Here is a 57,549-nt window from a genome sequence, read left to right as displayed (position 1 = left end):
CGCCCACTTTTTAGAAGTTCTTCGTAAAATTTTGACGGTCTACCTGATATTGAAGCGCATTTTGCTTTTTCTAGGCATAGATGTGTAGTTAGAGGAGAAGCACCATCTAATCGTTTCATGAATAATAGAGAGCTTGTTTCGTCAACAATTGCAATGCTGACTTTAAAGTTGTGTTCAATTGCATATTTTTGAGCTTCTTCCATTAAAAACTCTGCATCTGCTAATGTTAGGTAATATTTAGTTTTCATTGTTGCTCTTCTTTCCTGAGTAGCTAAAAATTATTTTAGTGTAATTTTACAGTAAAAATTAATTATATCTATAGTTGATTTGTCATTAAAAACTAGTGTGGAAATAAAATGCTGGTTGGGTAAACACAGCATTTTATTCAATATATAAAATCATGTTTGGATAAAACTCGATTTCAAAAAAGTCACTAGATTAAATGCTTTTGAATTTAACTTTGTCGATAATTACGGTAACTGCAAGAACAATTAAAGATGGGATCAACCAAGCTAAGTTTTGTTCATTTAATGGTAAATGCTGAAGGAATTCAGGTAAATAATTGCTGAAGCCTGCAACTTTAAGGCCATCGATAATACCGAAAATTAAAGCAATACTTGTTACTGAACCGACAATGAAAGAAGGTTTATGCCAAAATTTCCAGAAGAAGCTCAGCATAATCACCACAATTGCTGGTGGGTAGATTGCACTTAAGACAGGTACTGAAATAGCAATCAGTTTAGTTAGGCCAAGATTCGAAATAACGAAAGAGAAACCAACTAAAATAAATACTAAAAGCTTATATGGTAATTTCGTTAACTGAGCAAAGTACTCACCACACGCACAAGTTAAGCCAATTGCTGTAACCATACATGCTAAAAAGATTAGTCCAGTTAAGAATAATGAACCCATATTTCCAAAAGCATGTTGTACATATGCATGTAAAATTACTGCGCCATTTGCTGCATTTGGTGCTACTTCATGGCTACCTAAACCTAATTTGAATAAGCTTAAATAAACTAAAGTAAGGCCAACACCTGAAATGAGACTGGCAATAATTGCATATTTGGTGACTAACTTTTTATCAGTAACGCCGCGAGAGTAAATCGCTTGAATAATAACGATACCAAATACTAGTGCACCTAACGTATCCATAGTGAGATAACCGTTTACGAAGCCCTCTGAAACCGGAGATGTGACGTAATGGTTGATCGGAGCTGGTACGTAACCCGCAGGAATCATTACTGCTGCAATACCTAAAATTGCTAAAGCAATAATTTTTAGTGGGGCAAGTACATGTCCTACAGTATCCAATAACTTGTTTGGATAAAGTGAAACTACAGTTACAAATGAAAAATAAATTGCGCTATAGATTAAAAGACTACTACTTGAGGTTCCAAAATAAGAGGAAAAACCAATTTCATAAGAAACAGTAGCTGTACGTGGGGTAGCAAATAGAGGGCCGACTGATAAATAACAAACAACAGTTAAAATCAGACTTGCTACTCGACCTAAGGGAGAGCTAATAATTTCAATGGAACCCTGCATACGAGAGAGTGCCATGATGGTAATTACAGGTAAGCCGACAGCCGTAATTAAAAAGCCTAGTGCAGCTAACCATACGTGCTCACCAGCTTGTTGAGCAACGATGGGAGGAAAGATAATATTGCCAGCCCCAATAAAAAGGGCAAAGGTCATAAAACCTAAGGCAATAATATCTCCAGTACGAAGATGTTGCATAAATTAAAGATAATAAAAAAAGAAGGAATTTTAGAGCAAAAGTAATCATGATCAAGCGCTAATTTATGTGAAAAAGCTTTTTTTCAGGGGGTTAAAACCATATATAGTGTTATAAGCGTTTGTTTGGTTAAAGTATGTACTTGAAAGGCCAGGAAAAGGGGAAAAGAACTTCTTTTTAAGTTCTGACTTTTTATAAAAAATATGTAAGAATAAAAATATAAATTTTTATTGTGAATGCCGAATATTTAAGCATTTTAGGCTTTTGGTCTGAATTATATTCATCCTAAAATATTTTGACTTACCTTAGGTTTTTGTAGGGAAGGGCATGTTTCTTGTCTGCGAGGATAGAATTGAATGAGAGCTTCTACTGTTACCATTAAAACTGAACAAGATCTGGAAAAGTTAAGAGTTTCTGGACGCTTGGCTGCACAAGTTTTAGAAATGATAGGGGCCTATATTAAACCGGGCGTATCTACTGAGTATTTAGATAACCTCTGTAATGACTATATTGTAAATAATTTAAAAGTTATTCCTGCTAATGTGGGATATCACGGTTTTACAAAAACGATATGTACTTCAGTCAATGAAGTTGTTTGCCATGGCATACCATCGCCGAATAAAATTTTAAAAGATGGCGATATTATTAATATTGATGTTGCAATTATTAAAGATGGTTATTTTGGTGATACGAGCCGCATGTATTTTGTGGGTAATGTAAATCCACAAGCAAAAAAATTAGTTGATACAACTTATGAAGCGATGGTTGCTGGTATTCACACTGTTAAGCCAGGAGCTACATTAGGTGATATTGGTTATGCTATTCAGTCGGTTGCTCATCGAGAAGGCTATAGTATTGTTCGAGAATATTGTGGACATGGGATTGGTAAGATCTATCATGAACAACCTAATGTTTTGCACTATGGGCAGCGCGGGCAAGGTTTGGTCTTAAAGAAAGGAATGGTTTTTACCATTGAGCCAATGGTAAATGCAGGTAGACCGCAAGTGAAAGAGTTAAATGATGGGTGGACCGTCATTACTCAAGATCATTCATTATCTGCTCAATGGGAACATATGGTTGCAGTAACAGATACTGGTTTTGAACTATTGACCCCATGGCCTGAAGGTGTGGGGAACTATCCTGCAATTTGAAAAATATAAAAAAAGTTCGATAAATTATCGAACTTTTTTATTTTAACGCTCAGAAAGATGTTCAACTAAGTAATCAATGAATACTCGAACAGCGGGTAGCAAACCTCGGCGTGATGGATATACGGCATGTAATATTCCATGAGGAGCTTTCCATTCAGGTAAGATTTGTAAAAGTTGTCCAGACTTCAGAAAATCTTCTGCTGCACTCTCTGGTAGTAAAGCGATACCACAATTTTGACTCGCCAATTGCGCCAACATATGTATGTTCGTACCCATCACAATAGGGCTAACTTTGATTTTCTTCTGCTCATTGTCTGGTCCATGCAAAAGGAATTGCTGATCAAGGTGCTCTTCAGAAAGGCTTAAAATACGATGTTCGCTTAGCTGTTCAGGAGTTTTTATATCACCAAACTCATTTAAATAAGCCTGACTTGCAAATAGGCTCTGTTCTATAACAGCAAATTGTCTAAGTACTAAACTCGGGTCATCATCTAGTTTTGAGCGAACTCGTAATGCGATATCAATCCCTTCATTAATCACATCTACTCGACGGTTACTGACCATCAGTTGCAAACGAATTTCTGGATATTTTTTTAAGAAAGCAGGTAGGATTTTTGGAAGTTGATTTTGAGCAACATCAACTGGAACACTAACTTTAACAACACCTCTAGGTTGAATACTTAAGTGATCAACTAAGTCATGGGCAGCTTGAGCAGCATTCATCATGACTTGAGCATGTCTGTAAATATCCATCCCAATATCTGTAACAGCAAAATGACGAGAACTGCGCTGGATTAAGCGAACCCCTAAGTTTTCTTCTAAGCTGTAAACGCGACGACTTAATTTTGATTTTGGTATATCCGTTACACGCTCAGCAGCACTAAAGCCACCATGCTCAACAACAAGAGCAAAACAATAAAAATCATCAAGATCGGTGAGCATTAAAATATCCTATTTCTGCAACAACCATGATTTTACATTATTATTTTTGCAACGATAATTCTTATACTAAATTTTTTGTAAGTGGGGGGAAATTCATTGCTAATTCATAGAAATATTTTTTTGAAATTATATTGTAATTACGTTGTGTGTTTAATGTATGTATAAAAAAGGATTTATAGGTTATCTATAGAACTATTTATCAATCTCTTCTACACTATATTTTTTTCTACTTTTCAAATCTAATGCCTTATCAATTGATAGAACTTAACGATGCCTCTACAAATATTGAATGTCCATTTTGCAAACAAGCGATAATTGACTGGGCACAAGAGCAATATGTTCAACCATGTGAACATACTTTATTTATTGCCATGGATTTGGGCTTTGAATTTGTTGCAGATCGATTTGAAGAGTGCATGAACCAGAGCGTGGATGACTTACACGAAGATCCAAATATGAATATTTTTGAAGCTTTGACTACAACAGCTTATGAAAATTTGATTGTTTTAAAATCTGATTTAGGTGTAGAAGGTTTATTCCGCTATGTTGGGGTAAGCGATCTTTAAAATTAAGAGCATAAAAAAGCCAATCTATTGATTGGCTTTTTTATTATTTACGCTTCTGGTGCAGCGCTATATTGTTCAACTAATGGTTTTAATTCACCATTTTGGAACATTTCTAGCATAATATCGCTACCGCCAATAAGTTCGCCATTTACCCAAAGTTGCGGGAATGTAGGCCAATTCGCAATTGCTGGTAACATTGCACGAATATCAGGATTTTCCAGAATATTTACATATGCAAATGGACGACCAATTTGACTGAGCGCCTCTACAGCACGTGCAGAGAAACCACATTGTGGAAACTGTGGAGTGCCTTTCATGTAAAGTAAAACGGGATGCTTCGCAATTTGATCGCGGATTAACGCTTCAGTATCACGTGCTTGTTCAGTCATAAATAGATCCTCAACTAATCTAGCAGCATTATAGGGGGTGTTTATGTTGCTTTGCAAACCACCTTAATGCTTAAAGTTGCATTGAATATTCAATATTTTATTGTATAAACCGAAGTGATAGCGAAAAGCAGACGAAATTTTAGATAAATGATTGATGAGACTTTTCATCAGAGCCAGTTTTTGTTTATATAAACCCTTCTAAAAACCTCATACAGACAGAGTTCGTTATGACTGATATTACCCTAGCTCCAATACAACCTGATCAACCATCTCACTTAATGGCTACTTATGGTCGCCAAGCGATCAGTTTTGTACGAGGCCGAGGGGCATATCTATATACTGAAGATGGTACGGAATATCTAGATGCTTTAACTGGTATTGCTGTATGTGGTTTAGGTCATGCACACCCAGTTATTGCAGAAGCAATTTCAGAACAAGCTGCAACACTTGTGCATACAAGTAATCTATTTGAAATTCCTTGGCAAACTGCTGCTGCTCAGAAGCTTGCAGAAGTTTCTGGTATGGAAGAAATCTTCTTTTCAAATAGCGGTGCTGAGTCAAATGAAGGTGCGATTAAGATTGCTCGTAAATTTGGTACTCAACAAGGCGTGCGTTTACCAAAGATTATTGTGGCAGAACAATCTTTTCATGGTCGTACTTTAGCAACACTTTCAGCAACTGGTAATAAGAAAGTACAAGATGGTTTTGCTCCTTTAACCAATGATTTTATTCGTGTGCCATTTGGTGATGTAGAGGCAATTCAAGAAGCTGCATTGCAGCACCCAGATATTGTTGCAATTTTGATTGAGCCAATTCAAGGTGAGGGTGGTATTAATACTGCTCCTCAAGGCTTTAGCTATCTTGAAGAAGTCCGTAATATTTGTAATCAGCACAACTGGCTAATGATGTTAGATGAAATTCAAACAGGTAATGGCCGTACTGGTAAATATTTTGCATATCAGCATACCAATATCGTGCCTGATGTTTTGACGACTGCGAAAGGACTTGGAAATGGTTTTCCAGTTGGAGCAGTAATGACACAAGGTAAAGCTGTTGGTTTATTAGGACCTGGTAGTCATGGTTCTACCTATGGCGGTACTGTATTAGGTTCTCGTGTGGTTTATACAGTAATTGACACAATTCAAAAAGAAAATGCTGTAGAAAATGCGGCAGTAGTAGGACGTTATATTGTTGATCAACTTCGCACACAGTTAGCTGACAAGAATGTTCAGGTGCGTGGTTTTGGTATGATGATTGGTATTCAATTACCTAAAGACTGTGCTGAACTCGTTGCCATTGCTCGTGATCAACACAAGCTTATTATCAACGTTACAGCAGGTTCAGTGGTTCGCCTCTTACCACCTATTAATATGACTCAGGCACAGGCTGATGACTTATTAGAGCGTTTAGTCGCTTTGATTAATAATTATCTTTAAGTTTCAGTATTAAAAATGGGCATCTATATGCCCATTTTTTATTTCGAATGATTAACCAGAAATATACTGCTTTAACTGTTCAATTAAATTTTTCTGGTCTTCCATTGCTGCTTTTACCAAGTCACCAATAGAGATAAAACCAACTAATTTTTCATTGTCCAATACAGGTAAGTGACGTAAGTGGCGATCTGTCATAAGCTGTAAACACTCTTCAACTGTGTTGTTTAGACTTACTGTAAGCACCTTAGATGTCATAATTTCAGCAACTGTAGTGCTATATGAAGAACGTTCCATCAGTGTCACTTTTCGCGTGTAGTCACGTTCAGATAAAATTCCGACAACTTTTTCACCTTCGGCTACCACTAACGCACCAATTCCTTTATCAGCCATGATCTTAATCGCTTCAAGGACAGTGGCTTCAGGAGAAATTGTAAAAATATCTTGCTCTGATTTGTTTTTGATTACTTGTGCAACGATTGTCATTTCTTCTGTCCTGTGTTTTATCATTTTGTTTTAAATTAGCCTGATTTTATAAAAATGCAAAGACTTGGTAGTCATTCAAATACAAGTTTTACACTCAAGCGTTCAAAAAGCATTCTAATAGAGGTTAAGAACCTAAAGAAACTTTAGGCTCCTTGCCAGTGCGGATGTTTAAAAAAGAAATGTTGCATTTGTTGGGTAGATAATTTCAACTTGCGATGAGAAGAATTAAACAAAGCTGGTGTAACGTTGAGTCGAGTTAAGGTTGGTAATAAAGACTCGTGAAAATCTTTAGGAGTAATTCTTCTTGGTTTGTAATGTGGCCAATGTTCTTTAGCGTAGCGATGAGCTTGCAATCCATTGAGCCAGAAGGGAAAAATAAAGTCTTCTTGATCTGATTTAATTGCCCAGCCCTGATGAAATAATCCCCAGAGAACTCCGCAATACATCATCGTTCTTAAAATATAAATTTTAATCATCAAGTCTTTTGAAACCGGTTGCAGATTGCTTAAACTATTCATTGTCAAATTAATGGTTCTTAACTTATCTTGCTTATTATAGAAAAATCAGATGACATTTCAGTTTAAACACGTATCAAATCGTAAACAAATATTCCCAGCTATAAAAATGTCATATGAGAACGTCAATATGATTAAGGCGTTGACATTAGCGTTAGACAAACGAAGTGCGTAGCAAATTATATTTAGAATGCTTTTTACAGGCGTAAAAAAACGCCACCTGAGCAAGACAAAGCGATTAAAGCTTTGACGAAGCGCAAGACAAACGAAGGGCGTAGCGAATTATATTTATAAAATATTTTTTTACAGGCATAAAAAAACGCCACCTAAGTGACGTCTCTTTATGCTTGCATTGTGGCTAACTTCTGCCAATATTGTGCTTTAAGTGAGTCACGTTCAACACGGAAACCTTGATAATACAATTCTGCTAAGAATAGAGCGGCTTTACCGTGCCCAGCGCGAGCAACTTCTTCTAACTGTGCAACTGCATCTTGGAAATTCATTTGAGAGTGAATTGTGTTTACTGCAGTTGCATATACATGTTCTAAATCATGATGAGAGATACGTTGAATCATTGAAAACTCCTTATTGTAATTATGATTACTTTTTTCTAAAGGCTGATGCCTTTAAATTAATTTAACTTAGAATTATTAAACTAATATTACAAATTGATGGATTTGTCAACTATTTGTCATTTCGTTTAGTTCACTATTAGGATACATGATTAAACATTATTCACAAATAATTTTGATTAAAATCAATATGAGAATAAAAGACAAGGAGAATAAAATATGACAAATACAATCGACGGCTTTGTTTTTGACACGCCTCCTAAAGAGGAACAAATCATAGAACTGGCCCATTATCACCGTAAATTATTAGATGAAGCTATCTTTCATGAGGAAATCCATTTAGGGGATTACTGTCTAGCACAGCGTAAAAGGGTGTTTGATTTTGCTGGTCATTTGGAACCCGCCCAAAAAAACTGGTTTTATCAAGTTTATGATGGGGAGCTTCGAAAAATTGCTGATGAAGACGAATTGCATCCAGCAGATGCAGAAGAAGGGTTAAGTATTTTTGCTATGTTTTTAGTCTTGGTGATTATTGCGGCAATTTTATACTTTTCCGTCATTCGTTCACTAATAAGTTAAGCATACTCATACTATCCAGTAAGGTATGATTATTAACCTTACTGGATGTTTGATCTTGTACTTATGAGTATTGAACCCTACACTACACTAATTCGAGGTAGGTCATGCTCATATTCAAACAAAATTTTCTTAAATTAAAGTCTGAGTTAAAAGTTGATCAATGTTTTAACCTGTTTGTGGTTATTGTCATTGGCTGTATTTTTGTGCTGTCATATTTAGCATTACTTCGGCCTATTAGTCCGGATCAATATCAACGAATTATACAACTTTCTCATCAGGCTACTTATCCAAGAACTCAAGACATGGCTGAGTTGCTTATAGCTCAGTCAGAAATTCATCGGGCAGATTATTTAAAGTTGATGCATGCGTACCAATTTGAGGGTGCTCATATTAAGCAATATCCAGCACTCGCTCAGGAAGATACCCAGTAATTGGATTAATCAGGCTAAATCTTGGTTTCCAAAGCTTTTTAAGCACTATTGTGGCAGGCAAAATTTTGAATTTATGCTAAACTTTATCTTTTTAAACGCGCTGCTTTTCAAGGAATCCGCATGGAGCAACAATCGAATATGCAAAATAAATTCTTGATAGATGCTGAGATCGGTGATGACGATGTCACATTACCTAATTTACCTGCTATCGATGTTCCCATCGTTGAATCTCCTGTTAAATCGCAAGAAAATATTGAAGCAGCCAAAGTTGAATTAGCTTCTACAGAAACTGCGGTTGAACAACCAAAAACTGGTTTTTTTGGCCGGATGAAAGAAGGTTTAACCAAAACTCGTCGTAATTTCGCTGATGGTATGGTTAATATCTTGATTGGCGGAAAAGAAATTGACGATGAGTTACTCGAAGAAGTAGAAGAGCAATTATTAGTTGCAGATATTGGTGTTGAAGCTACTAAAACGATCATTACCAATTTAACAGAGCGTACGGCTCGTGGTGATTTGATCTATTCCCACTCTCTATATAAAGCGTTACAAGAAGAGTTGGTTGCTTTGCTGGCCCCACGTGTTAAACCTTTGCATATTGATCCTAACAAATCGCCTTATGTGATTTTAATGGTTGGGGTAAATGGTGTTGGTAAAACTACAACTATTGGTAAATTAGCGAAACGTTTGCAAGGTGAAGGTAAAAAAGTGATGTTGGCTGCTGGGGATACGTTCCGTGCCGCAGCGACAGAACAATTACAGATCTGGGGTGAGCGTAACGATATCTCTGTGGTAGCTCAAGGTCACGGAGCTGATAGTGCTTCTGTTATTTTTGATGCTTTTGAAAGTGCTCGTGCTAAAGGAATTGACGTATTAATCGCAGATACGGCAGGTCGTTTACATAATAAGAGTAACTTGATGGAAGAACTCAAAAAAGTTAAACGTGTGATGCAAAAAATTGATGCAACTGCACCTCATGAAATTATGTTGGTAGTAGATGCTGGCACAGGGCAAAACGCGATTAACCAAGTGCAAGAGTTTGACCAAGCTGTGGGTTTAACTGGTATCACAATTACCAAACTGGATGGGACTGCGAAAGGTGGCGTGCTCTTTAATATTGCAAGTCGTACTCATGTGCCAATTCGTTTTATTGGTGTTGGTGAAAAAATTGATGATTTAAGACCATTCTCGGCTAAATCATTTGTTGCTGCGCTGTTTGAAACTGATAAGTAAAACCGTTGCTAGCATTCAAAAGCTTCACTAAATGTGAAGCTTTTTTTATATATATATCTTTTTTTATTGTTGCGAAAATAAAACGAACTGTCATATTTTTAATGCTGATTATGAAAAATGACTTTAATACACTGTATTCATTCCCAAACAACGGCCCTTGGTCAAGCAATAGGTAGGAAATAACAAAATGTCTACTTTCTTAGATAAAATTAAAAATCGTCGTACTATTTATGCAATTGGTAAAAATGTTGCATTAGATCGCACTAAAATTGAAGAAACAATTCGTGAAGCGGTTAAACATAGTCCATCATCATTCAACTCACAATCTTCACGTGTGGTGACACTATACGGTGAATCACATGCTAAATTCTGGAATTTAGTTCGTGAAGCATTACGTAAAATTGTTCCTGCAGACTCTTTTGCTGGTACAAATGCAAAAATTGATAGCTTTGTTGCTGGCGTTGGTACGGTTTTATTTTATGAAGACCAAGCTGTTATTAAAAGCTTACAAGAGCAATTTGAATTATATGCAGACAACTTCCCAGTTTGGTCTGAGCATTCAACTGCAATTGCACAGTTTGCGACTTGGACAGCACTTTCAGAGCTTGGTTTAGGTGCTTCTTTACAGCACTATAACCCGATTGTTGATGCTGATGCTGCTGAAGCATTTGATGTGCCAGCAAATTGGAAATTACGTGCTCAATTGGTATTTGGTTCAGTGGAAGCGCCAGCAGGCGAAAAAGCATTTATTAATGATGCTGATCGTTTCAAAACTTTCAACTAATTGAAAGTTAAAAAAGAGTACCTACTTAGGTACTCTTTTTTTTTATGTGTTTTTTGAATTAATAAAAAGGTTAAACCAACGGAAATTGATAAAATTCAAATGTATATTTAATAATAATAAATCGAAAAATTAGCGGATCACTGCACTGTCATAAAATAGTCACAATCATATTGCATATTGCTCATGATTTCATAGCTTATCAAATATAGAGAAAGAGACAGATGACTTTAAGATTAGGTGTTGCTGCAATAAGTTTATTACTCAGTAGTTCGGTATTTTCAGCAGTTACAATTACAGCGCCAGAGGAAATTGTAATCCTTGCGGTGAATGGTCAAGAAGTCAATTCTGGGTTATTTCGTTCATCTAAAAATAATTATAAAGTTGATGCAGGGGAAACGAGCTTAAGTGTGCGCTATCAAGAATACTTTGAGCATTTAAATGGTGAACATGACATTATTAAATCTGGAGTAGTTACGATTCAAACTCCAGCACTCCAAGATGGGCAAACTTATAAGCTCGCAATGGTAGATGCACCAAAACAATTTGAACAAGCTAAGAAATATGCGGAGCAGCCAACAGTGGCTTTGTATAGTGCAAATAATGAATTAATCGTAAAACAAACTGGTGCAAACAATGAAGCAAAACCATGGTTTGCAACTGGCTTGTTGGGTAAAGTAACCGACTTTACAACTAAATCAACTAAACCACAGCCTGAAGCAGTGTATGCATCGGCTAAACCTACTTCCGCTCAAGTTGTTGTGCCAACTGCAACATCTATGGCATTAACAGGTGGAGCACAAACGAATGATCAACGTCTAGTGGAAACTTGGCAGAAGGCTTCTAAAGCTGAGCGTCAAAAATTCATGGCATGGTTAGCTGAACAATCGAATTAAATTAATTGCTATTTAAAATAAAGCCGATTTAATATCGGCTTTATTTTTAGAATTTTTATAAATAGCCTAAGTGTACTTTATGAATAATTTAAAATTTCGTTTATCTTCATTTGCCGATATTCCACAACTTGTAGATTTAATTAATAAGTCTTATCGGGAACAGCTGGGTCGAAGTTGGACAACAGAGCTCGAGTGGGTAAAAGGACTACGTATTACAGAGCATCAATTAGAAGAACAACTGCAACTTAGGAATTCAAAATTATTGGTAGCGGAAACTGAATTTTCTAAAATTATTGCGTGTGTAGGGCTTACATTTGAAAATAGTCAGGTTGAGATTGGAACATTCTGTACGGATCCTCAAGTCCAAAATATGCGAGTGGGTCGGTCTGTTTTAGAATATGCAGAGCAATATGCATTGAAAGAAGGTCCACATCTGACTAACGCCGTAATGCATGTACTAGATGTCCGTTCTGAATTGATCGCTTATTATGAAAGACGTGGATATGTGAAAACGGGTAATGAACAGCCATATCCAGTTGAGGCAAATGTAGGCATGCCAAGGGTGCCTATTAAGTTGGTTGAAATGAAAAAAGACCTCATTTGAGGTCTTTTTGATTTAGGTTAGAAACCAGATGTAATAGCCTAAAAGCATGAGAGGCCAAGCCACCCATGGGCTAAATAGCCATTTCCATAGCCAGAAGTTGGGGACGAAACCTACTCCGTAAATAAATCCACCAGAAATACCAATCATCACCAGCATAAGCTGGCTATGATTGTAATGTCCGTTAGCATCTAGCATGAGTGAAGGGTAAACCAACAAAATTGCAGCAAGAGGCAATGCCAACAGAAAAGAAAGGGCCATTGCAAATGCTTGAGCTTTTCGATGATTTGATGCTGTCATTGCTTTTGCCATCATTTATTCCTCATCTAAATCTTGATGATGTTCGATATAAAGCGCGCTGAGTACGCCCGCAAAACATGCCATCAAAATGCCTAGGATCCATGCGAAATACCACATTGACTTCTCCTTAATACAAGCTATGCGAGTTTGACTCGATATGTTTGTTAGTGATGACTCCCCACATTTTGTAATAAGACCAACTGGTATAGATCAAAATAAGAGGAACAAATATGCAGGCTGCGACAGTCATAACGCCTAAAGTAAGGTGACTTGATACAGCATCCCACATCGTCAAACTAGAGTTAGGATTGATACTAGATGGAAGTAAGAACGGGAATAGGGCAAAACCAGCAGTTAAAATTGCCCCTACAATCATTAAACTTGTGCCAGTAAAACTTAAGCCCGCTTTTGCTTTTGAAGATGAGAAAATTGCAATGATTGCACCTAAGATTGCCAGAACTGGGGCAACTTTAGTAATTGGATAAGTGCGGTAATTATTCATCCAACCTGGATTGCTATTAGTCACCACTTCTTTAGCTAAAGGGTTAAGCGCAGCATTTGAATCTATGGCAACAGCATAGCTATAACCTGGCACTTGTCCGAAATAGAGCCATGCTCCAATCACAAGGAAGCAAATTAAAAATACAATTGCCATAATTTGAGTAGCTTTGGCAGAGCGTTGTTTTAAAGCTTCATCTGTACGCAACATGAGCCATGCACCACCATGCGCACAAAGCATAGATAGACTCACAACACCGCAAACTAGAGCAAATGGATTGAGAAGGGCAAAAAAGCTACCTGAATATTCAGAGCGTAATGTGTCATCTAAACTAAAAGGAATGCCTAAGAATAAATTGCCAAATGCCACACCAAATACAAGTGCTGGAACGGCACCGCCAATGCAAAGGCCCCAATCCCAAGAATTACGCCATTTTGTATTATCTAGTTTAGAGCGATAATCGAAACCGACCGGTCTTAGGAAGAGTGCGAATAAAACTAACAATAGTGCCCAGTACATGCCAGAAAAGGCAACTGAATAGACCATTGGCCAAGCAGCAAATAGTGCACCGCCCGCCGTAATAAACCAGACCTGGTTCCCATCCCAGTGTGGCGCAATCGTGTTGATTGCAGCACGGCGTTCGCTATCGGTTTTTCCAACGAAAGGCATGAGAGCCATAGAACCCATATCAAAGCCATCAGTCAGAGCGAAGCCGATCAGAAGTACGCCAACTAACACCCACCAAATGATTTTTAATAATTCATATTCAATCATGATAAGGCCTCCCCATTAACAGCTGCTTTTGGTTCTTGCTTTTCAAAATGATATTTGCCAGTGTGCAGAGAACTTGGCCCTAAACGAGCAAACTTGATCATTAAATACATTTCAATAATTAAAAGAGCTGTATAGAACGCTGCTAACGCAAGAATTGAACCCCATACATCACCAGTACTTAAACTAGAAGTAGACAGATGGGTTGGTAAGATTTCACCAATAGACCATGGTTGACGACCGCCTTCAGCTACATACCAACCAGTTTGTGCAGCAATCCAAGGAAGCGGCAGCGCAAACAATGCGTATTTAAGTAACCAAGGTTTATTTTCAGCATTTCTTTTTGCTACAGCCCAAGTCGCTAAAATGAAAAGTAATAGCATTAAGAAGCCAGAGGCAACCATTGCGCGGAAAGAGAAAAATAGCGCTGTAACATTTGGAACAGTATCTTTTACAGCAGCTTTAATATTTTGCTCGCTTGCATCAACTACATTTGGTGCATATTTCTTAAGAAGTAGGCCATAACCTAGATCTTTTTGATTTTTCTCAAATGACGCTAATAACTCAGGTGAGCGATTGCCTGCACGTAATTTTTCAAGTTCAGCATAGGCAAGCATACCGTTACGAATACGAACTTCATGCTGTTGCATAAGGTCTTTAAGACCAGTAACTTCTTTAGTTGTTGAGCGAGTTGCAATTAAACCTAAGGCATATGGAATTTTAACTGCATAATCTGTCCGCATCTCTTCATGATTTGGTACGCCAAACAAGGTAAACGGAGCAGGAGCAGGGTGAGTATCCCATTCGGCTTCTATCGCAGCGAGTTTAGTTTTTTGAACATCCCCTAACTCATAACCAGATTCATCGCCTAACAAAATTACTGAAAGTGTAGATGCAAGACCAAAAATCGCAGCTATTGCAAATGAACGACGTGCGAAAGGTAGATCACGTTTTTTAAGCAAGTAGTAACTTGAGATAGCAAGTACAAAAATTGCACCAGTTACATAACCCGCAGATACAGTGTGGACGAATTTAACCTGAGCTACAGGGTTAAAGATAAGCGCGCCGAAATCAACTAATTCCATACGCATCGTTTCAAAGTTAAATGCGGCACCTACTGGGTTTTGCATCCAACCATTCGCCACTAAAATCCAGAGCGCTGACATGTTGGAACCTAGAGCGACTAACCATGTTACGCCTAGATGCTGAACTTTAGTTAACCGGTCCCATCCAAAGAAAAATAGACCAATAAATGTCGACTCAAGGAAGAACGCCATAAGGCCTTCAATTGCTAATGGTGCACCGAAAATATCACCTACATAGTGTGAGTAATAAGCCCAGTTTGTTCCAAACTGGAACTCCATTGTTAAGCCAGTCGTAACCCCTAAAGCAAAGTTAATACCAAATAATTTTCCCCAAAATTTAGTCATATCTTTGTAAATTTCTTTACCAGAAATGACATAGGTGGTTTCCATGATGGCAAGGATAAATGCCAAACCTAAAGTTAAAGGGACGAAAAGAAAGTGATACATTGCGGTCATTGCAAATTGAAACCGCGAAAGATCAACCACGCTTTCAGAAATCATCAACGTGTCTCCTTAATGTTGGAAATGTTATCGCCAGCAATATGCTCGGCGACCTGATTGTCGAAATTTTTGGGGATGGTGGGAGCATCAAACCAAATATGTTTAATCGTTAAAAGAAGCACTATTTTTATTATTAGAATAATAGTGATTTCTTTAATTAAGCGACTATTGAGATTTTGAAAATTAAGGCTCATTAATTAAACCTCATTTGATATTAATTTTATTATTAATCAAAATATAATAAAAATAAACATTAAATATATTTAAAATGAATATTTAAATTATTAACCTTTATAAAACAGGTACTTATTAATTTAAAATAAATAGCATACTAAAATAGTTTGAATTGATTATTAATTCCTACTAAAACACTTGTAAATAAAATTGTAAAGTTTATTAAAATAGTTTGTTTTAATTAAATACCAACTAAAATGGTTGAGTATAATATTTAGTAATCTTATCACTAACTAAATTAGTCGGAATAATAAATGATTAATTAAAAAGAGAATAATAAAATCAGGGCGTAATGAAGCCCGCAAAAAGTGATAGGAAACTACGAGAATAATTAAGAGTTAATCGGGTGCAAAAAGATCGTTGGATACAGAAATTTTCTTAGCTACATAATGGCTTTTATGTACTCTGACAAGAATAACTTGGGAGTATAATTCGAGTTCGCCGTATTCTGGTTCTACTTGAACGTAGTGGAGTTGACCAAATTCATCACGCACGCGGGCTTGGGCAGAAAATCCAGGTCTGGCATTACCACTGGAAATCGTCGCTAATCGCCCTAAAAGGTTATAGTTGGTATGAGTGAGCTTGGGCTTAATTACTTGGTCAAGGCAGTGGATCATGAACACAGTAAAAAATATTGCGATTACAAGAGCTGGGACGATTAAATAAAATGGGGAAATAAAATAATGCTGTATTGCGAAGAAAGAGAGTTGTAAAAAGTAGCCTGCATAACTGAAATTGATGAGTAAAAAAACGAAAATTAGAGCTTTAGAAAATTTAACATTAAGTAGCGGCGAATTAGAAAGCCAATCGGGCGCAATTTTTTTGAGTAATTGACTTGGACGGAGTCCAATATACATACCAATGGTTTCTACCACGCTGAGCAATATCAAAGCCACTACACTTAAGTGAAATGGCATAAGATAATAATTGAAAAAGAAATCAGCCATGGCAGAAACTCTAATGTTTATAGCTTCAGTCTACGATATAGATACCGCCATCTGAATGTACTTTAAGCTCAACTTTATTTAAAAAATCGCCTAAACATGGTCCAGAAATACATTCACCTGTTTCCACGGTAAATAAAGCACCATGAGTAGAGCATTGGATGTATTCTTGATCTTGATCAAGAAATTGATTTTCTAAATATTCAAGCTCAGTTTGCAAATGAGGGCATAGATTCTGATAAGCATAGAATGCGCCGTCACGTTGAGTAACGAAAATAGTTGTTCCTTGTAAAGTGTCAAAAGCTCTAGCTTCACGCTCAGGAACTTCCTCCGTCATACAGATCCTTTCCATTTCAAGCACATTCCTTCTGAAAATTTTCAAGAAGTTTAGCATAATCATTAATTGCTAAACGTGGACCAAATTGAGAAACAACTTCACTCGAAATTAAGACAGCTAACTGTGCAGCAGCATTTAAATCTTGATGATGGTTGAGGGCATAAAGGAATGCGCCTGCAAATGCATCGCCTGCACCATTTGTATCAACGGCTTCTACATGACGGCCTGCCACATGGAAATGTTGGGTAGGGTTAGAAACTAAAGCACCTTTAGCACTTTGTGTAATGACTACTGTATGATTTTTAAAACGTAATTGGGCAAGAGCATCTTCTACAGATGTTGTATTTGTATACATTAAGGCTTCTTGTTCATTACAAAATAGTAAATCTACGCCATCATCCATAAGTTCTTCCAAGCCTTCGCGAGCGTATTGCACCATTGCAGGATCTGAAAGAGATAGGGCAATTTTAACACCATTTGCTTTTGCAATTTCTCTTGCTTGTTTTACAGCTTTACGCGCTGTTTCACTTGTAGAAAGATAGCCTTCAATATAAAGCCATTTTGCTGTTTTTAATGGTTCAAAATCGATTTGATCTTGAGAGAGTTCAGCAGTGATACCTAAATAGGTGTGCATTGTACGTTCAGAGTCAGGGCTAATGAGTACCATGCAAGTACCTGTCACACCTTCACTGATCGATTTTGGAGTAGTCTTAATGCCAGCTTCATTTAGACCTTGCAGATAAATTGAACCTAAATCATCGTTACCCACACGGCAACCATAAAAAGCAGTTCCGCCTAATGCACTAAAGGCCACGGTCGTATTTGCTGCTGAACCGCCACTCGCTTGACCTTTGTAGTCTTGGTGCTGTCTTAACTCTGCATAAAGAGCGGATTGAGTGTCACCATCGGACAACTGCATTGTGCCTTTTTGCAAGCCTTGTTGATTTAGAAAATCATCAGACACTTTAAATTCTTGGTCGATTAATGCATTACCAATTGCAAAAAGATCTACAGTTGCCATATGTGTTGTCACAAATAAAAAAATCAGGTTGCTAAGTTTACACCATTGCTTGGATTTGCTGTAGTTTGTTGAATAAAATTCAGTTAATTCAGCGATTAATGGAAAATTATTGTTTGACTAAGCTATTGAAAAGTTACTTCTAATAAATATTATCAATTAATAATGATTCTTGCTAATATTTACAAATACAGTGTATTTCATTGAAACTTCGCATGAAATTTTTCGTAGCGAACTTACATGAAGCGTTCTATTTTATTTATTTCATCAGTTGGGGTTATGACGAGCCATGTATATGCCGTCGAGGCAGAGCAACAGGCTGTAACCAATCTTCCAACAATTTCAGTAAAAGCTGAAAAGGAACAAAGCTTAAAACAAGAAGTGGGACAAGCATCAACTGCAACGAAAGGACTTGTGCAATTAAAAGATGTTCCTCAAATCGTAAATGTGGTGCCTAAACAAGTTTTAAGAGAGCAGACTGTGACCTCTATGCAAGGTGCTTTGCAAAACGTTGCTGGTCTAAGCTTTAGTGTGGGTGATGGGCAACGTGATCAGGTCATGATTCGTGGTTTCTCTGCAATCACAGATAACTATGTAGATGGTATTCGTGACGATGCATTGTATTTTCGCGACATGTCGAATGTTGAGCGTATTGAAGTATTAAAAGGGCCTGCTTCTGTATTATATGGACGTGGTTCTGCGGGTGGATTAGTTAATAAAATTAATAAGAAACCAATGGATGAATCTTTGCGTGAAGTCAGTCTTATTGGCGGCACAACAGGGCAACGCCGTGCAGAAGTCGATGTGAATGAAAAAGTAGCAGAGAATGTTAAGGTTCGTTTAACTGGTGCAGTTGAAGATTCAGATGGCTATCGTGATCAGGCCTTTTTAAAACGCCAAGCGGTTGCTCCATCTTTACAATGGGATATTTCAGATAAGACGAAGCTTTTAATTCAGGCTGACTATTTGCATGATGACCGTTTAGCAGATCAAGGTTTTCCGACAGATCCAATTACAGGTAAACCAGTTAAAACAAACCCTAAAACTTTTTATGGTGCGTTAAACGGTAAAGAGGTTGGTGATGTTGATACTGAAATTTCAAGCCAAACCATAAGCTTAGATCATGAGTTTAACGATAATCTAAAATATCATGGCGCAGTTCGTCACTATAACTATTCATTAGACCGCCAGTATAGTGTTGATTCACATCCCGCTGATAAGTTACAAATTACTTTGACTCAAAATAAGCGTTTGCGTAATGAAGATGGCGTATATGTTCAGCAAGAATTAAGTAGTTTATTTAATACTGGTTTCTTAAAGCACAATACCTTAATTGGTGCGGAGTATAATAAGCAGCACAAAGATGAAATACTTTGGCAAGGTGCTAAAACCATAACCGATTTGTATAACCCTAAATTAGAATACTGGGCGCCGATTAATACAGGCTCAACAACTGCACGTAATAATAATAGTAATACCTTTGAAAACTACGGTATCTATTTACAAGATTTAATGACAGTTACAGATCAGCTGAAAGTTTTAGTTGGTCTACGCTATGATAATTTGTCACAAGATCGCAATGATAAAGTGAAGTCTCAAATATTAAACAGAACTGATAACACCTATTCTCCAAGAATCGGGGTGGTTTATCAGCCAGTAAGCAATATTTCACTCTACACTTCTTATAATCGATCTTTCCAGCCTTTAGCTGATTCATTTGTTTTATATAAAAATAGTGATGATTTGAGCCCAACAAAAACCGAAAATATTGAGGTCGGTGCGAAGTGGGATGTGAATGATCAATTGAATGTGACACTGGCTTTGTTTGAAATGAGCCAAACAAATATTCAAAATCAAGACTCTACAGATTCAACACTAGCAGTATTAGCAGGTGAGCAAAAAACCAAGGGTGTTGAGATTTCATTAACAGGTCAATTAACTGATCAATTAACAGTATTAGCTGGCTATTCGTATATGGATGGTAAGATTGAAAAATCTGCTATTGGACTGACAGGCAATCGTTCTGCGCTTACGCCAAATAACACTGTTAACTTATGGTTAAAATATCAAATAAATGATCATTGGTATGCGGCTGTAGGTGGTCGTGGTGAATCATCACGTTTTAGTGCGCCAGATAACAAAAACGTGTTAACAGGTTATGCTGTTGTAAATGCAGCATTAGGTTATCAAAGTGAACGTTACGATGTGAACTTCAACTTAAATAACCTGTTTGATCGCGATTACTTTGTTTCGGGACATAGCGGAGCCAATGATTCAAACATGATGGGCGATCCGCTAAATGCTCAAATTGCACTTCGTTATCGTTTTTAAGTAAAAGTTTTTCTAAAAGCTCATCAACTTGATGGGCTTTTTTATTTATTGGGTCGCATATTCATAGAATTAAAAGCTTTTGTTCTGGTAGGATAAAACGTTCATGGCTATGTGCTTGATATCAAAGCCGTGGCAATGAAAACTAATACTCAACAAAAACATAGTATTTTACTTGGCTTTTGTTCGCCAATCTCAAGCTGACTCAGGCTATAATGAGACTTATTCACTTATCCGATATGTTAGGAGATCACATGACTGTAGATGTCACTGAAACCATTTCTCAAACTGTTCACCCTGCGTTTCAGTTGCTACGTCAGCACCATGTAGAAGCACTAGATATTTTAGTGTCTGAATATAAGCATAAAGTCACAGGCGCGGTGCATTATCACTTGGCAACTGACTATGATGAAAATGTATTTCTTGTTGCTTTTAGAACACAGCCTATGGATTCTAAAGGCACGGCACATATTTTAGAACATACCGCTTTGTGTGGATCTGAAAAGTTTCCGGTACGTGATCCGTTCTTTTTGATGATTCGCCGTTCTTTAAATACGTTCATGAACGCTTTTACAGCAGCAGATTGGACTGCGTATCCATTTGCTACTCAAAACAAAAAAGATTTCCAAAACTTACTCTCTGTTTATCTTGATGCGGCATTTGCTGCTAATTTGAATCCGCTTGATTTTGCTCAAGAAGGTATTCGTATTGAACTAGAAAATGGACAACCTGTTTATAAAGGTGTGGTTTTTAATGAAATGAAAGGTGCGATGAGTGCACCGTCTGACCAACTTTATCATCAGTTGGCTCATCATTTATTTCCTGAAACGACCTATCATTACAACTCAGGCGGCGACCCGAAAGATATTCCTGATTTAACGTATGAGCAGTTAGTCGATTTTTATAAGGTACATTACCACCCAAGTAATGCTGTATTCATGACCTTTGGTAATCAAACAGCATATGAGCTACAAGAGCAATTTGAAAAACTAGCCCTACATAAGTTTTCTGCTGGAACAACTCTATATTCTAAGCCGGAAAAACGTTTAGCAGCACCAATTGAAGTAACAGAAAATTATGGTGTTGATAGTGATGATTTAAAAGATAAAACTTATCATGTTCTATCTTGGTTATTACCAGAAGCAAATGATGTGAAATTGCGTTTGGGAATGCGTTTGGTTGAAGGAATTTTGTTAGAAAATTCAGCTTCACCACTGCGTCATTACCTAGAAACTTGTGGTTATGCTCAATCAACAGGTCCATTAATGGGCGTAGACGACAGCAATTTTGAAATGACTTTCTACTGCGGTGTTCAAGGTTCCAATCCTGAACATGCACAAAGCTTTAGAGAGGGTGTTTTAAATATTCTGCGTGATGTTGCTGCAAAACCAATTGATAGTAATTTAGTCGATGCAATCTTGCATCAGATTGAGTTGCATCAGCGTGAAATTAATGGTGACGGTACACCTTATGGCTTAAGTTTAATTTTAAATGGCTTAAGTGGTGCGATTCACCACAACGACCCAATTCAAATTTGGGATGTTGATAGCGCAATTGCACAAGTTAAAGAAGAGTTGAAAGACCCAATGTGGTTATCAAATCTGATTCAAACACATTTGCTTGACAACCCACATCGTGTGCAAATGACTCTAGTTCCAGACCCAACTAAGTCTGTAAAAGAGCAAGAAGCAGAAAAAGCACGTTTAGCTGCTATTGGTGAAAAGTTAACAGATGCTGATAAGGCTGAAATTGTTGCTAATACCAAGGCGCTAGAGGAACGTCAGGATACTCCAGACAACCTTGAACTATTACCAAAAGTAGGTTTGGAAGATGTACCTGCTGACTTACATATTGTGCAGGGTCAGTTACGCGAAATTCTTTGTAATCGTATGGATACGCCGTTGAATTTGTACCATGCCGGTACGAACGGTATTTACTATCAACAAGTACTCATTCAGATTCCTGATGATATTGTGAAGTCACCTTATTTTAATTTGCTTTCTATCTTGATGGGCGAAGTGGGTGCAGGTGAGTATGACTATCTTGAACTACAAAACTTACAAACGGCGGTAAGTGGCGGTTTAGGAATGGGCGCTTCATTACGTAGTAAAGTTGACGACAAAGATAAAATTAGCGCTTGGTTAACGTTAACGACTAAATCGTTAACTCAGAAGTTTGATGCAATTCATTTATTAAAATTAGCATTTGAACAGCTTCGATTTGATGAGAAAGAGCGAATTATTGAGTTATTGCAACAACGTAAAACACGTTGGCAATCGCGCTTGTCTGGAGCGGGCCATAGTTACGCAATGCAAATCGCATCACGTAATATGAGTGCATTGGCTCAACGCGACTATCAAAACACTGGTTTAGGTGCATTAAACTGGTTAGGCGAGCTTGTTACTAAGATTACTCAAGACTCTGCTGCATATGATGATTTGATTGCAGAATTAAAGCGTATTCATCGTAAATTATTGCAAGCACCTAAACAGTTCTTGCTTGTATGTGAAGAACATCAGTCTGAACGTTTGGTTGAAGAAATCCAAAATGTTTGGGATAAACTAAACGTTGATGCAACCGCAACAGAGTTAACTCACGTAGAACAGGCAAATGATAATAATCATGAAGCATGGTTAATTCAGGCAAATGTTCAGTTCTGTGCTTCAGCCTATCAGGCGGTGGATGTGTCCCATCCAGATGCAGCTCCGTTAATGGTATTGGCAGCTTATTTACGTAATGGCTTTTTACACAGCGCCATTCGTGAGAAAGGCGGTGCGTACGGTGGTGGAGCAAGTTATGATGGGAATGCATGTTCATTCCGTTTCTATAGTTACCGTGACCCACGTTTAGCAGAAACTTTTAAAGACTTTGAAGCAAGTGTGCAATGGCTATTAAATACAGAACAACAGCCTCATCAGCTTGAAGAAGCGATTCTTGGACTCGTTGCAAGTATGGATAAGCCAGGTTCACCAGCGGGCGAGGCGATTACTGCGTGTTATGCCTTGTTGCATGCAAGAACACCAGCTTTCCGCCGTCTCTTGCGTGAGAGATTGTTGCATGTAACTTTAGATGATTTACAACGTGTTGCTCGTCAATATTTGGTTGAGCAAACTCCTGTAAAAGCTGTAGTTGCACCTTTTGCCAAACGTGATGAATTGCAGCAGTTAGGTTTTACCATTCAACAAGTTAATTAAAATAAAAATTGGAGATGAACATGGCGTTCAGACAATTTGAACGCACATCTTTACAGCTAAGCATGGGAATCGTGCTTAGCTGTTTGTGTGCGTCTGTGACATATGCTGACACCTTGGCACCTGTAACCCCCGCGACAGTAGATGCATGTGTTGCTCTTGCTTCGAATGCCGATCGTCTGGCTTGTTATGACTCTGTATTTAAACCGTCAGCTTTACCAGTTATTCAAGCTGCGGCTGTAACTGAGCCTGCTAAAAAAATTGATATACCTGCTGTTCCACCTGAAACCTTTAAAGAAAAGGTGGTAGATACGGTGAGTAATATCAAAATCATTGGTAAAGCACCAAAAATTGAACCTACTACTTCTTTGTTAGATCAACGTTGGGAGTTGTCTGAAAAAAGTAAACTAGGTGTATGGAACATTCGTGCTTATCAGCCAGTCTATTTGCTCCCTGTATTCTGGACCAGTGACAAAAATGAATTTCCACATAGTCCTAACCCAAATAATACGGTGACAGAAGATCAAAATCTGAAATCAACAGAAAGTAAATTTCAGATTTCTTTGAAAACCAAAGCTTGGGAAAATATTTTTGGCAATAATGGCGATTTGTGGCTAGGGTATACACAATCTTCACGTTGGCAAACATTCAATGCAGAAGAGTCTCGTCCTTTCCGTGAAACAAACTATGAACCAGAAGCAAGTTTAATGTTTAGAACAAACTATGAGTTGCTTGGTTTAGATGGGCGTTTGCTGGGGGTTACCTTAAACCATCAGTCAAATGGTCGCTCAGACCCATTATCTCGTAGCTGGAACCGTGTAATCTTTAACGTTGGATTAGAGCGCGGTAACTTTGCTTTAATGTTACGTCCATGGATTCGTCTCGAAGAAGACAGCAAAGATGATAATAATCCAGATATGGAAAATTACATCGGACGTGGTGATTTAACAGCATTTTATAAGTGGAAGGAAAATGACTTCTCTTTAATGCTGCGTCATTCTTTGAAAGGTGGTGATGACTCTCATGGTGCTGTTCAATTTGATTGGGCTTTTCCAATCAGTGGCAAACTACGTGGACACTTCCAATTGTTTAATGGTTATGGGGAAAGCTTAATTGATTATAACCATCGAGCAACTTATGTTGGTTTGGGTGTATCACTATTGAATTGGTACTAAACAGCTATAAAAAAGCCGCTTTTGAAGCGGCTTTTTTATTATCCAATTTGTATGTTGGCTTGAGGGTGTTTGAGTCGACTTTTTTTAGGAGTAGCGATTAAATAAGCCAGTGTTAAAGGACCAAGCCGTCCAGCAAACATGAGTAGGCTTAAAATAAATAAACTACCATTATGTAAATCTGGTGTTATTCCGCGCGAGAGACCCACGGTACATGCTGCTGAAACAACTTCAAAAAGCAAATTCATAAAATCTGCTTTAGGCTCTAAAAGTAAAAGAATAAAGAAGCCCATGAAGATGAGTATGCTCGTAATAGCAGTCACTGCTAATGCTTTGTAAGTCGTTTCGTGTGCGACTGAATAATTAAATATTCTAATTTCATCTGTACGGCGTAAAAATGAAATTACACTCAGCACTAAAATGACAAAGGTTCCAACTTTGATTCCACCTGCTGTACTGAGCGAACCACCACCAATAAACATCAGTAACATCATGAGTAAAGAACTGCTATTGGTCATTGCACCTGTATCAATAGTATTAAACCCTGATGAGCGCGGAACTGTGGCTTGAAACCAAGCATTTAATGCTTGATCACCTACACTGAGCATTCCTAGTGTATGAGGATTTTGAGCCTCTAAAGCCCATATTAAAATAAAGGCAACTAGATTAATCACTGTAATGGTTGTAAGAATCAGCTTGCTATTCGGGGTGAGTTTTTTCCATTTTTTATTTTGCTTAATGTCCATGAGAACTAAAAAGCCAAGACCACCCAAAGTGTAAAGTACGCTAACAGTTATACAAATCATATAATTGCTTTGGAAACTTATTAAACTATTGGAAAATAGTGAAAAACCAGCATTATTGAACGAGGATATACTATAGAAAACTGCATAGTAAAGACCACGTGCAAAACCATATGTTGGTGTAAAAGCAGTAGTGAGAATAATTGCACCAATAAGCTCAAAAATAAGGGTGTAAGTGACAACTCCTTTAGCAACAAAAGTAACTTTTGATAGGCTCGTTTGACCTAGACTATCTTGAGCCATCATTTGTTGTTTAAGACCAACTTTGGGTGACAAACTTAATGCAGCTAAGATGGCAAAGGTCATAAAACCCAAACCGCCAGACTGGATCAACAATAAAATAATGGTTTGCCCAAAGAGGGTAAAAGACTCATGAATATTTAAAACAGATAGGCCAGTAATTGTAACTGCTGAGGTGGCTGTAAAAAGTGCATCCATCCAGCTGACATTGCCTGTATTCGCAAATGGCAATTTAAGCAGTAAAGTACCAAAAATAATAAAGCCTAGAAACCCCAGGGCCAAGAGTGAAGGAGGGCTTAAATTTAATGTTTTATGGGGCTTGGGATATATAGACATATTCTAGATTTCGCCTCTTATATGAAGCAATTAGAAAGTTTCTTTAACTGCGGTAAATGACCTTCTAAAATAAGAATATCATTCGTTTGCAAGGTGAAATTTTCTTCGGTCTCAAACAAAATTTGCTGCTGTCTTTTTACGAGCAATGTTTTAACTTGTGATGCTTGCTGCATAATGCCATATAAGTTAATGCCATTAAGTTTCTCAGGTATTTCAATTTTTATAATGTAGTGATCATCTTCTAAAGACATATAGCGACTAACCATTGGATAGTTCAGTGCTTGAGCAACTCGTACACCCATATCTTCTTCAGGGTGAATAATTTTATTGATATTGAGGTGAGACAAAATGGTGTGATGTGCTTTGGTTTTTGCCTTTACCCAAATCTTATCCATACCTAAATTTTTTAAATTCAGTACACACAAAATACTTGCTTCAATATCTTCACCAATTGCGACCACAACTGCATCACAATTTTGAATGTTAAGTTCGTCAAGCACGTGTTCGTCAGTCGCATCGGCAATGACGGCATGAGTTAAAATGTCGGCAAGATTTTCAATATTCTTTTTTACCGTATCAATGCCAATAACATCATGATTTAATTTTGTGAGCTCTTGAGCAACAGTTGCTCCGAAACTTCCTAAGCCAATGACTGCAAACTGTGCCATATTGATCCTTGTTTCCTGATTAGACGTTTATTTTTAAGGAAATTTTCTTTGAGATAAAGAGAGGCAATGTAAATATGAGGGGAATATTAAAAGAATTATATGAATAAGCCGACAAATTTGTCGGCTTATTCATCAAAATTGAAAATTATTTCAAGAAACGTTTGTAGCCGACATTATTCGTAATTTCTGCATACGGATAACTAATCTGCTCAAGAGTTTCAATTAGACCATCAGGGTTCTGTTTCGCATCGGTTGCTTGTAAACCTACTAAAACACGTCCTTCTGCTGCGCCATGATTACGGTAGTGGAACAACGTAATATTATGGGTTGGGCCTAAACGAGTTAAGAAGGTTAAAAGGGCGCCTGGACGTTCTGGGAACTCAACACGGAACAATCTTTCATCATCTATATTTGCATGACCACCAATTAAATAACGAATATGTAGTTTGGCAACCTCATCATCAGAGAGGTCATCTACTACATAATTTTGTTGCTTTAATTGTTCTAAAATTTCATGACGCTCTGCATCACCACCTTTTAAGCTAATACCGACGAATACTTGCGCTTCATCTGTATTGTTTGCGCGGTAGTTAAACTCAGTAATGTTGCGTCCATGTAAAGCACGGCAGAAGCCTAAGAATGCACCTTTTTCTTCGGGTAGTGTCACTGCATAAATGGCTTCACGTTGTTCACCTAGCTCGGTACGCTCAGCAATATAACGTAGGCGGTCAAAATTCATATTGGCGCCGCATACAATCGATACAATATTTTTATTGCTGATTTTATGTTCGGTAATATATTTCTTGATCCCAGCAAGGGCCATTGCACCAGATGGCTCAACAATGCTGCGGTTTTCATCAAACGTATCTTTAATGGCAGCACAGATTTCATCTGTATTTACCGTCACAATATCTGGATCAACAATTGGGCCTGAGTTATCAGATTTGCGCAGACGAATAATGTCAAATGGTAAAGCACCAATTTGTGCAACAGCTGTACCATCTGCAAACAAGCCTACATGCGGCAAGATTACGCGCTCATTGGCTTCTAAAGCTGCTTTTAAACATGCAGACTCTTCATATTCAACGCCAATAATTTTCACATGGGGTGCTACTTCACCAAGGTAAGCGGCTACGCCTGAAATTAGGCCACCACCACCTACAGCAACAAACACATATTCTACATCACGCCATTGACGTAAGATTTCATTTGCAATTGTGCCTTGACCAGCAATAACAAGTTCATCGTCATAGGGTGGAATGAATACAAGGCCTTCAACTTCGGCACGTTGTTGTGCATATTTATTTGCTACATCAAAACTATCACCATGTAACACAACTTGTCCGCCCAAGCGTTTAACTGCTTGAACTTTAATGTCAGGAGTGGTACTTGGCATAACAATAATTGCTGGAATTCCTAAGCGTTGACCTGACAATGCTACACCTTGAGCGTGGTTACCAGCAGAGGCGCAAATTACCCCGCGTTCGAGTTGTTCTTTAGGTAACTGGCTAATACGGTTATAGGCACCACGTAATTTAAAAGAGAAAACAGGCTGTAAATCTTCGCGCTTAAAACGAATTGTATTATTTAATTTTTGACTAATTCGTGGAGCTGCTTCGAGAGGCGTTTCAATTGCAACATCATAAACCGTTGCTTGTAAAATTTGTCGTACCACACGAGACAGCATGTTCATCTTCCCTATAACAGTTTAAAATAGGAAATTATTGTAGCAAACCCTTGTGCATTTGCGCCGATTATTGGTGCATAAATGTCAAAAAATAGTTGAGTGATGTCATGAGTCTATATGCAACCCAAGATGAAAAGAAACAAGCAGCTGCGAAAGCTGCTTTAAAACACTTACCCAAAGGTGGCATTTTGGGGGTTGGGACTGGAAGTACAGTAAACTTTCTAATTGATTTATTACCTGAATTACAATTAGAAGCTGCTGTGGCAAGTTCTCAAGCAACTGCTGATCGCCTTAAAAAATTAGGCATCGAAGTTGTCGATATGAACCATGTGGGTAGTTTAGATGCCTATGTTGATGGTGCAGATGAAATTGATCGTCATATGCATATGATTAAAGGTGGCGGTGCTGCATTAACACGTGAAAAAATTGTAGCTTCAATTGCTAAGAAATTTGTTTGTATTGTTGACGATTCAAAATGGGTTGATCAACTCGGACGTGATTTTCCACTTCCAGTAGAAGTTATTCCAATGGCTCGTTCTGCTGTGGCTCGTAAGTTGGTGAGTTTGGGGGGTGACCCAGTTTATCGTGAAGGCGTAGTAACAGATAACGGTAATGTGATTTTAGATGTATTTAATCTTAATATTTTAAATGCAATTGATCTGGAAAAAAACATTAACAATATTCCGGGTGTTGTGACTAATGGTATTTTTGCTTTAAACCCAGCAACGATTGCAATTGTTGCAACAAATAATGGTATTGAAGAGCGTACTGCACAGTAATGCCTGTGGAAATGCCAGAAATTAAAATCGTTCGACACGTAAGAGCAAGAAAATTGCGCTTACGTGTTGAGCCTGCCTCAATCCGCCTCACAGTTCCTTTGTTTTGTAGTAAAAAACAAATTCAGCAATTTTTGGCTCAATCTGAACAATGGTTGACCGAGACGTGGAATAAGCAACAAAATGTTCAATCGGCATCGATTGATATTCCTTCCGAGATTTACTTCTTTAATAAAGAACATCCATTTCAGGTCATTGTTCAAAAGCAGCATCGAGTTTTTCAATTTGATTGGGAAAGTAGTTATTTATTTCTTAAGGACACACAGCCATATTTGGCATTACAAAGTGCAGTGATTGCGTTTGCAAAACAAGAATTGCCAAAACTTTTAAACGAATTAAGTGAACACACTCATTTGGCTTATAGGGAATGTACAATTCGCCGTCCGAAAACACGGTGGGGAAGTTGTAGTAGTCAGCATAATATTATGCTACATGCAGGATTAGTGTTGATGCCACACGAGATTGCTCGTTATGTGGCTATTCATGAATTAGCTCATACTAAACATTTTGACCATAGCCCAGCTTTTTGGGCAGAAGTTGAAAAATACGATCCATATTTTCAAAAACACCGCAGACAACTTAAATCAAATCCGTTGCCTGCATGGTGGTATGTCTCAAATTAACTAAAACTACATTCTAGTTGTGGTGTTTGTAAGTTATCTGGTGCTTTTCGGCTGTCTAAACCTGCTTTAGCACTCACGATTTTATTTGCTTTAATCGATAATTGTATAAAGTTGTATTGCTGTGTTGAGTTATTGGGTTCGGCGGAACTTGAATTGAGTAAATAACTTGAGCTTGCAGCATCTGTTTGCAATAAATTATCTGTACTGTCCGCACTTAAAGCAGAGCGATAAGTCTGTGATCCTTTAATAAGTTCGATTTGACCATTCGCACGGAAATTAAGTTGACAACCTGTTGCGGTGTCTTCGTAGTGACCCACTAGATAGTCTGTAGCAGGTAGTTTAGGGTCGGAAAGATTAATACTGGTCAAACCTTGTTTGCAAGGATATGCAGAACCGTTGCAGGTGGCTGTAATGCCGCTAAAACCTACAGCACGACGATAATCACCAGCACCATCTATGCGGAAATAGTCAGTCGTATTTCCGACAGGTACGACCCCTGAATATAGTTTCTTTTGCAGGAGGTCATAACCTGTTTGATCTATAGTGGATTGGCTTTGAGCATCTGCTAATTTAAAAGTAGCTGCTTTTAAATTGGTTGCGAAATTATCGCGTGTAGCTTTTTGATTAGCTGCGATATCTAACAGTGTATTTTTGACTGGATCAATATTATCTGGAGCAGATGCGAAAATAGGGGTAAATGTTGTTTGATCACCTTGAAGTTTTTTTCCATCTAAAAAGCCATCTTTTAAATCGGTTGCCAAACTTTTAATGAGCTCTTGGTATGTGGTTGTTCCAGCGTGAAAAGTTGACCAATATTGTAAGTAGCCGAAACTAAGATAGCTATCCACATATGTACTAGGTTTTTTAGTTGAATACTGCAATAAATTTAAAACTGTAAGAGGGTTGGCTGGACTTAAACTTGGAATATCGGCATCTTTGAATGCATTAAGAAGAGATCTATAAACATCTTGAGAAGCTAAATCTACATGCAATTGCTCAATGCGGGTTGGGTCAATCGTTTCTTGAGGAAGTTGTCCTGAGCGTATCACAGCTCGTTGGTAAACCGCTTCACTGCTTGGGCTGATGAATAGGGTTCTACCACTTACACTGTTTGGTGTAATAAAAGCATGATAAACACCAGAGAAATTTTGGTATGTTGAAGTAATCGGATCAAATACTTGAGATGAATTTTGAGTCGTAATTTCTACACGATATAAACGACTTAACTTAGCAGTAGGAATTTTGACATTAAAACTGTTTAAACTCGCAATTGAAGTATCTACTAAAACAGAGTTGGTGGTGTTGTCATATACTTTGAATTGGATATTACGAATTTCTACAGGGGATTTAACAGTAACATCCGTTGTTGCCTCGGGAGTAGGATCAACAGGTGTTGGAGTGCTTGATGAACTACCACTACTACTGCCTCCACCTCCGCAACCTACAAGTGCAGCACTTAAAATTAATGTGCTTAAACCAAGGTAAGTGCGTAATTTTGTTTCTTTTGATTGATGAAGCATCCTAGCTCTCCAAAATTAAATCTGATATTTATTTGCTGATATTTGTTTAGTTCTGACAGTTGAATAAGTGCTATCTAATTGTTGCTAAAATTAAAAAAATTAAAATTACCAAGCATGAAATGGTTTTGTAAGTTTGGACATCCTGTCATACTACAGCACAAGTATAGATTCAAAAATTGAGGTAATGCACGTGATTTCTGTCGGAATTGTTGGTGGAACGGGTTATACAGGCGTTGAACTATTACGTATTTTATTACGACATCCTAAAGCGCAGGTTCGAGTTCTTACTTCACGTACAGAAGCGGGCAAACCAGTTGCAGATATGTTCCCTAATTTACGTGGACATACTGATCTTCAATTTTCTGATTTAAATATTGATGATTTAAAAAAATGTGATGTTGTATTTTTTGCTACACCGCATGGTGTTGCGATGCAACATGCAAAAGAATTGATTGCGGCTGGCACTAAAGTAATTGATTTGGCAGCTGATTTTCGTTTGCAAAATCTTGAGCAGTTTGAGAAATGGTATGGCATGGAGCATGCTTGCCCAGACGTTTTAGAAAACTCAGTATATGGTTTGGCTGAATTAAACCGCGAAAAAATTAAACAGGCGCAAGTTATTGGTAACCCTGGTTGTTACCCGACTACCGTTCAATTAGGTTTGGCGCCACTTTTGAAATCAGCGCAAGCATTGATTGAAACAAAAAATATTATTATTGATGCGAAGTCAGGTGTTTCAGGAGCTGGCCGTAAAGCAAGCTTAGGCATGATCTATAGTGAAAATGCTGATAACTTCAAGGCTTATGGTGTTGCGGGTCACCGTCACCATCCGGAAATTGTTGAAGCATTAGAAAATATTTCTGGACAAAAAGGTGGCTTCGAAGGGCTCTTATTTGTTCCTCATTTAGTTCCAATGATTCGCGGTATGCTCAGCACAATTTATGTCGATTTGACAGAAACTGGAAAACAAACTGATATTCAGGCATTGTATGAGCAATTTTACGCAAATGAAAAATTTGTTGATGTGATGCCTGCTAACAGTTCGCCTGAAACACGTAGTGTGCGCGGTGCGAATGAGCTTCGTATTGCTTTATATAAGCCGCAGCCGAATAAACTTATTATTCTTGCGGTACAAGATAACCTTGTGAAGGGTGCATCTGGTCAAGCTGTACAAAATATGAACCTTATGTTCGGCTTTGATGAAGATGAAGGCTTACAAGGGATTGGTTTATTACCATAAAAAACTCTTTTTTGCTTCACACACATTTAAATTTCGATTTAAATGTGTGTCTTGACTCTGATCTTAAACACTGAGATGACGATGCAAAACTCTGGACAGACGACTTCGGCAGAAAGTTCGTTGCAAAAGAAAAATTTTTTAAATACTAATAAACCTTTGTTTATTGGTGCGGCTATTTTAATGAGTGGTTGTCTTGCACTCGGCTATACAATTGGACACCGTCAAGGTTTAACTGTTGTAGGTTACGATGCAGATGCAGAGCAATTGGTTGAAGTGGTGCAAAAGCAGAAAACAGCTTTAGATGCGGTTAATAAAAGTCTGAACGCTGCGGTACAAGAGCGTGATGTTGCTGTAACAAATGCAAATGATCTGTTTGAAGCTCTTAATCAGGCCAATGCTGATAAAACGCAGCAAGAAGGTATGAGTAATATCTACCGTGAGATCTTGAGGCAGCGCGGTGGTTTAAGCTTGACCATTCAAAATTTGGCAATCAAACCTCTGCCTGAAAATGCTTATGAATATCAGTTGGATCTAGTACAGGTAAGCCCAAGTAAGCGCCGTGCTTCAGGATCAATTGAGATAAGACTCATTAAAGATACAGAAGTTTTAGTTGTACCACTTGAAGCTAAAAGCTTTAACTTTACTGACTTCGAGCGCTTAACAGGTCGTTGGACGATGCCTAAAGGTTTTACACCTCAATTTATTGAGGTACGTTTAACAGGCGGTTCTGATACACCAGTTATTAAACGTTTTAGTTGGCAGCGTGGTAAACCTGTCGAAACATCTTCTGCTTTCGTGGCAGAAATTCCTCAAGCTGAAGCAAATTCACAATAGTAACATCCTATGCGAACAAATAAGCGTCAAACAAACTTAAAAGATATTAAGGCTTCTTTTCAGCAGTCTGGTTATGTCGATTGGCACTTCCATCCACGCTTAAGTGATTCGCAAAACGAAGATCATGACGGAGAGGTTGTTGTACAAACAGCACCTCCTGAACTCAAGCGTCCGCCATTGTATGCAGTCGTATTAATGAATGACGATTACACGCCAATGGACTTTGTAATTGAAATTTTACAACAATACTTTGCAATGAATCTTGACCAAGCAACTCAAGTAATGCTAACAGTACACTATGAAGGTAAAGGTATTGCTGGGGTATATCCAAGAGACATCGCGGAGACCAAAGCAAACCTTGTTAATAATTACGCTCGATCGCAAGGTCATCCATTACTTTGCCAGATTGAGCCTAAAGCATAAGGGGGTTACATGCTCAGTCGTCAATTAGAAGTATCATTACGTTTGGCTGTTAGCATGGCTCGTCAAAAGAGACATGAGTTTCTTACAGTTGAACATTTATTATTAGCACTACTCGATAACGATTCGGCCGTGAATGCTTTAAAAGCATGTGGGGCTGATATCGTTTCTTTACGTAAAGAATTAGAAGAATATGTAGAACAACATACTCCTAAGCTTGGCGAAAATAGCGAGCAAGCGCCTCATCCAACAGAAAGTTTCGACCGCATTTTGCAACGTGCTATTTTCCACGTGCAATCAAGTGGCGGTGATCGTACTGTTGAAGGCGCTGATGTTTTGGTCGCAATGTATTCAGAGCGTGATTCTTTTGCTGTGTATTTGCTTAAACGTCATCAAATCAATCGATTAACATTGACTCAATACTTGTCTCATGGGACACGTAAAGATGAAGTGCAAGTTGAAGAAGAAGTTGAAGATATTGAGGGTGAAACTAGCGCGGGCAATGCAGGACCATTAGAGCTTTATACGCTGAACTTAAATGTTGAAGCCCAAAAAGGCAAAACTGATCCACTTATTGGCCGTGAAAAAGAAATTGAGCGTACAGCGCAAATTCTGTGCCGCCGTCGCAAAAATAATCCATTACTTGTCGGTGATCCGGGCGTTGGTAAAACCTCGATTGCTGAAGGTTTGGCATGGTTAATTGTGAATGGTAAGGCACCTAAACCTTTAAGTCAGGCTGAAGTCTATAGCTTAGATATTGGTGCATTAGTTGCTGGGACCAAATATCGCGGTGACTTTGAAAAACGTTTAAAACAATTGCTTAATGCTTTGAAGAAAAATCCAAATGCGATTTTATTCATTGATGAAATTCATATGATCATTGGCGCAGGCTCAAGTATGGGTAGCACAATGGATGCTTCGAATTTGATCAAACCGGCTTTGGCTAATGGTACTTTACGTTGTATCGGTTCAACGACGTTCCAAGAATATCGTCAGGTTTTTGAAAAAGACCATGCGTTATCACGTCGTTTCCAGAAAATTGATGTCAATGAGCCAAGTATTGCTGAAACAATTGATATTTTGCGTGGCTTGAAATCTAAATTTGAAGATTTCCACCACGTACAATATGACGATAAGGCATTGGTATCAGCGGTAGAGCTTTCTGCTAAATTCATTAATGATCGTTTCTTGCCAGATAAAGCAATTGATGTGATTGACGAAGCTGGTGCTCAGCGTCGTTTGAAAGCTGAAAGCGATGATAGTTTGATTACGGTAGAGAATATCGAAGATATCGTTTCTAAGATTGCTCGTATTCCGCCTAAAACTGTTTCTAAAGACGATAAGTCAGTGCTTGAAAATCTTGAGCGTGATTTAAAACGCGTTGTGTTTGGTCAAGACGAGGCGATTACCGCTTTAGGCTCAGCGATCAAGTTGTCTCGTGCTGGGTTGAAATCACCAGATAAGCCAGTAGGTAGTTTTGTTTTTGCTGGCCCAACAGGGGTTGGTAAAACTGAAGTGACTAAACAGCTAGCAAAATTGTTAGGTGTAGAGCTCGTTCGTTTCGATATGTCTGAATATATGGAGCGTCATGCAGTTTCACGTTTGATTGGTGCACCTCCGGGTTATGTGGGTTATGACCAAGGTGGGCTATTAACTGATGCGATTCATAAGAACCCACACTGTGTTTTATTGTTAGATGAAATTGAGAAAGCACATCCAGATGTGTTTAATCTGTTGCTACAAATCATGGATCATGGTGCTTTAACGGATAACAACGGACGTAAGTCAGACTTTAGAAACGTTATTATTGTCCTGACTACGAATATTGGAGCAGAAAGTATTTCTCGTGCGAGTATTGGTTTTACTGAACAAGATCATAGTTCTGATAACCAAGAAGCAATGAAACGTGCTTTCTCACCAGAGTTCCGTAACCGTCTAGATAGTGTTATCCAATTCAAGTCATTACCAACAACTGTGATTGAGTCTGTGGTTGATAAATTCTTAACAGAATTGCAAGCACAACTAGATGACAAACAAGTTGTACTTGATGTGGATCAAAGTGCTCGTGATTGGTTGGCAACAAATGGTTATGACCGCTTGATGGGCGCACGTCCAATGCAACGTCTCATTCAAGAACACTTGAAGAAACCACTAGCTGAAATGATTCTGTTTGGCGAACTTGCAGATCATGGTGGTAATGTGGCTGTATCAGTGAAAAATGAAGATGGCAAAGCTGTAGGCTTAAAACTTGAAGTTTTTGAAGATCATCATACGGCAGAACCAGCGTAACTTATGTTAATTGATAGTCTTGTGATAACCCGAATACTGAGTGTATTCGGGTTATTTATTATCACAGCAATTGCTGAAATTCTTGGTTGTTATTTCCCTTATCTGATTTTAAGAGAAGGCAAGTCTGCTTGGCTGTGGCTACCTACAGCTTTAAGCTTGGCTGTTTTTGTCTGGCTGCTGACTTTACATCCAGCGGCTTCCGGGCGCATTTATGCTGCATATGGCGGTATTTATATTTTTACTGCTCTCATGTGGTTGCGTTTTGTGGAGCAGGTTGGATTAACAAGATGGGATATATTGGGTGGTCTAATCGTGCTGTGTGGAGCTGGCTTAATTATTTTACAACCACAAGGGCTGATTCGTTAACACAATGAATGAATCAAATCTTAAGCGTAAAAATAAGAAGTTTTTTCTAAAAAAAGACTTGTCAAAGCTCTCAACAATGCGTATTTTAGATTTAAGGAACATTTTTTAATATTTGAGATAAAGATGTTAAATCTATCTGTGAACACTAACGCTTACTATTACTTTTGGCAATTTAGATAGTTGCCTGAGCGTATTCGGGCATGAGAAAGTTGCCCATCACAGTTAATACCTGATCGGCAACCCCGATCAGGTTTTTTTATGCTTTATCTTTTTTGAATCGAGGAACTTAAAATGAACAACATGACTTATTCATACTTTAGCAACTTTTATTGGTTTTACTTTTGCTTACCTTTACCAACGAATAGATCCAAAACGCTCAAATAAATGATCGGACTGAATAGATTGCAGTCCCAAGGAAAAACCAATGAATGCCCTAAATACTTTATTGACACAAAGCAATACAAAAGAAACACCAGTTAGTTTACCTGTCCAGTTAAAAGCAAAATATCCGCTTGCACATTCTTTCGTGCGTCAAATTGCCGAACATCGCCAAACTATTCAAAATATTCTTAACGGCAACGATCCTCGGTTAATGGTAATTACAGGGCCTTGTTCAATTCATGATCCGGTTGCAGTACTTGAATACGCTGAAAGATTGCAAAAATTACAAGAAAAAGTAAAAGATCAGATTTTTATCGTAATGCGTGCATACATTGAAAAACCTCGTACAACTGTAGGTTGGAAGGGTTTCATGTATGATCCAAATTTAGATGGTTCATCAAATTTACAACTTGGTTTAGAAAAGTCTCGTGAACTTTACCTTCAAATTATTGAAAAGGGTTTGCCCATTGCGAGTGAAATTTTAAGTCCAATGGCAACAGGTTATTTTGATGATTTATTGGCTTGGGGCGCAATTGGTGCTCGTACCAGCGAGTCTCAGATTCACCGTGAAATATCAAGCCACATGCCATACAGCATTGGTTTCAAGAATGGTACGGATGGTTCAATTCAGATTGCATTAGATGCAATTCAGTCAGCACAAAATGAGCATCAATTTTTAGGAATGAATCAACAAGGCTTACCTTCAGTAATTCAGAGCGCTGGCAATCCATTACCACACTTGATTTTGCGCGGAGCAAATCATGGGCCAAATTACGATTTAGCTTCAATTCAAGCAATACGAGAAAAACACAAACAAAATCTTCCTGCATTAGTTATTGACTGTAGTCATGGTAACAGCAGTAAAGATCCGTTGCGTCAGCCAGAAGTTTTACAGCAAATCGTTGCTGAACGTTTAAAAACCCAAGTAAAGGGAGTCATGATTGAAAGTCATTTGGTTGATGGTAGCCAAAAAATTTCTTGTGATATGACTTATGGGCAGTCCGTAACTGATGGTTGTTTAGGTTGGGAAAAAACTGAGCAACTTTTGTTAAGTGTTTCTGAGCAATTAAAAGTGAAAGAGTTAGCTCATTCTGCTTAATCATTTGTCGATTTAAAAAGGGATCTATTCATAGATCCCTTTATTTTTTAAGAAGCATGTTTTAGTTCTGATAAGAATGTAGTAATTTCATTCCCAAATTTTTTCGGCTCGGTTAATAAAGGTGTATGGCCTGAGCGCTCAAAATATATTGCTTTTGCGTGTTCAACACTATGGGCAATAAGTGTCTGTCCGGTTTCTGGATAAAGCGTCGAGTTGCGACCAATAAAGAAGGTTGTTGGGCATTGTAACTGTTGAATGGCCTCACGATAATCTTCATTGTGATAAAGATAATTTTCGACATACCAAAATAAATAATCTAGACGCTGAATTGGTAATAAGTATTTTTGTAGAAATGGCTGTTTGAGTGCTGTTTTAAAAACTAAAGGGCTAAATGGATTGCTACTTTGTAACTCAATAAAATCTACCCAGAGACGAACCAGTTCTTGTCGATCTGGAAGCGATAATTCATAAAGATATTTGGCATTTTTATGCTTTGATAATAATTGATAGATATCATTTAATAATTGTTTGAACTGGGGATGTAGAGGGCCGAATAGACCATATTCCCATGTTGAATCCACAGATATTTTTGGTGTTTGATCGATATGCAAATAGGCTTTTAATTGCTGCGCCAGATGAGCATGCTTCATACCATGCATGGCCGTTGTAGCACCCATTGAATAACCCATCAAGATAAAGTTATCCAGTTTTAATTGTTCTATTAAATGGGCGACATCCTGCCAGTGACTAGCAATTGCATCTTGTTCAGGGATTGCACAGTTCTTTGACCCCCCAAAACCACGCCAATCTGGAATGATAAACTCATAATCTTTACGGTTTGCATAAATAAAAGGAAGCCATTGCCAGCTTTGCATGCCAAGACCAGATAAAACCAAAACTGGTTCACCACGACCAACACGACGAACAAATAAATTTTCCCGATCGGGCATGGTGTAATATGGCATGACTATTCTCCGGCTAAGCTATCTTGAGCAAAGCGTTTTAATTGAGGGATGACTCGTTCCAACCATTTGATCCATTCACTTTCCATTGTAATTCCAAGTTCTAAGATCATTTTATGGATGTATAACACACGGTCATTTAGATCATTGCTGTCTTTAAAGTCTTTATCATAAATACTTTGATAAAGTTTGAGCTTCTCTTGATGTAGACCAAGATGCCTTAACAGTTCAGGTAATATCTGATTATTGCTCAATTGTGCTTCAGCACGCAATCTAACCATTAAATCATCACGAAGTTGGGCAGGTTCACTTTGTTGAGTCATCCATGAAGCGAGTTCGATACGTCCCAGTTGTTCAACCTGATAGGTTTTTTTTCGACCATTATCCATTTCATTTTCTAAAGTGGAAACCCAACCTTTTTTAAGCATGTTATTGAGTTCACGATAAATTTGCTGGTGAGTGGCATTCCAGAAAAAGCCCATTGAGCGGTCAAAGCGGCGGGCCAGTTCAAACCCTGTACTTGGACGTTCAAGCAAGCTGGTCAATAAAACATGAGGAAGTGACATGGCAATCCAGTTTGTAAGCAAAAGTAAAGTGTGACTGATGAGATTATGCAACATGTTGCATAAAAGTCAAAATTTGATTATAAATTTATGCAACAAGTTGCATTAGCAAGCTTATTGCTAGCCAAAGGAGAAAATATGTCAGCTTATCCGCATTTATTAAAGCCACTTGATTTAGGCTTTACTACTTTAAAAAACCGTGTGCTTATGGGGTCTATGCATATTGGGTTAGAAGAAGCACCGCAGGGATATGAGCGCATGGCTGCGTTTTATGCTGAGCGTGCAAAAGGTGATGTGGGGCTGATTGTAACTGGCGGTGTTTCTCCGAATGATGATGGTGTTGTATTTAGCCATGGTACGAAGTTAGATACGGTTGAAGAAGCTGAAAAGCATAAAGTGATTACTCAAGCTGTTCATGAAGCTGGGGGCAAAATTGCTATGCAGATTTTACATACTGGACGTTATTCTTATCAGGCAAATAACGTTGCTCCTTCAGCAATTCAAGCACCGATTAACCCAATTAAGCCAAAAGCTTTAAGTTCTGCCGAAGTGCAGCAGACCATTGATGACTTTGCAAACTGCGCCAAACTTGCTCAGTATGCGGGTTATGATGGCGTGGAAATCATGGGTTCTGAAGGTTATTTAATTAATGAGTTCATTGCCGCGCGTACGAATCATCGTGATGATGAATGGGGCGGTAGCTATGAAAACCGTATTCGTTTTCCTATTGAAATTGTAAAACGTACACGTGCTTTAGTAGGTGAAAACTTTATCATTATTTATCGTCTATCGATGCTTGATTTAGTTGAAGGTGGTTCAAGTATTGAAGAAGTGATTCAGCTTGCAAAAGAAATTGAAAAAGCAGGTGCAACTATTATTAATACAGGGATTGGCTGGCATGAAGCTCGCATCCCAACAATTGCGACCAAAGTTCCTCGTGCTGCGTTTACGTGGGTTACTGAAAAACTTAAAGGTGAAGTCTCTATTCCTTTAGTTACTTCTAACCGAATTAATACGCCAGAAATGGCTGAACATGTGTTGGCATCAGGTCATGCTGATATGGTGTCTATGGCACGTCCAATGCTCGCTGATGCTGAATTTGTATTGAAGGCAAGCGAAGGCCGTAGTGATGAAATTAATACATGTATTGGTTGTAACCAAGCTTGTTTAGATCATATTTTCTCAATGAAAATCGCAACTTGTTTAGTGAACCCGCGTGCATGTTATGAAACTGAACTAATTTTTAAAGATGCACAAGTTCAAAAGAATATTGCTGTTATTGGTGCAGGACCTGCGGGTTTAAGTTTTGCTGTATATGCGGCCGATCGTGGACATCAAGTTAAAATTTTTGAAGCTAGTCATCAAATTGGTGGCCAATTTAATATTGCAAAGACTGTTCCTGGAAAAGAAGAGTTCTATGAAACCTTACGCTACTTTGCTCGCCAAATTGAGTTACGACCAAACATTGAGTTGATTTTGAACCATAAAGCAACTTATGAAGAGTTGAGCCAAGCAAATTTTGATGAAATTGTGGTCGCAACTGGTGTAACGCCTCGTCAATTACAGTTTGAAGGTATTGATCATCCTAAAGTACTTAGCTACTTACAAGTTTTAAAAGAACGTGTGCCAGTGGGACAGCGTGTAGCCATTATTGGGGCGGGTGGTATTGGTTTTGATACGGCAGAATATCTCACTCATGAAGGTGAAAGTGGCAGTTTAAACCCAGAAAAGTTTTATGAAGAATGGGGAATTGATACTCAATATGAGCATGTAGGTGGTTTAAAACAGCCAAAAGTTGAGACTTCTGAACGAGAAATCTATTTACTGCAACGTAAGACTGCTGTTGTGGGTGCAGGTTTAGGTAAAACTACAGGATGGATTCATCGTGCGGGCCTTAAAAATCGCCAAGTTAAAATGCTTGCAGGGGTTCAATACGACAAAGTAGATGATCAGGGCTTACATATCACTATAGATGGGCAACCGAGTGTGCTTGAAGTCGATCATGTTGTGATTTGTGCGGGTCAAGAATCTTACACTGCAATGTATGACCACTTAAAAACAGATGGAAAAAATGTTCATTTAATTGGTGGTGCTAAAGAAGCAGGAGAGTTAGATGCAAAACGTGCAATACGTCAAGGTGCTGAACTAGCAGCGGTTCTATAAATTTTGTGGGGCATTTCTTTATACGGAAATGCCCCTAACTTTATTGGTTAAATTACAGGATAAAATAACAATGACACTTGAAACTACGAAACAGTCTTTAGAAAAATGGCATCAAATGGTTCAGGCAGGTAACTTGTCTGATCTAAATGATTTACTGGCAGATGACGTGGTTTTTCGTTCACCGGTTGCCTATAAACCTTACGAAGGAAAGCAGGTCGTTTTCTTCATTCTTACCAATGTTATTCAAGTGTTCGAAAACTTTACTTATCATCGTGAGTTTTATACTGAAGATGGCGAGAATGTAGTGCTTGAATTTAGTGCCAATGTTAGTGGCAAGTCATTAAAAGGTATTGATATGATTCGTTTTAATGAACAAGGCAAAATTGTTGATTTTGAAGTAATGATTCGTCCAATGAGTGGCTTAGCTGCGTTGGCTGAACAAATGGGTATAAGAATTGCCAAGTTTCAACCACAATAATTTTAGTAAATAGCCTAAGTACGATAGAGATTAATAGAATGTGGTTAAAACTTTCAACTTTAGCATTGTTACCTGTACTGTTTGTGCAGGGAACAAAGGTTCGTAAGAATACACCACGCTTGCTAGAAGCCAGTGGTGAAAGAGAAGGCATGGTTGGCAAGGGCAGACCATTATCTCTGCTTATTTTAGGAGACTCTGCCGCAGCGGGAGTTGGTGTTGAAACACAGCAAGACGCTTTATCTGGCGCAATTATTTCTGAGTTACAAGATCAATATTTGATAAGTTGGAAGCTTCACGCAAAAACAGGTGATACTACTAAGCAGGTTTTTCAAGCTTTACAGTATTTAGAGCCACAAAATTATGATGTTGTTGTTACGTCTATTGGCGTTAATGATGTGACAAAATTAACGTCAGCAAATTCATGGATAAAACAACAAAAGCAATTATTTGAATATATACAAGCACGTTTTCAGCCTAAACTCATTATTGTCTCAGGCGTTCCGCCCATGCAACATTTTCCAGCTTTACCCAATCCATTGGCTTGGTTGTTTGGAAAATACGCGGAGCAAATGAATCAAGTATTATATAAATGGGTAGAAGCACAAAACCAATTTAGATTCATTCAATATGATATTGAAAGTTTTCAAGCTTTGAATCTGCCTATGGCAAGTGATGGCTTTCATCCAAGCAAAGAAATTTATGCAATTTGGGGACAGCAGGTTGCGGCATTAGTGCGGCAATCATTTAACTCATAATCAGAGGTCGTGATTGGATATGGGCATATCTACTTTAAATAAAATTAAAGCTTTCGGTTCAGAATTATTTGATTCAGTACTCGGTGCTGAACAGCCAAAAGTCTATTATGACCCACAAGGGAAAATTAAAGATGTTTTGGATAAGTTGCCCCAACTTAAGCAGAAATATCGTCCTACACCGTGGTTAAGTAATAATCATGTTCATCTTTTATATTTCGATATTATTAGAAAAAAAACCATCAAGCTTGAATATGACCGTATTGAGCAACTCAGCATGAAAGATGGTGGCGTAACTGCAATTGCATGGTATGGCTATAATCTTCCGAAAGATACTCCTACAGTTGTTATCATGCACACCATTACAGGGACACCTGAAAGTATGCGTGAATTGGTGAGAGATATTCATCAATATACGGGATGGAGAATAGCACTATGCTTACGCCGTGGGCATGCGGGTTTACCTATGCCTGTACCACAGATTTCTCTTTTCGGATCAACCAGTGATCTTAAAGAGCAGCTTACGCATATTCAAAATTTGTTTCCTGAATCGGATTTGTATGCAGTTGGTTCTTCTGCTGGCACAGGATTGTTAGTTCGTTATTTGGGTGAGCAAGGCAATGACACACCATTTAAAGCAGCTTTTGCAATGTGTCCAGGCTACAACACTGAGATTGGCTTTAAAAATGTTCACCCGTTTTATAGCAAAATGATGACAAAAAAGTTATTTAAATATTTTATTCATCCTTATCAAAGTACTTGGAACCAGGTTGCTTCTTTAGAAAAAGTTCTTGCAACGACTAGTCTTGAAGAGTTTGAAAAAGAATACTTTGAAATGGCAGGCTTTCAGGACTATCAAAGTTATTGTCAGGCAATTAATCCCATTTATGTATTTGAAAATGTCAAAATTCCATTAATGATTCTTAATGCTGAAGACGATCCAGTATGCTCTATTAAAAATTTAGAACCATATAAAGAAACTATTCAGCAAATGAGTAATATTGCAGTGGTAACCACTAAAAAGGGAAGTCATTGTGGTTTTTACGAAGGTTGGAAAAGTACTTCATGGGCAGCCAAATTAATATCGAATTATTTTATGGTTGATCATAAACAATGATTGCGTTGCCGTAATTGTTTAAATAAAGCCCATTCAATAGATGGGCTTTATTGTTTCATCGGATCAGGATAAAAGTAATTTTGAATTTTTTAGTCCAATTTTGATTTTAGTACTGGCAACCAGATCTTTTTCGTCAGTTTGGTTAGGATGAAAGTCAAAGCGATAATAGTCAAAAAATTTCGGAGTTAAAACTTTATATTGTGTTGTCATAAAACCAAGAAACTTACGCCAAGATTTAAAATTAAGTAGTTGGCGATCTCGTTTCATAAGAATGAATTGATAGATTGTTGAGAAGCCAGTAATTAAAAATAAACTTAAAGTAAATACGGTGATACGTGGGAGATATGCGCTTAGCCCACTTCCATACAAGTGTTCATAAAGATCAAAGGCTACAGCTTTATGCTCAGTTTCTTCAATACTATGCCATAACCATAAGTTACGAATAGTTGAGTCTGTCATCAGTTCATTAACAGACTGCATCATGCTAACTACAAGTACTGCGGTGTAGTGTTCAAGGCCTACCGTTACAAGTAGGTTCCATTTTTTACTAAAAACTTTTTCAATACTTTTTAAAACAATACCCGTTACTTTTTCTAAAGATTCTGGATCTAAACCATGTTGTTGTGCACTCACATGAAAAGCATGATGTTCTTTAGAATGCATTGCTTCTTGACCAATAAAAGCACTAATTTCACGATCTAGAAGTTCATTCGACTTTGCTTTTGCGCGTAATGCTCGAACTGAACGAACAAAATATGATTCACCCTCGGGGAACAATGTAGATAAACCCGTAAAATAATGTGTAAAAGTGGGTTCGTTATTACACCAATAGCGAGGTACATTTTCAAAATTATAGTCCATACGACGGACTGGAAATGAGGCAGGCACGCGATTTGATACGGTATTCATTTTAAGCTCCAATCTTCTTTTAATTAAAGTTCCAAAAAGGAACTTGATTAAAAATTACATCTCGGAATAGGGAGCGTCAATGTTTTTTGAAGTAAAAGAAGTAGGTTGTCCTGAATTGATATCTAGGGAAACTCTAAAGACAAATTGGAATAAAAAAGTGAAACTAATGAGTGAATTGATAATTTTAATAATATTTAAAAAGCCCAAATCAAGTGTTTAATTTGGGCATATTCATACGAGAACTTAGTTTTTAAGCGCTGGCGTAGCAGCAGCAATTGCAGCGGCAACAGCATCATCTTCAGTTTGAGATGGTTCTGCTGGCTTAGCAGGTTTTGACTGAGCTTTCTCAGGCTTAGGCTCCGCTTTTGGCTCAGGTTTAGGTTCTGGCTTAGGCTTCGGCTCTGCTTTTGGTTGTTCAGAAACAGTTGTTTGTGAATTTTGCTCAGAATTGGCAGGACGAGTTTCACGGCGAATTTCAGTTGTAGTATTCGCTGTTTCTTCGTGATGAACTTCGACTTGCGTTGGTTCCTGAGTTTGAGCTTCTTCAGTTTTAACACTTTCTAAAGACTCAAATTTTGCAGGTTCAGCAGGTTTAGGTTCTGAAACAGCAGTTTCAACCTTTTCTTGCTCTTCTTCTGGTGTTTCTTTTTTGACGCATGCGGTTAACAATAGTCCAGCCGCAATAGCAGCACAGATTAAAAGTTTTTTATTTGCCATTGTCCTAAACAACATTTAATTGAGGAGCTCGCATTATAACAGCAAAAGAGAATGAAAAAATCATGTGAGATTGACCTAATTTTTTATTAAAAATGCTGATAGAATAGCCAGTTGTTTAATGATCTTTGAATTGGTGCGGTTTGACTTTGCTTTATAGGGGCAGAGTACAGTAAAATTGCCCAACATTGTAGGCCGATTTCGGCTTGATTGTACGAGAAACTTAATGACCCATTTTATTTTTGTTACTGGTGGTGTGGTTTCATCGCTAGGTAAAGGTATTTCTGCTGCTTCAGTTGCTGCACTTTTGGAAGCCCGTGGCTTAAAAGTCACAATGGTTAAAATGGATCCTTACATTAATGTCGATCCGGGGACAATGAGTCCTTTCCAACATGGTGAAGTTTTTGTCACAGAGGATGGTGCCGAAACTGATCTAGACTTGGGTTATTACGAACGTTTCCTACGTCGTGCGAAAATGACCAAACTGAATAACTTTACGAGTGGCCGTGTTTATCAAGATGTTCTAAACAAAGAACGTCGTGGTGACTACTTAGGCGGTACGGTTCAAGTTATTCCACATATTACTGACAATATTAAAGAACGTGTACTTCGCGCTGGTGAAGGTTACGACGTTGCAATCGTTGAGATTGGTGGTACGGTTGGTGATATCGAATCACTTCCATTTATGGAGTCAGTTCGTCAGTTAATGGTTGAGCTTGGTCATAAACGTACCATGCTTATGCATTTAACTTTGTTGCCATATATTAAATCGGCAGCAGAGCTTAAGACGAAACCAACTCAGCATTCTGTAAAAGAATTACTTTCAATTGGTATTCAGCCAGATATCTTAATCTGCCGTACTGAATATGATGTAGATGTTGATACTAAACGCAAAATTGCATTGTTCACTAACGTGGAAGCGCGTGCCGTTGTGGTATGTAAAGATGCGAAAACGATTTATCAAATTCCACGTACTTTCTATGAACAAAACGTTGATGACTTGATCTGTGAACGTTTTGGATTTAATGATCTTCCAGAAGCAAACCTAGAAGATTGGGACAATGTAGTCGAAGCATTACTCAATCCTGAATACACTTTGCGTGTAGCTATGGTTGGTAAATATGTTGAATTACCAGACGCTTATAAATCTGTTAATGAAGCATTGTTGCATGCAGGCATCAAAAACCGTGTGAAAGTACAGATTGACTATGTCAATGCTGAAGAGCTTGAAAGCCAAGATGTTTCTATTTTGCAAACTGCTGACGCAATCTTAGTCCCAGGTGGCTTTGGTGAGCGTGGTACTGAAGGCAAAATGAAAGCTATTCAATATGCACGTGAAAACAAAGTTCCATTCTTGGGTATTTGTTTAGGCATGCAATTGGCTGTAATCGAATATGCACGTCATGTTGCTGCAATGCCAGAAGCATCTTCTACAGAGTTTAACCGTTCTACCAAGTATCCATTAATTGGTTTAATTACTGAATGGTTAGATGAGCGTGGCGAGTTACAACAACGTAGCGTTGAGTCTGATTTAGGCGGAACTATGCGTTTGGGTGCACAAAAATCTGAATTAGTTGAAGGCACTAAAACACGTGAAGTCTATGGTAAAGCAGAAATTACTGAGCGTCATCGTCACCGTTATGAAATGAATAACCGTTTCATTGAGGCGATTGAACAAGCTGGTATGAAGATTTCTGGTTACTCTTCGGCTCAACATTTGGTTGAAACTGTAGAAATTCCTGAACATCCTTGGTTTATTGCTGTACAATTCCACCCGGAATTTACAAGTTCACCACGTGATGGACATCCATTATTTGCTAGTTTTATTGACGCTGCGAAAACACAGCATCAAAAAAGTAAGTAATGCGATTTTAAATAAACTGGGAAAGTTTAAATGTCACAATTAAAACCACAAGAAGTTGTACGTTTAGGCGATATACAAATGGCAAATCATTTGCCATTTGTATTATTTGGCGGAATGAACGTACTTGAATCAAAAGATTTAGCTTTCGAAATTGCAGAAACTTATGTTGATATCTGCAAACGCTTAGATATTCCTTATGTATTTAAAGCGAGTTTCGATAAAGCAAATCGTTCTAGTCTGCATTCGTTCCGTGGTCCTGGACTTGAAAAAGGTATTGAATGGTTAGGCGATATTAAAAAACATTTTAATGTTCCTATCATTACCGATGTTCATGAGCCACACCAAGCTGAAGCAGTTGCAGAAGTAGCGGATATTATTCAGTTACCGGCTTTCTTAAGTCGCCAAACTGATCTTGTTGAAGCGATGGCAAAAACACAGGCTATTATTAACATCAAGAAAGCTCAGTTTTTGGCACCTCATGAAATGCGTCATATCCTGAACAAATGTCTAGAAGCAGGAAACGATAAACTAATTCTTTGTGAGCGCGGTTCAGCATTTGGCTATAACAACCTTGTTGTAGACATGCTTGGCTTTGACATCATGAAAGAAATGAATGTTCCTGTTTTCTTTGATGTAACACATGCGTTGCAAACTCCTGGTGGTCGTGCTGACTCGGCAGGTGGACGTCGTGCTCAAATTACAACTTTAGCACGCGCTGGAATGGCAACAGGCTTGGCTGGATTGTTCTTGGAAGGTCATCCAGACCCAGAACATGCAAAATGCGATGGACCTTGTGCATTACGCATGTCGCAGCTTGAGCCATTCTTGGCACAAATAAAAGAATTGGATACTTTGGTTAAAGGATTCAAAAAGTTAGACACCCATTGAGTTTTTACTCATTTACGCTGCTTTAATCGCAGCTCATATTCATTCAACAGAGGAATTGTTCATGAGCCAAATCGTTGACATCCGTGCACGTGAAATTTTGGACTCTCGTGGTAACCCAACCATCGAAGCAGACGTAATTTTAGAATCTGGGGTTGTTGGTCGTGCATGTGCACCATCTGGTGCTTCAACTGGTTCTCGTGAAGCTTTAGAACTACGTGACGGTGATAAATCACGTTACTTAGGTAAAGGCGTTAAAACTGCGGTTAACAACGTAAACACGATTATCCGTGACGCTTTAGTGGGCAAATCAGTATTTGAACAAAAAGACATCGATAATACGATGATCGAACTTGATGGTACTGAAAACAAAGAAAAATTGGGTGCAAATGCAACTTTGGCTGTGTCATTGGCTGTTGCACGCGCTGCTGCTGATGAAAAGAAAATTCCTCTTTTCCAATACATCGCTGACTTACGTGGTCAAACGATTTTAACTATGCCTGTACCAATGATGAACATCATCAATGGTGGTTCACATGCTGACAACAACGTTGATATTCAAGAGTTTATGATTGAGCCAGTTGGCTTCACTTCATTTGCTGAAGCATTACGTGCTGGTGCTGAAATCTTCCATTCACTAAAATCAGTTTTAAACAAAAAAGGTTTAAACACTGCTGTAGGTGATGAAGGTGGTTTTGCACCAAACTTGCGTTCAAACGAAGAAGCAATCACTGTTATTCTTGAAGCTATCGGTCAAACTGGTTACAAAGCTGGTTCTGATATTATGTTGGCGCTTGACTGTGCATCTTCAGAATTCTATAAAAATGGTCAATATGTTCTTGCGGGTGAAGGCAATAAAGCATTCACAAGCAACCAGTTCTCTGACTATTTAGCAGGCCTTGTAAACCAATATCCAATTATCTCAATTGAAGATGGTTTAGATGAATCTGATTGGGAAGGTTGGTCTTACTTGACATCTATCCTTGGTGATAAAATCCAATTGGTAGGTGATGACTTGTTCGTTACAAACCCTAAGATTTTACAACGTGGTATTAATGAGAAAGTAGGTAACTCTATTTTAATCAAATACAACCAAATTGGTACGTTGACTGAAACTCTTGATGCAATTTACCTTGCTAAAGAAAATGGTTACACGACTGTAATTTCTCACCGTTCTGGCGAAACTGAAGATTCAACTATTGCTGACTTGGCAGTAGGTACAGCAGCTGGTCAAATTAAGACTGGTTCACTTTGCCGTTCTGACCGTGTTTCTAAGTACAACCAATTACTTCGTATTGAAGAATTGACTAAAGCTGCTTACCGTGGTAAAGCTGAGTTTAAAGGTTTAAACTAATCTTTAAATAAAAAGTTAAAATTTGTTTTTTAACATTTTAAGGTGCTATTTCTCTCTATTAATGGGAAATAGCGCCTTTTTTATTATCCTAGACGACGGGTCTTTAACGACTTAGCCCAACTATGGTGTTTGCAACGAGAACATTCTTGATCGAGAGTATTTAGAATTTTCGTTTCACCACATTTCATGCATGAATAAAAAGTATTGATTTTAAGTACGTCAGCTTTGCAATAAGCATCTGGGAATAGGGGGAGTCCCCATTTTACCTCTTCATCTTCATAGTAAAGTAAACTCAGGATACCGTCAGACTCCAATAAAGCTGTTCTCACTTGCCCAAGATGTTCAACATTTTGTTGGCGCATCTCTGAGAAAAACTCATCATGTGAATATGATTGTTTCTGGAAATCTTTGTAAACTAAAAGTCCATCTTTGACTACACAGAGAGCTCTTCCTTCCAACAGGTCTTCAATTTTTTTATTCTTCACCATGGCCCAGGTTACAAGTCGGTAAAGAAAAAGAATAGCCGTAAAAGCCACTAAAGCATGGGCAATAGGTAAGTCCTTAGTGAACATCGGGTCACCAGCGGCTGAACCTAAACATAAAATAATGGCAAGTTCAAAAAGTGAAAGCTGCCGAATTCCTCTTTTACCCGATAACCTTAAAAAACTGATAATAATAATAAACATCACAAAACAGCGAACTAAAATTTCTAAAACAAACTTCCAAGTCGTATCGCCGATGAAAATATTAAAAAAATCCATTTTTTTCTCCTTATTAAAATAGTTAGAAGAAATCCTTGTAAAATTTTTACCAAAGTAAAAAATAAAAAAATATACATTTTAAGTAGTTATTAGTTAATAATTAGAAATATATGTGATTTTGTATGAATCTCACGTTTAAAAAAGATTTATGAAGGAGGCTGTAAAGTTGTGCGAGATAATATTTGCAATAGAGTGGGGGAAGCATTAGAAACTATATTCCAAGGCGTGCTTTCTTATTGTTAAATAAATTAAGCGGAATAACAGTGCAGGCTATAAATATGGTAAATCATAAGAATAAGAAGATCGATTAATGACAATCAGAGGTATAAGGGATCGCGTCTAAACGTGTTTGAAAAATAGAAGAGTTCATAACGTTTTCATACATTTGCTGATATGTTTTTTTGTGATCTTCTATGTTGTGATAATCTATAATTTCTTGGAGTTTATCTTTATATTCTATATGTCCAGCATGGAACATTGCTGCGTAGTGGCCCCATAAAGCATATTGATATCTCAAAGCAGCTTTGGGGATTAAATTTATCTCATTTAAGTAACTATTAGCGGTTTTTTCATAACATGCTTTTATTTCATGAGCATCTTTTTGCATTTTTCTTAAGAAAATACATTGCATCTCTTGTAGTTGTGAACTATCTGTTTTATTTAAAATTTTTTCGGTAACTATATATGCCTCTTTAAGGCAACCTAAGTGAATAAGTACCTTGCGTTTGGTTTTTAAAATATCTAAATTATTATCATTAGAAGGAATTTTTTTTAATAAGTTTTTAAATTTTATATGGGAAGTATCTGGTGGCCGCCCAGCTTTTAGACTGGAAACAATATCATTATATTCAAATATATAAGGGTTAGAAGGTGTATATTGTTTATGATTGCTCTCCATATTAATTATTTTTGAAGGGCTATCATCCGTAGGGTGATCACAAGCACTTAAACCTAAGCTTACTAAAGAAAACGCTAAAATTTTGTGCACTACAGTTTATACCTTTATTCTCTTTCATGAGATTTATGAAGAATAATAAAATATAAAAGAAAATACTGTGTAGTTTTTTATTTCTCAGGTTCATGAGCAGTTCAAAAGTCAATTTGAATTTAAAAATTGGTTTATATATTTTTGAATCAATAATATAAAGCCTATGTTTTCAGCACCATGATTGAACAAGATCAGTATTCAATCTGTTTGAAATTCAAATTTTGATGCGTGGATAGCAATTCTATAATGCAGTGATGGATTAGAAATTTAAATTAAACAAATAAGAATAATTATTAACTTAAAGTTGATAACAATTATCATTCGTGTTAATTTTTGTGCCGAACTTTTACTACTGTGTAACAAGGAACAAGGTAGTGGAAGGCTAAAAATATGGTTCAGCACATTGGTTATTATGGAATTTTCTTATGTACAATCCGCTCTTTAGAAAAGCATTTAGAGTTCACCCTTTAGCAATTTCTATGGCTTTAACGGTACCTTCATTTGTTTATGCAGAACAAACCGAAACAACCACTTTAGCAACGATAAAAGTACAAGCAGAACAAGAAAATCCGGCCGTTACTGAAGGTTCAGGGAGCTATACAGCAAAAAGCACAAATACTTCAACAAAATTAAATTTATCACTTCGTGAAACACCTCAATCGGTCAAAGTTTTAACTCGTGAATATTTAGATGATCGAAAAATCGATTCTTTTCAAGATTTAATGAACAATATTACGGGTGTTTCAACTTCACGTACCGATGAGCGCCAAAAAGCTTATGCACGTGGTTTTGAGGTAGATTATTATTTGCTGGATGGAATGCCGAGTACAACCAACTTAAGTATAGGTGATCTTGATCTAGATATTTATGATCGTGTCGAAGTCGTTAAGGGGGCTAGTGGCTTAACTACAGGTGCGGGAAACCCCGCAATGGCTCTCAATATGATTCGTAAGCATGCTAATGCTAAAGAACTTACTGGCAATGTCAGTACATCATTAGGCTCATGGAACTCTTGGAGTAGCTCAGCAGATGTTTCCACGCCACTTAATGCAGATGGATCATTGCGTGGACGCATGTTTGTAAAACATTCTGATGAAAAATCATTTATGGATTTCTATGAGAAAGAACGCAATGTATTTTATGGTGCGGTTGATTATGATTTGAGTGATAAAACAAGCATGTCGCTTGGTGCAACTTATCAAGAGTTACATCGTGATGGTATCCGTTGGGGTGGTACACCTGCTTTTTATACTGATGGGACTCGTACCAATTTCTCTAGAAGTTTAACAGTAAGTGCACCTTGGACTTATTGGGATGTAAATACAACAGCAGTATTTGCAAACTTAAAGCAGAATTTATTTAATGACGTTAATTTAAATGTTGCTTATACCTTCCGTAAAGAAGATACAGCTTCTATGTTGTTATATACAGCTGGAAAAGTAGACAAGGCAACCAATACAAGTCCATTAGAAAATCCAAATGATAATCAGCTGAATAAAACTGATTATGTTTCTGTATATGGCGCAAAAGCTGCAAATGAAGAAAACAATATTGATGTTTTTATCAATGCTCCATTTACGCTTTTTAATCGTCCGCAAGAAATCATTATTGGTGGATCCTGGAATAAAAATGAGAAAACAAAGGATATTTTTGGCGGATCTAACACCAATCAAGACATTGAAAAGTATTTAGGTGGACCACTTAATTATAATGATATGGCTCAAGAGTTGCTTCAACCAGTAGTATTAAATGGTAAAAATGCGCTGAATGAAACCACACAAACTGCCGCATATATTGCTGGTAAATTTCAGATTCTGGATCCTTTGAAAATTATTGCTGGGGCACGTTTATCTAACTGGGAATATAAGTCTGAAAATGATAAAGGTAACCGTGAATTTAACAATGAATTAGCACCATATGTTGGCGCTATTTATGATTTTGCCCAAGATCATTCTGTGTATGCGAGTTATACAGAAATTTTCAAACCTCAAGAACGTAAAGATATAAATGATCAATATATTGATCCGATTACAGGTAAGAGTTATGAGGCTGGCTTAAAGAGCGAATGGTTTAGAGGACGGTTAAATACAGCATTGTCAGTATTCCGAATAGAACAATCTAATTTTGCTGAGTTGATACCGGGAGTATTTATTGTCCGCAATGGTACACAAACTACAGAGCAGGCCTATCGCGCTGTAAATGGGGTTAAAAGTAAAGGTTTTGAGTTTGAAGCTGATGGCGAGATTAATGACAATTGGGGTATTAACTTTGGTATTGCTAATTTTGAAGCAAAAGATGCACAAGGCACAAAGGTTAATACGACAAACTCTCGAACAACCTCGAATCTATTTGTTAAATACAAACTTGATCAATGGAGTGCAGGGCTTGGTTTAAATTATAAGAGTAAATACTATACGGGTAGCGGAAGCTCTCGTATCGAGCAAGATGCGTATGTTTTAGCAAGTGCGATGCTTGGTTATCAAGTAGATAAAAATATCAAACTTCAATTGAATATCGATAATATTTTTGATGAAAAATATTATGAAGGTATTGGTGCTAACTCAATGAATTGGGGCACGCCACGAAATGCAACGGTGAGTGTTCGTTATAACTTCTAATTACTGGCTCATTTAAATCTCTATTGAAAAGTCCTCTTGTGAGGACTTTTTTCTATTTATTCAACATAATTTTTTTGATACGCAGAATAGCTTTTATATACATAGAGTGATTTATAAGCAGTTGTACTTATAAATATGATTTCCCTTTCAAATTCCATTCATTTTTGACAAAATGAAACATGTCACAATGGTCAATTTAAAGTAACATGCGCATTAATAGTTTTGCACTGATTTTGCAGGAATTTTGCATGCTCTTTTTAAATTGTTATACAATACAAAAGCTTAATCAAAGTTTTTAATTAAAAATCTTAATGATATGTTAGAAGTATTTCGATCCACTTCAAGCAAACTGATATTGCTACTTGTTATTGTTTTAGTAGCTATCCTGCAATATCAATTTTGGTTAGGTGAGGGTGGCTATATCCCTCATCAAGCTCTCATGCAACAAATTCAGCAACAAGCTGAAGTTAATGAAGAGCTTAAAGAACGAAACCGTATTTTGGCAGCAGAGGTTTTTGACCTGAAAAATGGTACAGAAGCAATAGAAGAACATGCCCGCCTTGATCTTGGTTTGGTTAAACCTCACGAGACATTTGTTCAAATGAGTACGATCAGTACCCATTACAAACCTATTTATATTGACCCGAACGCTAAAGTTGATTTGGAAACGAATGAGACACCTGCATCCCCAGATATCCCAGACTAAATTGTGGGCAGTGATTCCAGCTGCAGGATCAGGAAGTCGTTTTTCTAAAACTGAATTGAAGCAGTATCAATATATTCAGAATAGAACTGTTTTAGAACATACGATTGGCCGTATAAGCCAACTTCCATTAAATGGTTATGTTTTGGCAATTGGTATACAAGATACCTTTGCCCAGACTCTAGCATTTCAAAATATAGATAAGGCACATTTTTGCATTGGTGGAGCTGAGCGAGTCCATTCGGTTTTAAATGCATTAAATCATCTTTTAAATTTTGCCGATGAAAATGATTGGGTTCTTGTGCATGATGCGGCTCGCCCTTGTGTAACTATTGATTGTTTAAATACCCTTGTTCAAACAGCAGTTGAGTCAAATCATAGTGCTATTTTAGCGATTCCCGTTCGTGACACGTTAAAGCAGGTTGAAGTAAATAATCATATTAATAAAACGGTAAGTCGTGATTTCTTATGGCAAGCACAAACCCCTCAAATTGCGAAAATCGGTAAACTCAAAAAAGCAATTGAATATGCTTTAGAAAATGACGTCACTATTACCGATGAGGCAAGCGCACTCGAGTATATGGGTGAAACTGTACAGGTCGTAATGGGGCGTTCGGATAATATAAAAATTACCTATCCCGATGATTTAGAACTTGCACGTTTGATTCTGCAATCTCAGTCTTAATTCTATTATTTTTAACTTGCTTGGATGATTTGCTCATCTAAGCAAGTTTTCTACATATCTATTTATAACCACTCATATTCTTTTACATTGATAAGTTTTAGGATTTATCAAGATCGTACAACTATACTAGATAATGTTCGATCATCGAACAAAAAATATTTATACCGAACAAAACCATGGTTTGATAACTAGATCAAATTACAAAAATTATCAAGAATGTTTAAAAGGAAATCTAAGGGAAACACTCGGGATTGAGTGAAATATCTATCTGTTCATTCTGCCTCTGTGTGCCTAAATCTCTTATCTATTCCTTCCTGAATGAGCACAATGGAGTTGTCTAATGATTGACAAAAGTAAGTCCTCTCTTAGCGAGGTACTATCGCAGATTAAAGATGGCGCGACCATTCTGATTGGTGGTTTTGGTACCGCAGGACAACCCGCTGAACTCATTGACGGACTGATTGAACTAGGTATTAAGGATCTGACCATTGTCAGCAACAATGCCGGTAATGGTGATTATGGCTTGGCTAAACTACTTAAAGCCGGCTCAGTTAAAAAAGTGATTTGTTCTTTCCCTCGTCAGGCAGACTCTTACGTATTTGATGAACTTTACCGTGCCGGAAAAGTCGAGCTTGAAGTGGTGCCACAAGGCAATCTGGCTTGTCGTATTCAGGCAGCCGGTATGGGATTAGGTGCTGTGTTTACTCCAACTGGCTTTGGCACACTTTTAGCTGAAGGCAAAGAAACCCGTGAGATTGATGGGAAAGATTACGTACTTGAATATCCGATCAAGGCTGACTTTGCCTTGATTAAGGCCTACAAAGGCGACCGCTGGGGCAATCTGGTTTACCGTAAATCTGCACGTAACTTTGGCCCAATTATGGCGATGGCTGCAGATGTCACCATTGCTCAGGTTTCTGAAGTGGTTGAACTCGGTGGATTAGACCCAGAACACATCATCACCCCAGGTATTTTTGTACAGCATGTTGTACAAGTAGCGCCCGCACAATAAGCAATAAGGAGAAATAACATGAGCTACCAGAAACTCAGCCGTGACCAGATTGCAAAACGTGTGGCACAAGATATTCCAGATGGTGCCTATGTGAACTTGGGTATTGGTTTACCAACCAAGATTGCAAGCTACTTACCTAACGACAAAGATATTTTTCTTCATTCTGAAAATGGTTTGTTGGCTTTTGGTCCACCGCCAGCGGCAGGTGAAGAAGACCCTGAACTCATTAATGCGGGTAAAGAGTTTGTGACCATGCTTGAAGGCGGCAGCTTTTTCCACCATGGCGACTCATTTGCCATGATGCGTGGTGGTCACCTTGATATTGCCGTGCTTGGCGCCTTTCAGGTGGCAGCAAATGGTGACTTGGCCAACTGGCACACAGGTGCACCGGATGCAATTCCTGCGGTAGGTGGTGCGATGGATTTAGCTGTAGGTGCTAAAAAAGTATTTATCACTACTGACCATGTGACCAAGCAAGGTGAGCCAAAGATTGTGGCTGAGCTGAGCTATCCAGTTACGGGTAAACACTGCGTTGACCGTATTTACACCGACCTGTGTGTGATTGATGTGACCAAAGATGGTTTAAAGGTGATTGAGAAAGTGGAAGGTCTTAGCTTTGATGAGTTACAGGCTTTAACTGGTGCAACTTTGATTGATGCGACTCAAGGGTAAGGAAGTAGGGAAATGACATTAAAAAACGCTTATATCATCGATGCCATCCGTACTCCATTCGGCCGTTATGCCGGTGGCCTTGCTCCTGTCCGTGCCGATGACCTTGGTGCTGTGCCAATTAAAGCGCTCATGCAGCGTAACCCGAATGTAGATTGGGAACAGGTCGATGATGTGATCTATGGCTGTGCCAATCAAGCCGGTGAAGATAACCGTAACGTCGGTCGTATGTCAGCATTACTTGCAGGTTTACCGTATCAGGTTCCAGCCACCACCATTAACCGTCTCTGTGGTTCTTCACTTGATGCAATTGCTAT

Annotated in this window: 58 protein-coding genes (1 of these 58 only partly in view); 33 read left to right on the top strand and 25 right to left on the bottom strand. The window is 37.9% G+C overall.

All coding sequences use genetic code 11. The annotated features are described in order from the left end of the window. Both ACT53H_RS00290 and brnQ read right to left on the bottom strand, forming a co-directional pair. A protein-coding gene (locus ACT53H_RS00290) for a GlcG/HbpS family heme-binding protein (protein WP_004791921.1) crosses the window boundary here: on the bottom strand, positions 1-248 show its 5' portion. The gene continues 166 nt to the left of window position 1, outside the view; the window shows 248 of its 414 coding nt (coding positions 1-248); the start codon lies at positions 246-248; the stop codon falls past the left edge of the window. Positions 249-438: 190 nt separating this feature from the next. Next, positions 439-1,740 carry a branched-chain amino acid transport system II carrier protein gene (gene brnQ / locus ACT53H_RS00285; protein ID WP_476008334.1) on the bottom strand — a complete coding sequence of 434 codons (1,302 nt, stop codon included), beginning with the start codon at positions 1,738-1,740 and terminating at the stop codon, positions 439-441. Positions 1,741-2,094: 354 nt separating this feature from the next. On the opposite strand from brnQ, the gene map reads away from it, so the two are divergent. Beyond that, on the top strand, positions 2,095-2,889 hold the full coding sequence (gene map, locus ACT53H_RS00280; RefSeq protein WP_476008333.1) for a type I methionyl aminopeptidase: 795 nt from the start codon (positions 2,095-2,097) through the stop codon (positions 2,887-2,889). A 42-nt stretch (positions 2,890-2,931) separates the two neighbouring features. On the opposite strand, the gene ACT53H_RS00275 is transcribed toward map, so the two are convergent. Further along, entirely contained in the window at positions 2,932-3,831 is a 900-nt protein-coding gene (locus tag ACT53H_RS00275) for a LysR family transcriptional regulator (RefSeq protein ID WP_004791928.1), read from the bottom strand. A gap of 242 nt (positions 3,832-4,073) precedes the next feature. Here ACT53H_RS00275 and ACT53H_RS00270 point away from each other — a divergent pair, with 242 nt between their 5' ends. Next, the gene (locus ACT53H_RS00270; protein WP_174730119.1) at positions 4,074-4,397 is read left to right on the top strand and encodes a hypothetical protein; all 324 of its coding nucleotides are present in this window, start codon (positions 4,074-4,076) and stop codon (positions 4,395-4,397) included. Positions 4,398-4,444: 47 nt separating this feature from the next. On the opposite strand, the gene grxD is transcribed toward ACT53H_RS00270, so the two are convergent. After that, positions 4,445-4,786, bottom strand: a complete 342-nt coding sequence (gene grxD, locus ACT53H_RS00265) for a Grx4 family monothiol glutaredoxin (RefSeq protein WP_004791933.1) — start codon at positions 4,784-4,786, stop codon at positions 4,445-4,447. A 227-nt stretch (positions 4,787-5,013) separates the two neighbouring features. Between grxD and ACT53H_RS00260 the strand changes: the two genes are divergently transcribed. Continuing rightward, on the top strand, positions 5,014-6,222 hold the full coding sequence (locus tag ACT53H_RS00260) for an aspartate aminotransferase family protein (protein WP_174730117.1): 1,209 nt from the start codon (positions 5,014-5,016) through the stop codon (positions 6,220-6,222). 51 nt (positions 6,223-6,273) lie between these two features. On the opposite strand, the gene ACT53H_RS00255 is transcribed toward ACT53H_RS00260, so the two are convergent. The 3 genes from ACT53H_RS00255 to ACT53H_RS00245 form a co-directional block, all read right to left on the bottom strand. Further along, complete coding sequence (locus ACT53H_RS00255; protein WP_004791938.1) at positions 6,274-6,705, bottom strand: CBS domain-containing protein; 432 nt, start codon at positions 6,703-6,705, stop codon at positions 6,274-6,276. Between the two features lie 143 nt (positions 6,706-6,848). Continuing rightward, complete coding sequence (locus ACT53H_RS00250) at positions 6,849-7,223, bottom strand: DUF2750 domain-containing protein (RefSeq protein WP_004791939.1); 375 nt, start codon at positions 7,221-7,223, stop codon at positions 6,849-6,851. 338 nt (positions 7,224-7,561) lie between these two features. Continuing rightward, the gene (locus ACT53H_RS00245; RefSeq protein ID WP_002121063.1) at positions 7,562-7,795 is read right to left on the bottom strand and encodes an SEL1-like repeat protein; all 234 of its coding nucleotides are present in this window, start codon (positions 7,793-7,795) and stop codon (positions 7,562-7,564) included. Between the two features lie 216 nt (positions 7,796-8,011). On the opposite strand from ACT53H_RS00245, the gene ACT53H_RS00240 reads away from it, so the two are divergent. From ACT53H_RS00240 to ACT53H_RS00215, 6 genes are all read left to right on the top strand, one after another. After that, positions 8,012-8,371 (top strand): hypothetical protein, encoded by a 360-nt coding sequence (locus tag ACT53H_RS00240; protein WP_004791942.1) that lies wholly within the window; start codon positions 8,012-8,014, stop codon positions 8,369-8,371. A gap of 104 nt (positions 8,372-8,475) precedes the next feature. After that, on the top strand, positions 8,476-8,802 hold the full coding sequence (locus ACT53H_RS00235) for a hypothetical protein (protein ID WP_005306180.1): 327 nt from the start codon (positions 8,476-8,478) through the stop codon (positions 8,800-8,802). A gap of 120 nt (positions 8,803-8,922) precedes the next feature. Then, positions 8,923-10,035, top strand: coding sequence for a signal recognition particle-docking protein FtsY (gene ftsY, locus ACT53H_RS00230; protein WP_004791946.1), 1,113 nt, complete (start codon positions 8,923-8,925; stop codon positions 10,033-10,035). Between the two features lie 187 nt (positions 10,036-10,222). Beyond that, positions 10,223-10,819, top strand: a complete 597-nt coding sequence (locus ACT53H_RS00225; protein ID WP_004791948.1) for a nitroreductase family protein — start codon at positions 10,223-10,225, stop codon at positions 10,817-10,819. A gap of 221 nt (positions 10,820-11,040) precedes the next feature. Next, a complete protein-coding gene (locus ACT53H_RS00220) occupies positions 11,041-11,712 on the top strand; it encodes a YccT family protein (protein WP_476008332.1) in 672 nt (223 codons plus the stop codon). Between the two features lie 79 nt (positions 11,713-11,791). Then, positions 11,792-12,316: a GNAT family N-acetyltransferase gene (locus ACT53H_RS00215; protein ID WP_353156017.1), complete on the top strand. Its 525-nt coding sequence runs from the start codon at positions 11,792-11,794 to the stop codon at positions 12,314-12,316. Between the two features lie 12 nt (positions 12,317-12,328). On the opposite strand, the gene ACT53H_RS00210 is transcribed toward ACT53H_RS00215, so the two are convergent. The 8 genes from ACT53H_RS00210 to ACT53H_RS00175 all read right to left on the bottom strand — a co-directional run bounded on the left by ACT53H_RS00210 (position 12,329) and on the right by ACT53H_RS00175 (position 18,005). Then, positions 12,329-12,628, bottom strand: a complete 300-nt coding sequence (locus tag ACT53H_RS00210; RefSeq protein ID WP_004791954.1) for a cyd operon YbgE family protein — start codon at positions 12,626-12,628, stop codon at positions 12,329-12,331. Continuing rightward, positions 12,629-12,730: a cytochrome bd-I oxidase subunit CydX gene (cydX, locus tag ACT53H_RS00205; RefSeq protein WP_002120988.1), complete on the bottom strand. Its 102-nt coding sequence runs from the start codon at positions 12,728-12,730 to the stop codon at positions 12,629-12,631. A 10-nt stretch (positions 12,731-12,740) separates the two neighbouring features. Then, a complete protein-coding gene (cydB, locus tag ACT53H_RS00200) occupies positions 12,741-13,886 on the bottom strand; it encodes a cytochrome d ubiquinol oxidase subunit II (RefSeq protein ID WP_353156013.1) in 1,146 nt (381 codons plus the stop codon). After that, a complete protein-coding gene (locus ACT53H_RS00195) occupies positions 13,883-15,469 on the bottom strand; it encodes a cytochrome ubiquinol oxidase subunit I (protein ID WP_151962989.1) in 1,587 nt (528 codons plus the stop codon). The genes cydB and ACT53H_RS00195 overlap by 4 nt, the downstream gene beginning before the upstream one ends. Further along, positions 15,469-15,663, bottom strand: a complete 195-nt coding sequence (gene cydP, locus ACT53H_RS00190) for a cytochrome oxidase putative small subunit CydP (RefSeq protein ID WP_003652097.1) — start codon at positions 15,661-15,663, stop codon at positions 15,469-15,471. Before cydP ends, ACT53H_RS00195 begins: the two co-directional genes overlap by 1 nt. Positions 15,664-16,041: 378 nt before the next feature. Then, complete coding sequence (locus ACT53H_RS00185; RefSeq protein WP_005306154.1) at positions 16,042-16,650, bottom strand: OB-fold-containig protein; 609 nt, start codon at positions 16,648-16,650, stop codon at positions 16,042-16,044. Positions 16,651-16,675: 25 nt separating this feature from the next. Then, the gene (locus ACT53H_RS00180) at positions 16,676-16,984 is read right to left on the bottom strand and encodes a Rieske (2Fe-2S) protein (protein ID WP_003652095.1); all 309 of its coding nucleotides are present in this window, start codon (positions 16,982-16,984) and stop codon (positions 16,676-16,678) included. Positions 16,985-17,000: 16 nt separating this feature from the next. Then, positions 17,001-18,005 carry an adenosine kinase gene (locus ACT53H_RS00175; protein ID WP_107880808.1) on the bottom strand — a complete coding sequence of 335 codons (1,005 nt, stop codon included), beginning with the start codon at positions 18,003-18,005 and terminating at the stop codon, positions 17,001-17,003. A 237-nt stretch (positions 18,006-18,242) separates the two neighbouring features. Here ACT53H_RS00175 and ACT53H_RS00170 point away from each other — a divergent pair, with 237 nt between their 5' ends. The 3 genes from ACT53H_RS00170 (at position 18,243) to ACT53H_RS00160 (ending at position 24,696) form a co-directional block, all read left to right on the top strand. Then, positions 18,243-20,333, top strand: coding sequence for a TonB-dependent receptor (locus ACT53H_RS00170; RefSeq protein WP_476008331.1), 2,091 nt, complete (start codon positions 18,243-18,245; stop codon positions 20,331-20,333). Between the two features lie 251 nt (positions 20,334-20,584). Beyond that, positions 20,585-23,524, top strand: a complete 2,940-nt coding sequence (locus tag ACT53H_RS00165; RefSeq protein WP_224970806.1) for an insulinase family protein — start codon at positions 20,585-20,587, stop codon at positions 23,522-23,524. A gap of 20 nt (positions 23,525-23,544) precedes the next feature. After that, positions 23,545-24,696: a phospholipase A gene (locus ACT53H_RS00160; protein WP_476008330.1), complete on the top strand. Its 1,152-nt coding sequence runs from the start codon at positions 23,545-23,547 to the stop codon at positions 24,694-24,696. 38 nt (positions 24,697-24,734) lie between these two features. On the opposite strand, the gene ACT53H_RS00155 is transcribed toward ACT53H_RS00160, so the two are convergent. From ACT53H_RS00155 to ilvA, 3 genes are all read right to left on the bottom strand, one after another. After that, positions 24,735-26,072 carry a TrkH family potassium uptake protein gene (locus tag ACT53H_RS00155; protein ID WP_004791970.1) on the bottom strand — a complete coding sequence of 446 codons (1,338 nt, stop codon included), beginning with the start codon at positions 26,070-26,072 and terminating at the stop codon, positions 24,735-24,737. 17 nt (positions 26,073-26,089) lie between these two features. Beyond that, the gene (locus ACT53H_RS00150; RefSeq protein ID WP_476008329.1) at positions 26,090-26,740 is read right to left on the bottom strand and encodes a potassium channel family protein; all 651 of its coding nucleotides are present in this window, start codon (positions 26,738-26,740) and stop codon (positions 26,090-26,092) included. Between the two features lie 145 nt (positions 26,741-26,885). Then, the gene (gene ilvA / locus ACT53H_RS00145; RefSeq protein ID WP_171293568.1) at positions 26,886-28,433 is read right to left on the bottom strand and encodes a threonine ammonia-lyase, biosynthetic; all 1,548 of its coding nucleotides are present in this window, start codon (positions 28,431-28,433) and stop codon (positions 26,886-26,888) included. Between the two features lie 101 nt (positions 28,434-28,534). On the opposite strand from ilvA, the gene rpiA reads away from it, so the two are divergent. Together rpiA and ACT53H_RS00135 are read left to right on the top strand one after the other, a co-directional pair. Continuing rightward, positions 28,535-29,206, top strand: a complete 672-nt coding sequence (gene rpiA / locus ACT53H_RS00140; protein WP_476008328.1) for a ribose-5-phosphate isomerase RpiA — start codon at positions 28,535-28,537, stop codon at positions 29,204-29,206. Continuing rightward, on the top strand, positions 29,206-29,886 hold the full coding sequence (locus tag ACT53H_RS00135; RefSeq protein WP_312823853.1) for a SprT family zinc-dependent metalloprotease: 681 nt from the start codon (positions 29,206-29,208) through the stop codon (positions 29,884-29,886). Before rpiA ends, ACT53H_RS00135 begins: the two co-directional genes overlap by 1 nt. On the opposite strand, the gene ACT53H_RS00130 is transcribed toward ACT53H_RS00135, so the two are convergent. Beyond that, on the bottom strand, positions 29,883-31,406 hold the full coding sequence (locus ACT53H_RS00130) for a hypothetical protein (RefSeq protein WP_174739011.1): 1,524 nt from the start codon (positions 31,404-31,406) through the stop codon (positions 29,883-29,885). The genes ACT53H_RS00135 and ACT53H_RS00130 overlap by 4 nt on opposite strands. A 184-nt stretch (positions 31,407-31,590) precedes the next feature. Between ACT53H_RS00130 and argC the strand changes: the two genes are divergently transcribed. From argC to ACT53H_RS00100, 6 genes are all read left to right on the top strand, one after another. Then, positions 31,591-32,646: an N-acetyl-gamma-glutamyl-phosphate reductase gene (argC, locus tag ACT53H_RS00125; RefSeq protein WP_081402179.1), complete on the top strand. Its 1,056-nt coding sequence runs from the start codon at positions 31,591-31,593 to the stop codon at positions 32,644-32,646. 75 nt (positions 32,647-32,721) lie between these two features. Then, positions 32,722-33,480, top strand: coding sequence for a DUF6776 family protein (locus tag ACT53H_RS00120; RefSeq protein WP_081399502.1), 759 nt, complete (start codon positions 32,722-32,724; stop codon positions 33,478-33,480). Positions 33,481-33,489: 9 nt separating this feature from the next. Continuing rightward, positions 33,490-33,903: an ATP-dependent Clp protease adapter ClpS gene (gene clpS, locus ACT53H_RS00115; RefSeq protein WP_002121129.1), complete on the top strand. Its 414-nt coding sequence runs from the start codon at positions 33,490-33,492 to the stop codon at positions 33,901-33,903. Positions 33,904-33,912: 9 nt separating this feature from the next. Continuing rightward, positions 33,913-36,189: an ATP-dependent Clp protease ATP-binding subunit ClpA gene (gene clpA, locus ACT53H_RS00110; RefSeq protein WP_005306114.1), complete on the top strand. Its 2,277-nt coding sequence runs from the start codon at positions 33,913-33,915 to the stop codon at positions 36,187-36,189. A gap of 3 nt (positions 36,190-36,192) precedes the next feature. Continuing rightward, positions 36,193-36,555, top strand: coding sequence for a YnfA family protein (locus ACT53H_RS00105; RefSeq protein WP_476008327.1), 363 nt, complete (start codon positions 36,193-36,195; stop codon positions 36,553-36,555). A gap of 424 nt (positions 36,556-36,979) precedes the next feature. Further along, positions 36,980-38,035: a 3-deoxy-7-phosphoheptulonate synthase gene (locus tag ACT53H_RS00100; protein WP_005306109.1), complete on the top strand. Its 1,056-nt coding sequence runs from the start codon at positions 36,980-36,982 to the stop codon at positions 38,033-38,035. A gap of 47 nt (positions 38,036-38,082) precedes the next feature. Here ACT53H_RS00100 and ACT53H_RS00095 read toward each other — a convergent pair whose 3' ends face one another. Then, a complete protein-coding gene (locus ACT53H_RS00095; RefSeq protein WP_476008326.1) occupies positions 38,083-39,000 on the bottom strand; it encodes an alpha/beta fold hydrolase in 918 nt (305 codons plus the stop codon). A 2-nt stretch (positions 39,001-39,002) separates the two neighbouring features. Next, on the bottom strand, positions 39,003-39,563 hold the full coding sequence (locus ACT53H_RS00090) for a PadR family transcriptional regulator (RefSeq protein ID WP_476008325.1): 561 nt from the start codon (positions 39,561-39,563) through the stop codon (positions 39,003-39,005). 135 nt (positions 39,564-39,698) lie between these two features. On the opposite strand from ACT53H_RS00090, the gene ACT53H_RS00085 reads away from it, so the two are divergent. From ACT53H_RS00085 to ACT53H_RS00070, 4 genes are all read left to right on the top strand, one after another. After that, a complete protein-coding gene (locus tag ACT53H_RS00085; RefSeq protein WP_476008324.1) occupies positions 39,699-41,723 on the top strand; it encodes an oxidoreductase in 2,025 nt (674 codons plus the stop codon). Positions 41,724-41,793: 70 nt separating this feature from the next. Then, positions 41,794-42,201 (top strand): nuclear transport factor 2 family protein, encoded by a 408-nt coding sequence (locus tag ACT53H_RS00080; RefSeq protein WP_111854095.1) that lies wholly within the window; start codon positions 41,794-41,796, stop codon positions 42,199-42,201. Between the two features lie 38 nt (positions 42,202-42,239). Continuing rightward, positions 42,240-42,956, top strand: a complete 717-nt coding sequence (locus tag ACT53H_RS00075; RefSeq protein WP_174727564.1) for an SGNH/GDSL hydrolase family protein — start codon at positions 42,240-42,242, stop codon at positions 42,954-42,956. Between the two features lie 19 nt (positions 42,957-42,975). Further along, positions 42,976-44,070 carry a YheT family hydrolase gene (locus ACT53H_RS00070; protein ID WP_476008323.1) on the top strand — a complete coding sequence of 365 codons (1,095 nt, stop codon included), beginning with the start codon at positions 42,976-42,978 and terminating at the stop codon, positions 44,068-44,070. A gap of 63 nt (positions 44,071-44,133) precedes the next feature. On the opposite strand, the gene ACT53H_RS00065 is transcribed toward ACT53H_RS00070, so the two are convergent. Together ACT53H_RS00065 and ACT53H_RS00060 are read right to left on the bottom strand one after the other, a co-directional pair. Continuing rightward, a complete protein-coding gene (locus tag ACT53H_RS00065; RefSeq protein WP_004791999.1) occupies positions 44,134-44,979 on the bottom strand; it encodes a metal-dependent hydrolase in 846 nt (281 codons plus the stop codon). Between the two features lie 243 nt (positions 44,980-45,222). Further along, positions 45,223-45,696 (bottom strand): internalin, encoded by a 474-nt coding sequence (locus tag ACT53H_RS00060; RefSeq protein ID WP_034596188.1) that lies wholly within the window; start codon positions 45,694-45,696, stop codon positions 45,223-45,225. 223 nt (positions 45,697-45,919) lie between these two features. Here ACT53H_RS00060 and ACT53H_RS00055 point away from each other — a divergent pair, with 223 nt between their 5' ends. The 3 genes from ACT53H_RS00055 to eno all read left to right on the top strand — a co-directional run bounded on the left by ACT53H_RS00055 (position 45,920) and on the right by eno (position 49,796). Further along, a complete protein-coding gene (locus ACT53H_RS00055; protein WP_004792002.1) occupies positions 45,920-47,557 on the top strand; it encodes a CTP synthase in 1,638 nt (545 codons plus the stop codon). Between the two features lie 30 nt (positions 47,558-47,587). Continuing rightward, the gene (kdsA, locus tag ACT53H_RS00050; RefSeq protein ID WP_003652054.1) at positions 47,588-48,445 is read left to right on the top strand and encodes a 3-deoxy-8-phosphooctulonate synthase; all 858 of its coding nucleotides are present in this window, start codon (positions 47,588-47,590) and stop codon (positions 48,443-48,445) included. A 61-nt stretch (positions 48,446-48,506) separates the two neighbouring features. Next, positions 48,507-49,796 (top strand): phosphopyruvate hydratase, encoded by a 1,290-nt coding sequence (gene eno, locus ACT53H_RS00045; RefSeq protein ID WP_004792004.1) that lies wholly within the window; start codon positions 48,507-48,509, stop codon positions 49,794-49,796. A gap of 83 nt (positions 49,797-49,879) precedes the next feature. Here the strand turns inward: eno and ACT53H_RS00040 are convergent, their stop codons facing one another. After that, positions 49,880-50,557, bottom strand: a complete 678-nt coding sequence (locus ACT53H_RS00040; protein ID WP_004792006.1) for a DUF421 domain-containing protein — start codon at positions 50,555-50,557, stop codon at positions 49,880-49,882. A gap of 307 nt (positions 50,558-50,864) precedes the next feature. Beyond that, entirely contained in the window at positions 50,865-51,545 is a 681-nt protein-coding gene (locus tag ACT53H_RS00035) for a hypothetical protein (RefSeq protein WP_476008322.1), read from the bottom strand. A 425-nt stretch (positions 51,546-51,970) separates the two neighbouring features. Here ACT53H_RS00035 and ACT53H_RS00030 point away from each other — a divergent pair, with 425 nt between their 5' ends. The 6 genes from ACT53H_RS00030 to ACT53H_RS00005 form a co-directional block, all read left to right on the top strand. Next, positions 51,971-54,163: a TonB-dependent siderophore receptor gene (locus ACT53H_RS00030; RefSeq protein WP_476008321.1), complete on the top strand. Its 2,193-nt coding sequence runs from the start codon at positions 51,971-51,973 to the stop codon at positions 54,161-54,163. Positions 54,164-54,479: 316 nt separating this feature from the next. Next, a complete protein-coding gene (ftsB, locus tag ACT53H_RS00025; RefSeq protein ID WP_004643028.1) occupies positions 54,480-54,869 on the top strand; it encodes a cell division protein FtsB in 390 nt (129 codons plus the stop codon). Then, positions 54,835-55,551 carry a 2-C-methyl-D-erythritol 4-phosphate cytidylyltransferase gene (gene ispD / locus ACT53H_RS00020; protein ID WP_476008320.1) on the top strand — a complete coding sequence of 239 codons (717 nt, stop codon included), beginning with the start codon at positions 54,835-54,837 and terminating at the stop codon, positions 55,549-55,551. Before ftsB ends, ispD begins: the two co-directional genes overlap by 35 nt. A 340-nt stretch (positions 55,552-55,891) precedes the next feature. After that, positions 55,892-56,563 (top strand): 3-oxoacid CoA-transferase subunit A, encoded by a 672-nt coding sequence (locus ACT53H_RS00015; RefSeq protein WP_108010720.1) that lies wholly within the window; start codon positions 55,892-55,894, stop codon positions 56,561-56,563. 18 nt (positions 56,564-56,581) lie between these two features. Next, positions 56,582-57,235, top strand: coding sequence for a 3-oxoacid CoA-transferase subunit B (locus tag ACT53H_RS00010; RefSeq protein ID WP_004792017.1), 654 nt, complete (start codon positions 56,582-56,584; stop codon positions 57,233-57,235). A 12-nt stretch (positions 57,236-57,247) separates the two neighbouring features. Continuing rightward, the coding region (locus tag ACT53H_RS00005) for a thiolase family protein (protein WP_079743518.1) at positions 57,248-57,549 on the top strand (302 nt) is incomplete at its 3' end.

The sequence above is a fragment of the Acinetobacter sp. DMC2 genome (assembly GCF_056314305.1).
This window is presented reverse-complemented; position numbering and strand designations above follow the sequence as displayed.

What these genes read in the sequence shown, in the direction of transcription:
- eno (WP_004792004.1), top strand. Translation starts at nt 48,507, where the DNA reads ATGAGCCAAATCGTTGACATCCGTGCACGTGAAATTTTGGACTCTCGT.
- ACT53H_RS00220 (WP_476008332.1), top strand. Translation starts at nt 11,041, where the DNA reads ATGACTTTAAGATTAGGTGTTGCTGCAATAAGTTTATTACTCAGTAGT.
- ACT53H_RS00105 (WP_476008327.1), top strand. Translation starts at nt 36,193, where the DNA reads ATGTTAATTGATAGTCTTGTGATAACCCGAATACTGAGTGTATTCGGG.
- rpiA (WP_476008328.1), top strand. Translation starts at nt 28,535, where the DNA reads ATGAGTCTATATGCAACCCAAGATGAAAAGAAACAAGCAGCTGCGAAA.
- ACT53H_RS00040 (WP_004792006.1), bottom strand. Translation starts at nt 50,557, where the DNA reads ATGGATTTTTTTAATATTTTCATCGGCGATACGACTTGGAAGTTTGTT.
- ACT53H_RS00055 (WP_004792002.1), top strand. Translation starts at nt 45,920, where the DNA reads ATGACCCATTTTATTTTTGTTACTGGTGGTGTGGTTTCATCGCTAGGT.
- ACT53H_RS00175 (WP_107880808.1), bottom strand. Translation starts at nt 18,005, where the DNA reads ATGGCAACTGTAGATCTTTTTGCAATTGGTAATGCATTAATCGACCAA.
- brnQ (WP_476008334.1), bottom strand. Translation starts at nt 1,740, where the DNA reads ATGCAACATCTTCGTACTGGAGATATTATTGCCTTAGGTTTTATGACC.
- kdsA (WP_003652054.1), top strand. Translation starts at nt 47,588, where the DNA reads ATGTCACAATTAAAACCACAAGAAGTTGTACGTTTAGGCGATATACAA.
- ACT53H_RS00085 (WP_476008324.1), top strand. Translation starts at nt 39,699, where the DNA reads ATGTCAGCTTATCCGCATTTATTAAAGCCACTTGATTTAGGCTTTACT.
- ACT53H_RS00210 (WP_004791954.1), bottom strand. Translation starts at nt 12,628, where the DNA reads ATGATGGCAAAAGCAATGACAGCATCAAATCATCGAAAAGCTCAAGCA.
- grxD (WP_004791933.1), bottom strand. Translation starts at nt 4,786, where the DNA reads ATGACTGAACAAGCACGTGATACTGAAGCGTTAATCCGCGATCAAATT.
- ACT53H_RS00170 (WP_476008331.1), top strand. Translation starts at nt 18,243, where the DNA reads ATGAAGCGTTCTATTTTATTTATTTCATCAGTTGGGGTTATGACGAGC.
- ACT53H_RS00180 (WP_003652095.1), bottom strand. Translation starts at nt 16,984, where the DNA reads ATGACGGAGGAAGTTCCTGAGCGTGAAGCTAGAGCTTTTGACACTTTA.
- cydX (WP_002120988.1), bottom strand. Translation starts at nt 12,730, where the DNA reads ATGTGGTATTTCGCATGGATCCTAGGCATTTTGATGGCATGTTTTGCG.
- ACT53H_RS00215 (WP_353156017.1), top strand. Translation starts at nt 11,792, where the DNA reads ATGAATAATTTAAAATTTCGTTTATCTTCATTTGCCGATATTCCACAA.
- ACT53H_RS00120 (WP_081399502.1), top strand. Translation starts at nt 32,722, where the DNA reads ATGACGATGCAAAACTCTGGACAGACGACTTCGGCAGAAAGTTCGTTG.
- ACT53H_RS00240 (WP_004791942.1), top strand. Translation starts at nt 8,012, where the DNA reads ATGACAAATACAATCGACGGCTTTGTTTTTGACACGCCTCCTAAAGAG.
- ACT53H_RS00100 (WP_005306109.1), top strand. Translation starts at nt 36,980, where the DNA reads ATGAATGCCCTAAATACTTTATTGACACAAAGCAATACAAAAGAAACA.
- ACT53H_RS00255 (WP_004791938.1), bottom strand. Translation starts at nt 6,705, where the DNA reads ATGACAATCGTTGCACAAGTAATCAAAAACAAATCAGAGCAAGATATT.
- ACT53H_RS00245 (WP_002121063.1), bottom strand. Translation starts at nt 7,795, where the DNA reads ATGATTCAACGTATCTCTCATCATGATTTAGAACATGTATATGCAACT.
- ACT53H_RS00235 (WP_005306180.1), top strand. Translation starts at nt 8,476, where the DNA reads ATGCTCATATTCAAACAAAATTTTCTTAAATTAAAGTCTGAGTTAAAA.
- clpS (WP_002121129.1), top strand. Translation starts at nt 33,490, where the DNA reads ATGCGAACAAATAAGCGTCAAACAAACTTAAAAGATATTAAGGCTTCT.
- ACT53H_RS00150 (WP_476008329.1), bottom strand. Translation starts at nt 26,740, where the DNA reads ATGGCACAGTTTGCAGTCATTGGCTTAGGAAGTTTCGGAGCAACTGTT.
- ftsB (WP_004643028.1), top strand. Translation starts at nt 54,480, where the DNA reads ATGTTAGAAGTATTTCGATCCACTTCAAGCAAACTGATATTGCTACTT.
- map (WP_476008333.1), top strand. Translation starts at nt 2,095, where the DNA reads ATGAGAGCTTCTACTGTTACCATTAAAACTGAACAAGATCTGGAAAAG.
- ACT53H_RS00075 (WP_174727564.1), top strand. Translation starts at nt 42,240, where the DNA reads ATGTGGTTAAAACTTTCAACTTTAGCATTGTTACCTGTACTGTTTGTG.
- ACT53H_RS00270 (WP_174730119.1), top strand. Translation starts at nt 4,074, where the DNA reads ATGCCTTATCAATTGATAGAACTTAACGATGCCTCTACAAATATTGAA.
- ACT53H_RS00250 (WP_004791939.1), bottom strand. Translation starts at nt 7,223, where the DNA reads ATGAATAGTTTAAGCAATCTGCAACCGGTTTCAAAAGACTTGATGATT.
- ACT53H_RS00185 (WP_005306154.1), bottom strand. Translation starts at nt 16,650, where the DNA reads ATGGCTGATTTCTTTTTCAATTATTATCTTATGCCATTTCACTTAAGT.
- ilvA (WP_171293568.1), bottom strand. Translation starts at nt 28,433, where the DNA reads ATGAACATGCTGTCTCGTGTGGTACGACAAATTTTACAAGCAACGGTT.
- ACT53H_RS00195 (WP_151962989.1), bottom strand. Translation starts at nt 15,469, where the DNA reads ATGATTTCTGAAAGCGTGGTTGATCTTTCGCGGTTTCAATTTGCAATG.
- ftsY (WP_004791946.1), top strand. Translation starts at nt 8,923, where the DNA reads ATGGAGCAACAATCGAATATGCAAAATAAATTCTTGATAGATGCTGAG.
- ACT53H_RS00030 (WP_476008321.1), top strand. Translation starts at nt 51,971, where the DNA reads ATGTACAATCCGCTCTTTAGAAAAGCATTTAGAGTTCACCCTTTAGCA.
- ACT53H_RS00225 (WP_004791948.1), top strand. Translation starts at nt 10,223, where the DNA reads ATGTCTACTTTCTTAGATAAAATTAAAAATCGTCGTACTATTTATGCA.
- ACT53H_RS00010 (WP_004792017.1), top strand. Translation starts at nt 56,582, where the DNA reads ATGAGCTACCAGAAACTCAGCCGTGACCAGATTGCAAAACGTGTGGCA.
- ACT53H_RS00275 (WP_004791928.1), bottom strand. Translation starts at nt 3,831, where the DNA reads ATGCTCACCGATCTTGATGATTTTTATTGTTTTGCTCTTGTTGTTGAG.
- ACT53H_RS00070 (WP_476008323.1), top strand. Translation starts at nt 42,976, where the DNA reads ATGGGCATATCTACTTTAAATAAAATTAAAGCTTTCGGTTCAGAATTA.
- ACT53H_RS00130 (WP_174739011.1), bottom strand. Translation starts at nt 31,406, where the DNA reads ATGCTTCATCAATCAAAAGAAACAAAATTACGCACTTACCTTGGTTTA.
- ACT53H_RS00080 (WP_111854095.1), top strand. Translation starts at nt 41,794, where the DNA reads ATGACACTTGAAACTACGAAACAGTCTTTAGAAAAATGGCATCAAATG.
- ACT53H_RS00260 (WP_174730117.1), top strand. Translation starts at nt 5,014, where the DNA reads ATGACTGATATTACCCTAGCTCCAATACAACCTGATCAACCATCTCAC.
- ACT53H_RS00165 (WP_224970806.1), top strand. Translation starts at nt 20,585, where the DNA reads ATGACTGTAGATGTCACTGAAACCATTTCTCAAACTGTTCACCCTGCG.
- ACT53H_RS00065 (WP_004791999.1), bottom strand. Translation starts at nt 44,979, where the DNA reads ATGAATACCGTATCAAATCGCGTGCCTGCCTCATTTCCAGTCCGTCGT.
- cydP (WP_003652097.1), bottom strand. Translation starts at nt 15,663, where the DNA reads ATGAGCCTTAATTTTCAAAATCTCAATAGTCGCTTAATTAAAGAAATC.
- argC (WP_081402179.1), top strand. Translation starts at nt 31,591, where the DNA reads ATGCACGTGATTTCTGTCGGAATTGTTGGTGGAACGGGTTATACAGGC.
- ACT53H_RS00155 (WP_004791970.1), bottom strand. Translation starts at nt 26,072, where the DNA reads ATGTCTATATATCCCAAGCCCCATAAAACATTAAATTTAAGCCCTCCT.
- ACT53H_RS00095 (WP_476008326.1), bottom strand. Translation starts at nt 39,000, where the DNA reads ATGCCATATTACACCATGCCCGATCGGGAAAATTTATTTGTTCGTCGT.
- ispD (WP_476008320.1), top strand. Translation starts at nt 54,835, where the DNA reads ATGAGACACCTGCATCCCCAGATATCCCAGACTAAATTGTGGGCAGTG.
- clpA (WP_005306114.1), top strand. Translation starts at nt 33,913, where the DNA reads ATGCTCAGTCGTCAATTAGAAGTATCATTACGTTTGGCTGTTAGCATG.
- ACT53H_RS00135 (WP_312823853.1), top strand. Translation starts at nt 29,206, where the DNA reads ATGCCTGTGGAAATGCCAGAAATTAAAATCGTTCGACACGTAAGAGCA.
- ACT53H_RS00060 (WP_034596188.1), bottom strand. Translation starts at nt 45,696, where the DNA reads ATGGCAAATAAAAAACTTTTAATCTGTGCTGCTATTGCGGCTGGACTA.
- ACT53H_RS00015 (WP_108010720.1), top strand. Translation starts at nt 55,892, where the DNA reads ATGATTGACAAAAGTAAGTCCTCTCTTAGCGAGGTACTATCGCAGATT.
- cydB (WP_353156013.1), bottom strand. Translation starts at nt 13,886, where the DNA reads ATGATTGAATATGAATTATTAAAAATCATTTGGTGGGTGTTAGTTGGC.
- ACT53H_RS00160 (WP_476008330.1), top strand. Translation starts at nt 23,545, where the DNA reads ATGGCGTTCAGACAATTTGAACGCACATCTTTACAGCTAAGCATGGGA.
- ACT53H_RS00090 (WP_476008325.1), bottom strand. Translation starts at nt 39,563, where the DNA reads ATGTCACTTCCTCATGTTTTATTGACCAGCTTGCTTGAACGTCCAAGT.